This is a genomic window from bacterium (assembly GCA_023230585.1).
Lineage (GTDB): Bacteria > Ratteibacteria > UBA8468 > B48-G9 > JAFGKM01 > JALNXB01.
In genome coordinates, this window is the sequence record JALNXB010000008.1 from 1 (window position 1) to 49253 (window position 49253).

42 protein-coding genes and 1 tRNA gene are annotated in these 49253 nt (G+C 34.2%); 26 read left to right on the forward strand and 17 right to left on the reverse strand.

Going from position 1 to position 49253, the window contains the following annotated elements; genetic code table 11:
• Window positions 1-108 precede the first annotated feature (108 nt).
• From M0P98_03110 to M0P98_03125, 4 genes are all read left to right on the forward strand, one after another.
• Complete coding sequence (locus M0P98_03110) at window positions 109-597, forward strand: zf-HC2 domain-containing protein (GenBank protein MCK9265858.1); 489 nt, start codon at window positions 109-111, stop codon at window positions 595-597.
• 324 nt (window positions 598-921) lie between these two features.
• Window positions 922-1509 carry a SagB/ThcOx family dehydrogenase gene (locus M0P98_03115; protein ID MCK9265859.1) on the forward strand — a complete coding sequence of 196 codons (588 nt, stop codon included), beginning with the start codon at window positions 922-924 and terminating at the stop codon, window positions 1507-1509.
• A complete protein-coding gene (gene polX, locus M0P98_03120) occupies window positions 1506-3209 on the forward strand; it encodes a DNA polymerase/3'-5' exonuclease PolX (protein MCK9265860.1) in 1704 nt (567 codons plus the stop codon). Before M0P98_03115 ends, polX begins: the two co-directional genes overlap by 4 nt.
• On the forward strand, window positions 3209-4075 hold the full coding sequence (locus M0P98_03125; protein MCK9265861.1) for a thymidylate synthase: 867 nt from the start codon (window positions 3209-3211) through the stop codon (window positions 4073-4075). The genes polX and M0P98_03125 overlap by 1 nt, the downstream gene beginning before the upstream one ends.
• 25 nt (window positions 4076-4100) lie before the next feature.
• On the opposite strand, the gene M0P98_03130 is transcribed toward M0P98_03125, so the two are convergent.
• A complete protein-coding gene (locus M0P98_03130; protein ID MCK9265862.1) occupies window positions 4101-5456 on the reverse strand; it encodes a UTP--glucose-1-phosphate uridylyltransferase in 1356 nt (451 codons plus the stop codon).
• Between the two features lie 180 nt (window positions 5457-5636).
• On the opposite strand from M0P98_03130, the gene miaA reads away from it, so the two are divergent.
• The 8 genes from miaA (at window position 5637) to M0P98_03170 (ending at window position 13817) form a co-directional block, all read left to right on the forward strand.
• Entirely contained in the window at window positions 5637-6605 is a 969-nt protein-coding gene (miaA, locus tag M0P98_03135) for a tRNA (adenosine(37)-N6)-dimethylallyltransferase MiaA (GenBank protein ID MCK9265863.1), read from the forward strand.
• Window positions 6606-7895 carry an adenylosuccinate lyase gene (purB, locus tag M0P98_03140; GenBank protein MCK9265864.1) on the forward strand — a complete coding sequence of 430 codons (1290 nt, stop codon included), beginning with the start codon at window positions 6606-6608 and terminating at the stop codon, window positions 7893-7895.
• Window positions 7892-8938 (forward strand): hypothetical protein, encoded by a 1047-nt coding sequence (locus M0P98_03145; protein ID MCK9265865.1) that lies wholly within the window; start codon window positions 7892-7894, stop codon window positions 8936-8938. The genes purB and M0P98_03145 overlap by 4 nt, the downstream gene beginning before the upstream one ends.
• Entirely contained in the window at window positions 8938-9387 is a 450-nt protein-coding gene (gene folK, locus M0P98_03150) for a 2-amino-4-hydroxy-6-hydroxymethyldihydropteridine diphosphokinase (GenBank protein MCK9265866.1), read from the forward strand. Before M0P98_03145 ends, folK begins: the two co-directional genes overlap by 1 nt.
• A gap of 1 nt (window position 9388) precedes the next feature.
• On the forward strand, window positions 9389-10240 hold the full coding sequence (gene panC, locus M0P98_03155) for a pantoate--beta-alanine ligase (protein MCK9265867.1): 852 nt from the start codon (window positions 9389-9391) through the stop codon (window positions 10238-10240).
• 68 nt (window positions 10241-10308) lie between these two features.
• A complete protein-coding gene (locus M0P98_03160; protein ID MCK9265868.1) occupies window positions 10309-11634 on the forward strand; it encodes a neutral/alkaline non-lysosomal ceramidase N-terminal domain-containing protein in 1326 nt (441 codons plus the stop codon).
• Window positions 11635-11700: 66 nt separating this feature from the next.
• The gene (gene lnt, locus M0P98_03165) at window positions 11701-13161 is read left to right on the forward strand and encodes an apolipoprotein N-acyltransferase (protein ID MCK9265869.1); all 1461 of its coding nucleotides are present in this window, start codon (window positions 11701-11703) and stop codon (window positions 13159-13161) included.
• Window positions 13140-13817 (forward strand): putative dsRNA-binding protein, encoded by a 678-nt coding sequence (locus M0P98_03170; protein ID MCK9265870.1) that lies wholly within the window; start codon window positions 13140-13142, stop codon window positions 13815-13817. Before lnt ends, M0P98_03170 begins: the two co-directional genes overlap by 22 nt.
• Window positions 13818-13876: 59 nt before the next feature.
• On the opposite strand, the gene yidC is transcribed toward M0P98_03170, so the two are convergent.
• The 7 genes from yidC to M0P98_03205 all read right to left on the reverse strand — a co-directional run bounded on the left by yidC (window position 13877) and on the right by M0P98_03205 (window position 18554).
• A complete protein-coding gene (gene yidC, locus M0P98_03175; protein MCK9265871.1) occupies window positions 13877-15433 on the reverse strand; it encodes a membrane protein insertase YidC in 1557 nt (518 codons plus the stop codon).
• A complete protein-coding gene (gene yidD / locus M0P98_03180; protein MCK9265872.1) occupies window positions 15421-15639 on the reverse strand; it encodes a membrane protein insertion efficiency factor YidD in 219 nt (72 codons plus the stop codon). Before yidD ends, yidC begins: the two co-directional genes overlap by 13 nt.
• Entirely contained in the window at window positions 15636-15920 is a 285-nt protein-coding gene (gene rnpA, locus M0P98_03185) for a ribonuclease P protein component (GenBank protein ID MCK9265873.1), read from the reverse strand. Before rnpA ends, yidD begins: the two co-directional genes overlap by 4 nt.
• Window positions 15917-16051 carry a 50S ribosomal protein L34 gene (rpmH, locus tag M0P98_03190; protein ID MCK9265874.1) on the reverse strand — a complete coding sequence of 45 codons (135 nt, stop codon included), beginning with the start codon at window positions 16049-16051 and terminating at the stop codon, window positions 15917-15919. Before rpmH ends, rnpA begins: the two co-directional genes overlap by 4 nt.
• Window positions 16052-16202: 151 nt before the next feature.
• Window positions 16203-16976: a 5'/3'-nucleotidase SurE gene (gene surE / locus M0P98_03195; GenBank protein ID MCK9265875.1), complete on the reverse strand. Its 774-nt coding sequence runs from the start codon at window positions 16974-16976 to the stop codon at window positions 16203-16205.
• Between the two features lie 75 nt (window positions 16977-17051).
• Window positions 17052-17123 (reverse strand) — tRNA-Ala (locus M0P98_03200).
• 54 nt (window positions 17124-17177) lie between these two features.
• On the reverse strand, window positions 17178-18554 hold the full coding sequence (locus tag M0P98_03205; GenBank protein ID MCK9265876.1) for an MATE family efflux transporter: 1377 nt from the start codon (window positions 18552-18554) through the stop codon (window positions 17178-17180).
• A gap of 213 nt (window positions 18555-18767) precedes the next feature.
• Between M0P98_03205 and M0P98_03210 the strand changes: the two genes are divergently transcribed.
• The 12 genes from M0P98_03210 to tsaD all read left to right on the forward strand — a co-directional run bounded on the left by M0P98_03210 (window position 18768) and on the right by tsaD (window position 32005).
• Complete coding sequence (locus tag M0P98_03210; protein MCK9265877.1) at window positions 18768-19958, forward strand: hypothetical protein; 1191 nt, start codon at window positions 18768-18770, stop codon at window positions 19956-19958.
• 22 nt (window positions 19959-19980) lie between these two features.
• Window positions 19981-21015: a zinc-dependent dehydrogenase gene (locus tag M0P98_03215; protein ID MCK9265878.1), complete on the forward strand. Its 1035-nt coding sequence runs from the start codon at window positions 19981-19983 to the stop codon at window positions 21013-21015.
• 187 nt (window positions 21016-21202) lie between these two features.
• The gene (locus tag M0P98_03220) at window positions 21203-22162 is read left to right on the forward strand and encodes a thiamine pyrophosphate-dependent enzyme (protein MCK9265879.1); all 960 of its coding nucleotides are present in this window, start codon (window positions 21203-21205) and stop codon (window positions 22160-22162) included.
• A 21-nt stretch (window positions 22163-22183) separates the two neighbouring features.
• Window positions 22184-23161: an alpha-ketoacid dehydrogenase subunit beta gene (locus tag M0P98_03225; GenBank protein ID MCK9265880.1), complete on the forward strand. Its 978-nt coding sequence runs from the start codon at window positions 22184-22186 to the stop codon at window positions 23159-23161.
• Window positions 23162-23190: 29 nt separating this feature from the next.
• Window positions 23191-24423, forward strand: a complete 1233-nt coding sequence (locus M0P98_03230) for a 2-oxo acid dehydrogenase subunit E2 (protein MCK9265881.1) — start codon at window positions 23191-23193, stop codon at window positions 24421-24423.
• A gap of 3 nt (window positions 24424-24426) precedes the next feature.
• On the forward strand, window positions 24427-25155 hold the full coding sequence (cysE, locus tag M0P98_03235; GenBank protein MCK9265882.1) for a serine O-acetyltransferase: 729 nt from the start codon (window positions 24427-24429) through the stop codon (window positions 25153-25155).
• Window positions 25152-26261, forward strand: coding sequence for a LysM peptidoglycan-binding domain-containing protein (locus tag M0P98_03240; protein MCK9265883.1), 1110 nt, complete (start codon window positions 25152-25154; stop codon window positions 26259-26261). The genes cysE and M0P98_03240 overlap by 4 nt, the downstream gene beginning before the upstream one ends.
• Window positions 26245-27255, forward strand: a complete 1011-nt coding sequence (locus M0P98_03245; protein ID MCK9265884.1) for a DUF4432 family protein — start codon at window positions 26245-26247, stop codon at window positions 27253-27255. Before M0P98_03240 ends, M0P98_03245 begins: the two co-directional genes overlap by 17 nt.
• A 113-nt stretch (window positions 27256-27368) precedes the next feature.
• Window positions 27369-28796 (forward strand): Asp-tRNA(Asn)/Glu-tRNA(Gln) amidotransferase subunit GatB, encoded by a 1428-nt coding sequence (gene gatB, locus M0P98_03250; protein MCK9265885.1) that lies wholly within the window; start codon window positions 27369-27371, stop codon window positions 28794-28796.
• Between the two features lie 113 nt (window positions 28797-28909).
• Window positions 28910-30097 carry a S41 family peptidase gene (locus M0P98_03255; protein MCK9265886.1) on the forward strand — a complete coding sequence of 396 codons (1188 nt, stop codon included), beginning with the start codon at window positions 28910-28912 and terminating at the stop codon, window positions 30095-30097.
• Window positions 30081-31022, forward strand: coding sequence for a divergent polysaccharide deacetylase family protein (locus tag M0P98_03260; GenBank protein MCK9265887.1), 942 nt, complete (start codon window positions 30081-30083; stop codon window positions 31020-31022). The genes M0P98_03255 and M0P98_03260 overlap by 17 nt, the downstream gene beginning before the upstream one ends.
• 2 nt (window positions 31023-31024) lie before the next feature.
• The gene (tsaD, locus tag M0P98_03265; protein MCK9265888.1) at window positions 31025-32005 is read left to right on the forward strand and encodes a tRNA (adenosine(37)-N6)-threonylcarbamoyltransferase complex transferase subunit TsaD; all 981 of its coding nucleotides are present in this window, start codon (window positions 31025-31027) and stop codon (window positions 32003-32005) included.
• Between the two features lie 24 nt (window positions 32006-32029).
• Here the strand turns inward: tsaD and mltG are convergent, their stop codons facing one another.
• Genes mltG through yfcE form a run of 3 tightly spaced genes read right to left on the reverse strand, consistent with a single transcriptional unit; the run spans window position 32030 to window position 34808 of the window.
• Window positions 32030-33013, reverse strand: a complete 984-nt coding sequence (gene mltG / locus M0P98_03270) for an endolytic transglycosylase MltG (GenBank protein ID MCK9265889.1) — start codon at window positions 33011-33013, stop codon at window positions 32030-32032.
• Window positions 32997-34241 (reverse strand): CinA family nicotinamide mononucleotide deamidase-related protein, encoded by a 1245-nt coding sequence (locus tag M0P98_03275; protein ID MCK9265890.1) that lies wholly within the window; start codon window positions 34239-34241, stop codon window positions 32997-32999. Before M0P98_03275 ends, mltG begins: the two co-directional genes overlap by 17 nt.
• 21 nt (window positions 34242-34262) lie before the next feature.
• The gene (gene yfcE, locus M0P98_03280; protein ID MCK9265891.1) at window positions 34263-34808 is read right to left on the reverse strand and encodes a phosphodiesterase; all 546 of its coding nucleotides are present in this window, start codon (window positions 34806-34808) and stop codon (window positions 34263-34265) included.
• 476 nt (window positions 34809-35284) lie between these two features.
• Between yfcE and ppdK the strand changes: the two genes are divergently transcribed.
• Entirely contained in the window at window positions 35285-38011 is a 2727-nt protein-coding gene (gene ppdK, locus M0P98_03285) for a pyruvate, phosphate dikinase (protein ID MCK9265892.1), read from the forward strand.
• 229 nt (window positions 38012-38240) lie between these two features.
• The gene (locus tag M0P98_03290) at window positions 38241-39452 is read left to right on the forward strand and encodes an MFS transporter (protein ID MCK9265893.1); all 1212 of its coding nucleotides are present in this window, start codon (window positions 38241-38243) and stop codon (window positions 39450-39452) included.
• A 1184-nt stretch (window positions 39453-40636) separates the two neighbouring features.
• Here the strand turns inward: M0P98_03290 and M0P98_03295 are convergent.
• The 6 genes from M0P98_03295 to M0P98_03320 form a co-directional block, all read right to left on the reverse strand.
• Entirely contained in the window at window positions 40637-41305 is a 669-nt protein-coding gene (locus M0P98_03295; protein MCK9265894.1) for a DUF4013 domain-containing protein, read from the reverse strand.
• The gene (locus M0P98_03300; GenBank protein MCK9265895.1) at window positions 41286-42026 is read right to left on the reverse strand and encodes a pyridoxine 5'-phosphate synthase; all 741 of its coding nucleotides are present in this window, start codon (window positions 42024-42026) and stop codon (window positions 41286-41288) included. Before M0P98_03300 ends, M0P98_03295 begins: the two co-directional genes overlap by 20 nt.
• A 130-nt stretch (window positions 42027-42156) precedes the next feature.
• Window positions 42157-43269: a histidinol-phosphate transaminase gene (gene hisC, locus M0P98_03305; GenBank protein ID MCK9265896.1), complete on the reverse strand. Its 1113-nt coding sequence runs from the start codon at window positions 43267-43269 to the stop codon at window positions 42157-42159.
• Window positions 43262-44254 (reverse strand): tryptophan--tRNA ligase, encoded by a 993-nt coding sequence (trpS, locus tag M0P98_03310; protein ID MCK9265897.1) that lies wholly within the window; start codon window positions 44252-44254, stop codon window positions 43262-43264. Before trpS ends, hisC begins: the two co-directional genes overlap by 8 nt.
• 171 nt (window positions 44255-44425) lie before the next feature.
• Complete coding sequence (locus M0P98_03315) at window positions 44426-48508, reverse strand: right-handed parallel beta-helix repeat-containing protein (protein MCK9265898.1); 4083 nt, start codon at window positions 48506-48508, stop codon at window positions 44426-44428.
• Window positions 48509-48547: 39 nt separating this feature from the next.
• On the reverse strand, window positions 48548-49253 hold a 706-nt coding region (locus M0P98_03320; protein ID MCK9265899.1), incomplete at its 5' end, for a hypothetical protein.

A 49253-nucleotide genomic window follows, 5' to 3' on the forward strand; every position in this document is an offset into this window, starting at 1 on the left:
AAGAGATAGCAAAGATTACTAATAGCCGTATAGGTACTGTAAAAGCAACATATTTTCAGGTTATTCAGAAATTTAAAAAGAAAATATATATAAGAGAGGTGATAAAGAATGAATTGTAAAAGGTATCAACGTTTTATAGTAGAATCTATTGTTGGGGAAATTGGTAAGAGGGATAAAGAAAATCTTGATGCCCATTTGAAAATATGTAGTGATTGTCGAAGAACTTTTATTCATTACGAATCTATTTTAAATAAGAGCAAAGAAATTGAAACCTCTATCCCTGATGATATTTTTTGGGCAAACAGGTTAAAAGATATTTATCAATTACCAGAAAAGAAAAACTTTAGATTGGTCCCTGTTTTTGCCTTAACTGTTTCTATAATATGTTTTATAATTTTAAATATTGTTTTAACACCTTTAGGAGGTAAGATTTTTACAAAAAATAAGAAGAAAGATGCCTTTGTTTTTAACACTCTCCCTATGTCAGAAGAAAGATTGCTTGAGATGGCTGACTACATCGATGAAAAATCAGCAATAGATATTTTGGATATAATATTTGATAATAACATCCCTTATGTTGTTAATTCCAACAATTAAAAAGTTTTTACTCTCCTCCTTACATTTGCCTTAGTTATATTCTGTCTGTTTTGTATGTTATAATAGACCTATATAAAAAGCGATTCTTACAATATAAAATAATGATAGTCCTCTCGGGGGTACTCGAGATAAAAGTTGGGGTTGCTCTTGCTTGTTATTCCGGACTTATCCGGAATCATGTTTTTATCTTCTGTTTTCCCCCAAGACGAAGTAAACCCCTCAAAAATACTGTCGGGACAAGCCGAGGGTTTACAAAAAGGGTGCACTTACCGTAGGTGGAGGGGCTGTTAACAAACGATAAAAAACGTCAAATAAGGAGGTAAAATGGAATATATAGATTTGGTTCAACCAAAATTTGAAGAGAATACTATTATGCAAATTCTTAACAATAGACGTTCTGTAAGGAACTATAAAGATTCGTATCTTTTGTTTAAAGAGGTCTCTGAACTACTTTGGGCTGTCTCTGGGAAAAATTCTGATTGGGGCGGTAGAACTGCACCTTCTGCTGGCGCTACATATCCTTTGGAAATCTATTTGATGGCTCTTAAAGTTGAATCTTTGCAGGCTGGTATTTATCACTACCATTTTGACCATCACAAACTTTCTGCAAAAAAACTCGGAGATATATCTGGGAAGGTTTCTGCTTCTTGCTTAGGACAAAGAATGGTGGCAGATGCTCCCGCAACCATCATTATAACGGCAGATTTTGATAGAACAACATCAAGGTATGGTCAAAGAGGTTTAAGGTACGTATATATGGAAGCTGGACATTGTGGTCAAAACTTACATATAGTAGCAGAATCTATGGGGTTAGGAACAGTGATGTTGGGTGCCTTTAAAGATAAAGAAGTAAAACAGGTTCTTGAAATAGATGAAGATGTATTATATTTTTGTCCAGTAGGGAAAAAATGACTAAAAATAAAGAAATATCAGATATATTAGGAAAAATAGCGGATATACTTGAACTTAAAGATGAAAATGTTTTTAAGATAAGAGCCTATAGAAAAGCCTCCAAAACCATTATGGAACTTTCCGAAGATATATCTGAAATTGAAAAGAGGGGCGAACTTAATAAGATAGAAGGGATAGGTAAGGGTTTGTCTGAGAAGATTCAAGAGTACTTAGCTAACGAAAAAATAGAAGAGTATCAAGAACTTATCTTAGAAATCCCTGAAGGTGTGATTGAGTTGTTAGAGATACAAAATCTTGGACCTCGCACATTGTATGAAATCTATAAAAAATTTAAGATACAGAACCTTAATGACTTAGAAAAACTCATAGAAGACGGTAAACTATTAGAACTTCCGGGTATGGGTGATAAAAAAATTGAGAATATAAAGACGGGAATCTTTTTTTATAAAACTGGTAAAAAGAGAATTTCTATTGGGATAGCGTTACCTTTGGCTGAAGAAATTTCAGAATTGGTTAAAGATAAAGCAGAAAATCTTTCAATATCAGGGTCATTGAGAAGGATGCAGGATACTGTTGGAGATATAGATATTCTGGTTGCTAGCAATGAAAGAGGTAAGGTTATAGATGCCTTTGTTGGTAGCCCTCTTGTAAAAAAAATCTTAGCTAAAGGCGATACAAAAGCGTCTATAATTATAAAGACCAACGATTTACAGGTTGATCTTAGGGTTGTTGGTATAGATTCTTATGGGGCAGCATTGCAATATTTTACTGGTTCGGTTGCTCATAATATAAAGGTAAGAAAGTTGGCTAAGGATAAAGGTTTGAAAATAAACGAGTACGGAGTGTTTAAAGGTGAAGAATATATTGCTGGAGCCAATGAAAAAGAAATTTACTCTTTACTTGGTCTTTCTTGGATACCTCCTGAATTGAGAGAAGATAGAGGAGAGATAGAGGCATCTGCAAAAGGGCTTCTACCTAACTTTATTGAATTGGTTGATATAAAGGGTGAACTACATACCCACTCAAATTATTCAGATGGAATAAATGATATAAAGACAATTGCTCTTGAGGCAAAAAAGATTGGTTATAAATATATAGGGATAGCTGACCATTCTAAAAGTTCACGAATTGCTGGCGGTATGAGTGAAGAATCATTAAAAAAACGGAATGAAGAGATAGATATAGTTCAATCTGAGGTTTCCGATATAAAAATACTAAAAGGTATAGAGGTAGATATTTTGTCGGAAGGACAACTCGACTATCCTGATGAAATACTTGAAAAACTCGATTATGTGATAGCTGCCATACACCAAGGGTTTTCAAAAAATGTAGGAATGAGGATGAAGAAAGCAATGGATAACCACTTGGTTGATGTTATAGCTCACCCAACAGGGCGACTTCTTTCAGGTAGGAAAGGGTATGAAGTTGATATAGATGAAATTATTGAGTATGCTGCTGAAAAAAATGTAGCTCTTGAAATAAATTCTTCTTTTGATAGGTTGGATTTGAATGATTTAAACATATTGAAAGGCAAATCTGTTGGAGCAAAGTTTCTTATTAGCACCGATTTGCATAGAATAAAAATGTTTAAAGAGATTAGGTATGGCGTTGGTTTAGCAAGGAGAGGATGGCTTGAAAGAAGCGATGTTATTAACACTTATGGTTGGGATGTTATTCCATTAAAAAGGAGGATGGGTTAATGTTACCTGTGATAAAAATAGAGGGTAAGAATGTTCCTGAAGTATGGGAGAAAAGTCTTATTGAGTTGTGGGATAAGGGAGTTTCTGTTAAGACAGAGTATGATACTCAAGGGGCGCCTCCAAGTAAGGATGCTACTATGATAATGGTTGTTCAAAACCCTTTAAATGAGCCAAGGATACATCTTGGTTTTCCTGGGGGAATAGAGGACCTTGAAAAATATAGGCAAGAGGTGGTTTTTGGGGTTCATGACCATTGGATAAATCCTGAAGAGAAAAAATGGACATACACCTATCACGATAGGTTGGCTAATTACACCCTACCTAACTCTTCTGAAAAAAAATCTGTTAACCAGCTCAAATATATTGTAGACAAACTCTCAAAAACGTCTTTCTCAAGAAGAGCTCAGGCAATAACTTGGGTTCCATTTTACGACCCCGAAACTTACGACCCACCGTGTTTACAGAGGATATGGTGTAGAATATTGGAAGATAATGGAGACTATTTCCTTGTTATGAATGCACACTGGCGCTCAAGGGATGCATACAGGGCTGCTTTTATGAATATTTTTGGTCTGACATCTCTACAGGAATTTATTGCGTCAAAAGTATCTGAAAGAGTAGGGCATATAGTTAAAGTAGGTCAATATACAGATATAATTGATTCATACCATATATATGGGGAGAGTTTTGAGGATTTTCAAAGCCGTTTTTTAAGTATGATGAATAAGAGGGATTTTTATAATAGTGACCGGTTAAAAAGCAGAACCATAAGAAGCGATGACCCTTCTGCGATTGCAGGTTTTGAATATGGTAAACAACTTCTTGAGATGGAAAGAAAATCTGGTAAGAAAGGTGCAACAACCTAAATTCTTTATCATAGGTTATAAAAACTTAGGTTAGGTAGGTATCTTTTGTGAATACAGGTTTTATTCTATCTATTTTAGCAATAAATTCTTCTTTATCTGTGGCAAATAAAGGGCTTATTTCAACAATAATATTGTTAGGTACATCAATATTTGCTTCCAACAACCATTTCTTATAAAATTTAACCATCTGCTCCTTAACCCGTGAAGGAGAATCTTTTCCTTTATAGTTTTTGAGAGGCGCAAACTCTTCTTGTCTGTTGGTTTCAATACAACAGATTTTTTTAGCTAAAGGTATGGCGTCGAAGAAAAATGTTTCAAATTTCCATACATCTATCTCTTTGTCTTCAAATGAAACCTTTTTTTCTTGTTTATGATAAGGTAATGCAAAACCGTTTTCATTCAAAGATTTTATGAAATCTCTGTTAATAATATGAATTCCAATACTACCACTATTAAAGATTAGGTTACCTTTTTTATCAACCGCTTTTTGGAGTTGGGTAGGTAGTTCGATATATTCTATGATTATAGGTTTATTGTTCACATTTACAAGTGTCCCGACTTTTTCGTTCTTATATTTTTTTATGGTTTTTAGTGAAAAATCTGCTTTATTTGTTAAATGACATCCAACAAATAGAGGGTCCAAAACATTAACAAGAGGGTTATCTATATGGCAATAGAAGAACATTTTTATGCCTCTCTTTTCAAGTTTATGTACAAGTTTTGATTCCCATAGAGATTTAATTGTACCTCCGTGTCCATCAGGGTTTGTAAGGATACTGCCATCTTTTTTAGTAATAAGTTTTCCTTCCGATGTTATTGAAGGTAAGAGTTCTTGCTGAAAAAAGAATATGTTGTTACGGTTAAGGTCAAAAAAGTTGTTTTTTGAGAAGAATGTTTCAATCTGTGAAACGGTTTTAGGGTTTGTCATAATCAGTAAAGGGATATCTACATTATATTTTAAAGATAACGCTTTAATTTTTTCGCTAAATAACTGGAACAATGATTTTTCTTGTAAAGGAGAGATTGGGTACATCCCTTTAGGGTGTGGGTATTTTAACCTTGTGGCTTCTCCTCCTGCAACTATTACTACTGCTAAATCTCCATTGCTTATAGATGTTTCGCCGGCTTGTTTAAGTTTTAACTTTTCTATATTTGAATATGGTTTAAATATTGTTGGAGGCGTAATATTTTTATATTCTTTTGGCTCTTTAACAGAAGAAACTTCTTTATCATACAAATCAAATACCAGCTTTAGGTTAAGTTTATCTAAATTGGTTAAAAAAGACTCCTTTTCTTGAGGAGGTAGTTTGTTAAAATAGTCAATGATGTGGGCTTGGTGGCGTTTAATTAGTATCTGTAAACTCTTTTTTTTCTTGTCCATTTCTTTTCTTCTTTTACATTAAAGTAAGTTTTCAGTAAACACCGTTAAGTTTTTAGAGTCGTGAAGAGTTTTTTCTAAGTACCTTCGAGGGCATTTTTCTCCATAATTTTATGAAAATGTGACGAGGTTTACCAAATATTTACTAAATAAATTTAAAAACATTTATACAAGACGCTTTTTATGTTACCTTATTATAATATGAAAACAGAAAATATTTCAAAAAAAATTCTTATTTTAGGAGGTCCTACAGGTGTAGGGAAATCAGATATATCTTTTGATTTGTCTCTTGCTTTAAATGGAGAAATCATTTCTGCCGATAGTATGCAGTTTTATAAAGAGATAAATATTGGGACCGGAAAAACTCCAAAATGGATGAGAGATAAGGTTCCTCATCATCTTATAGATTTCCTCTCTTTGAGAGAAGATTTTGATGTAAAGGCTTTTGTTGAGTCTGCTCTTTTGTGCGTAGAAGAGATTTTAAGTAGGGGAAAGGTTCCGATAATAGTTGGTGGAAGCGGTTTATATATTAGGAGTTTGTTGACAGGTATTTTTCCTATGCCTGAAGGGTCATCAGAAAGAAAAAATGAGATAAGAGAAAATTTAGCAAGCAAAGAATTAAGTGAACTGTATTCTCAACTACAATTGGTAGACCCTACATCTGCTAGTAGGATAAATAAAAATGATAGAAAAAGAATAAGCCGTGCTCTTGAGATATACTATTTAACTGGAAAGACGATAACGTTTTGGCATAAACAAAAATCTGAAGATAGGCTGGCAAATATAGGTGTTACTTTATATTTTATACTTACACGAAGTCGAGAAGTGATGTATAATAGAATAGAAAGAAGAGTAGACGAGATGTTTGAAGAGGGGTGGATAAAAGAGGTTGTTCGACTTAAAGATGAAGGTCTACAAGGACCGCTTTTATATAAAGCACCAATAGGGTATGCAGAAATTATAGATTATTTGGATTCCAAATATAGTATGGAAGAACTTGTAAATTTAGTTAAAAAGAAGACTAAAACCTATGCCAGAAAACAACTAACATGGTTTAGGCGAGAAGACGGGATATGGCTTGAGATTCAAGATAAAAGAAAGACTGTAGAAGAAATAATCAAAAATTTTCTTGCTTTAAAAACGGAGGATTAAATGATACCAAGGTATACCAGAGTAGAGATGTCGAAGGTTTGGAGTGACGAAAATAAGTTTAAAAAATGGCTTGATGTTGAAATAGCAGCCCTTGAAGGTTGGAGTAAAATTGGAGTAATTCCTGATATTGCTGTTAAGAGTATTAGAGATAACGCTAAGCTTGATATAAAAAAAATTAATGAGATAGAAAAAACAACAGGGCACGATGTAATAGCGTTTGTAGAGCAAGTTAGCGATACAGCAGGCGAGTATGGTCATTATATACACTACGGGTTGACTTCTTCTGATATTGTAGATACTGCTCTTGCTTTACAATTGAGGGAAGCAGGGAATATTCTGCTTAAAGATATTTTTACAGTAATGGAAATATTGAAAGATAAAGCCTTAGCTTTTAAGGATATAATAATGATGGGGAGAACCCACGGTATTCACGCCGAACCATTGACACTCGGTTTTAAGTTTGCAGGGTGGTATTATGAGTTTTTAAGGAACCACAAACGTATGGAATCTGCAATTGAAGAGATAAGCGCAGGAAAACTTTCTGGTGCTGTTGGAACCTTTTCTAATATAGACCCTCGTGTTGAAGAGTACGTATGTAATAAGTTTTCTCTTGAAAAAGAGAACTTTTCAACTCAGATTATTTCCAGAGATAGACATTCATTTTTTCTTTCAGTTATAAGTATAGTTGCTGCCTCTTGCGAAAAGATAGCTTTACAGATACGTCTTATGCAACAGACAGAACTTTCTGAGTTAGCTGAGCCCTTCGGGAAAGGTCAGAAAGGTTCGTCAGCTATGCCTCATAAAAGAAACCCTATATTAAGTGAAAGAGTTTGCGGACTTGCAAGGGTTGTAAAGAAGAATGTAAATGTATCTTTAGAGAACGTAGCTTTATGGCACGAAAGAGATATAAGCCATTCTTCAGCTGAGAGAATAGTTTTTCCTGAATCTACAATTCTGTTGGACTACATACTAAACCTTTTATCTAAAATTTTGAAAGATATAGATGTTTTTGAAGAAAACCTTAAAGAAGATATGAAAATAAATAAGAAAGTTTTCTTCTCCCAGATATTACTTAATACATTGGTTGAGAAAGGGGTTCCTCGTAAAACAGCTTATGAGAAAATACAGAAGAAAGCTTTTGAAGCAATCTCTGGAGAAAAGGATTTTCCTACCTTGATTAAAGATTCTCTTGGTATAAAAAAATATTTAACTAAGGAAGAACTTGATAATATTTTTGATATCAAACATCTTTTAAGGAATATTGATAAAATGTTTGAGAAGTTACAATGAAAAATTTTATTATCACCCTTAATGGTTATGGGTTGCTTCTGAAAGAACTTTTTAGAAGTAAACCTCTTTTTGAATACGCTGATAAAAGCAATTTTCAAAACTTGTCAGAAAAAGGTAGGTGGGGTTATATACATCTTGGTAAAACTTTAGAAAAATCGTATTTTAATCTTTTTGCAAATGAGACAGATTTTCCCGGCGAAGCATTTTTAAGGAGTTTGGTAAGCAAAAAATTGCCTGACGGGCTAAAAACGTTTTTTCTTGCAGAATTTTTAACCCACATAGAAGGCAAGGTGATAGAAACAGACTTAATATTTTCAGATAAAGAACTTAACCAGTTGCTTATGACGGTTTCTGAAGATAAAACAGGTTTTTCTTATGATATATGTGATGGAAAAGTTGTAGTGGGTTATAAGGAGCGTTTTCCTTCCAAAAGTATGGTTTTCCCTCCAAGTTTAAAGAATAGAAAATTTAAGGATTATCTTTATAAAGAAAAAGAGTTTAAGAAAATCAACAACCTTATACTAAAATCTTCTACAACACTCTATGAACATCCTATTAACCAGATAAGGTTGGACCTTGGAGAACCTATAGGAAACCTGTTCTGGTTGTGGGGGATGGGTGAAAAGAAAGATGTATACCAGTTTTCTGAGAGGATGGAGCGAAAAAGTTTTTTCATTTCATTTAATGATGATTTACAAGGGGTTCCAGAATATTTGGGGTTTGAGAAAATTCCTGAGATATCTTTTTATGAAGATGACTCAATTTTATGGATAAACAACTCACTTGATATCAATCAAGAGCGTTCTTTGTGGGTGAAAAGTTTTGAAAAATTTGATTCTGAAGTTTTAGGGTATGTAAGGTCGTTATGTTCAAATGACGATTATAGAATACTCTTTATATTTGATTCTTTTTCGCAACAAAATAGAGTGTTAACTAACCAATGGGGAGTTTACTGCTTTATGACCAACGTTTCCCCAAAACCGTTGAGGTTTCGCAAGCATATTAAAAACGGTAAAATGTTTATTGAAAAATTTTTTATATAATGGTTAAAATATATATATCTATTGGAAGCAATAAAGGAGATAGGCAAAAGCATATTGTTGACGCCTTAAAATATTTACAACAATATGTTTTTATATTAAAAATATCGTCTTTTATTGTCACTGCTCCAGTTGAAAACGTGAAAGGTGGATATTTTCTTAATGGTGTTGTTGAAGGTAAAACAGCCTTTCGTCCTCAACAGTTATTATCTTTTTTACAGCAGGTAGAGGTTAATGTTGGAAGAGAGGTTTTTCATAAAAAAGGTGATGAAAGAGAGATAGATCTGGATATTGTTTTTTATGGAACTAAGGTTATTAAAAGAGAAAACCTTGTTATACCTCACCCGAGATACAGTGGTAGAGAGTTTGTTCTTACGCCCTTGTTAGAAATTGCACCTTATTTAATTGACCCTGTTACAAAGTGTAGTATTAATAAATTAAGGAAAGAGTAAAATGAAGATTATAAAAAGAGTCTCAGAGGTAAGAAGTGAGGTTAAAAATTTAAAAGATAAAAAAAATGTTATAGGGTTGGTGCCAACAATGGGCGCTATTCATCAGGGGCATATATCTCTTGTTAGAGGTTCAAAAAAGGAGTGTAATATAACAGTAGTTAGTATATTTGTTAACCCAACACAATTTGGACCTTCTGAAGATTATGAAAAGTATCCGAGAGATATTCAGAGAGATATTCTTCTGTTGCAAGAAGAAGGTGTAGATATACTGTTTATGCCTTCTGTGGAAGAGATGTATGGTAAAAAATCTCTCGTATCGGTGGAGGTATCAGAGCTTTCTGAAAAGTTTGAAGGTAACTTAAGACCTGGGCATTTTAAAGGTGTTTGCACAGTTGTGTGTAAATTGTTCAATATAATTTCTCCTGACAAATCTTATTTCGGATGGAAAGATGCACAACAACTTGTTATAATAAAAAAGATGGTAAAAGATTTAAATATGCCAATTGAAATAGTCGGGTGCCAAATATTTAGAGAACAGGACGGGCTTGCTATGAGTTCCAGAAATGTTTATTTGTCTCCAGAAGATAGGAAAAACTCTATTGCTCTTTATTCAGGTCTTAAAAAGATAAAAGATATGGTAGAAGTAGAAAATATAAGGGACACAAGTTCCCTTATAGTAGAAGGAAAAAGGGTGGCGGAAAGTTTTTCTGGTGTAGAGTTAGACTATTTATCAGCAGTTGATACAAATACCCTTGAACCTTTAGATAAGATAAAAGGAGAAGTACTTATTCTTGGAGCAATAAAAATTGCAGGAGTAAGACTTCTTGATAATATATTAATTAAATTGAAATAGATTAAAATTAATGTTGCTAAAGTAAGTTTGATAATAACGAATTTAAAAAAATACCGGGAAAGAAAAAAATGGATAATAGATTGCTGGCAGGAACCACAAAGGTTGATATTACACCTCCTCTCGGATACTTGTTGCAAGGGCATACAATTCGCAATAAACCAAGTAAAAGAGTACACGACCAACTTGGTTTAAAAGTTGTTAGTATAAGCAAGGAAAGTGAACGTATGGTTTTAGTTAGTTGCGACCTATTATGTTTTACGAAAGATTTTGTAGAGGACGTAAGAGCAGAGATTACTGAAAAGACAGGTTTGTTGCCTCATCAGGTGCTTTTATGTTGTTCTCATACCCATACAGGACCTTTTACATTGGATTTATTGGGGAGCGACCCAAGAAACTTTGTGCCAGAGTACCTTTCTATTGTTAAGAAAAAGATTGCAGGTGCTGTTATTGAGTCTATGAGTAACCAAGTACCTGTAAAAGTTAAGTATGGGCGTGCCAATGTTGATATGGGTATTATCAATCGGCGTAGAAAGAATCCTGACGGAACAATCGGGGGACCTGACACAACAGGGTTTATTGATTACGAAGTAAGTGTTCTATCTTTTGAAAGAGATGAAGGTGACCCGCTTGCTATACTTTTTAACTACGGATGTCATCCAACAACTCTGTCTGCCGATATATACGAAGTTTCAGCTGACTATCCAGGTGCTGCACAGAAAGAAATAGAGAGTTTTTATTATAAAACAAACGCTATTTTTACCAACGGTTGTTTGGGAGATGTAAGACCTGCTCTTCTTGATGAAGAAGAACACAATTTTAGAGGCGGAAGTTTTGAAGATATGCGTAGGATGGGTAGACTTCTTGCGTCAGGAGCAATACAGGCTAGAGAAACTTCGGTTTTACTTAATGTGGAAAAATTAGAAACTCGTCTTGAAAAATTCTCTTTTAATCTCGATAGAAATTTTCTTTTTCAAGATAAACAGGCTCTTGAGGATAATTTTCTTAAATTGGTATACAAATTTAGAAAAACCTATCAACCACTCGAATCTGAAATAAGATGGAAGAACTTCTGGCTTGATAAAATTAACAGAAAAGAGGTTATTCCTCAAGAAATAATTAGGGAGATACATTTATTTAAAATAGGTGGTGTATCACTTGTTGGTTTACCAGGGGAAACAGTAGCAGAGATAGGTCTAAAGATAAAGCAGAAACTCAAGAATGCTTTTACTATTGGGTTGAGTAATGGGTATCTTAGTTATATTCCTTCTGCGACAACTCTTAAAGAGGGCGGATATGAAGCCTCCCTATTTTTTTATCAAGACTCTCCAGGTCCTTTTTCTGTTGATATGGAAGAGAAACTTCTTGATAAAATATTTTCTATGGTTGAAAAATAATGTAACCTGTTTAATGAAAACAAAAGTAGTAACTATTTTAAATTACAACAATAATAGGATTATAGTTTGAATAAAGGTATATCATTTTTTTTAAGAAGGTTGTTTTTCTGTTCTTTAAGTGGTTTTATTCTTTCTCTGGCTTTTCCGCCTTTTGGTTTTAGTCAAGTTGCTTTTATAGGTTTTATTCCTATGTTAGCATCTGCAAGAGAGAATAGAGGCGACAATTTTTTCTTTGGTATTTTTACAGGTCTAATTTTTTATTCATTCTCTTTCTTCTGGCTTTACAAACTTGCAGGTTTTATTTACCTTCTTCTTGCTTTATATCTTTCAATATATTGGGGAATTTTTTTGTATACCCTTTATAAATTACCACCCAAAGGCAGAATCTTTTTAGGTGCGTTTATATGGTTTTTTCTTGAAATCATAGTTTCTAATCTTATTACTGGGTTCCCTTGGCTTTTACTCGGCCTTTCTCAATGGCAAGAGTTCTTTTTACTTAAAACTGCTAGGCTGTGCGGGATATATGGAATATCGTTTTTAGTGATACTTGCTAACCTAACTTTTGTGAATATATTTAAAAAAAAATATTTTTATTCTTCTGTTGTTGCTATATTAATTTTTGTGGCAATTTTTCTTATAACCCCAGAAAAGTTTTATAAAGCAAAACCAGTAGGTGAAATTAATGTTATGGTTGTGCAACCAAATATTATTTCAGAGAATAATGTGGAGCCTGAACAGGTTTTATATTTGTTGAAAGAAATGACTCTTTCGAACCTTGAAAAAGAAGGTGCAACTCTTGTAGTTTGGCCTGAAGGTAGTTTTTCTGATGTTCTTGAAAAATACCCTGCCCTTGTAAACGATATAAAACTTTTATGTAACAAATATTCTTTATATATACTTATGGGTGCTTTTTCTACTGACGATACAAATATCTATAATTCTGCTTTATTATTTGGAGAAGATGAATTACAGGTATATAATAAGAACCATCTGGCGCCTTATGGGGAGTTTATTCTTGGTGGTAGATATTCCTTTGTGAGAAATGTTTTTGAAAAAGTAGCAGGATACACTCCATACATAACACCTGGGAACGAATTGAAACTCTTCTCTTTAAATGGTCACAAGATAGCGCCTCTTGTATGTTTTGAGAATATTTTTCCAGATATGACAAGAGAACTGAATATTAAAGGCGCTCAAGTTTTTTTGGTTATTACAAACGATTCTTGGTTTGGTAAATCGGCAGGACCATACCAACATTTCGCTCATAATGTTATGAGAGCAACTGAGAGCGGAAAGTATTTTATACAGGCATCTTTAACAGGTGTTAGCGGTGTTATATCGCCAGAAGGAAAGATTGTTGAAACAATCGAAAGTGATGGGAAGAGAATTTTTGTACCTGGAACTTTATCTTTTAAGGCACCATTAAAGGAAGGTAAAACCTTCTATTCTCGATTTGGAGAAGTACCTCTTTTTCTTGTTGGAATTTTTTTTATAGGAATGATACTATGCAGAACTACGAAAAATTAGAATCTTTAACCGGTTATGTTTTTAAAAATAAGAACCTACTTATACAATCTTTGACACATTCTTCTTACGATAGGGAGTTATGTTATGAGAGGTTAGAATTTTTGGGAGATATTATTCTTGATGCTATAGTTGGTGTATATCTTTTCAAAATTTACCCAGAGGTTGGAGAATCTTTTCTTACCGACCTTAAAGCAGCATACGTTAATAGCAAATACCTACATCAGGTAGGTCTCTCTTTAAATTTAGAAAACTTTATTAAATATGTAAATTATGAAGTTCCTAAGTTAGACGATTTTGTTGAAGCATTTATTGGTGCATTATACCTTGATGGTGGTTGGGCGAAAACAGAAATTTTTATAAAAGAACATATTCTTAATAAAAAGATGAAGCCTATAAGCAACCATAAAAACATTCTTCTTATGGTGGCAAAAAAGTGTTTTGAATCAGTACCACAATATACTCTGGTAAAAGAGACCGGACCTTCTCATAATAAGAGATATAAATTTAAGGTTAAAGTTTGTGGTAAAAGGTATGTGGGGTATGGTTCAGATAAAAATAAGAAGGGTGCAGAAATGATGGCAGCTGAGCAATTGATTTGTAAACTGCAAAAATATTTTCCTCAAGTAAAAAAACTTATTGAAAATAAACACCTATAATCTATCTTCTTTAAACATTTGCAAATACTTTTCTTTTCCAAATTGATAACCAATAAATATTATTTCTTATGTATAAAATATTGTTCTACAAGACTGGCTACATTCATTGTTATCCAATATAGTAGAAGACCTGAAGAGAAGTTGTAGAATAGGAATAAAAACATTATTGGCATCATAAAAGTAAGAGTTTTTTGGGACGGGTCCTGCGGTGTAAGTTTCTGTTGCCATAGTGAAGTTGCAGCCATAATTAATGGTAAAACATTTACAGTAAAACCGCTTACTTGAAATAATGAATCAGGTACAGATAGGTCTTTTATCCATAACCCAAAAGAAGCGCCTCTAAAAAATATTGAACTTCTTAAAGCAAGGAAGAACCCTATAAAAATTGGAAATTGAAGTAACATTGGTATACATCCACCGAGAGGGTTAATCTTGTAATCTTTATACAGGTTCATCATCTCTTTTTGCATTTGTTGTGGATTATCTTTATATTTTTTCTGTACCTCTGTCATATAAGGTCTAAGTTTTTGGAGAGCTTTCATTGATTTAAGACTACTTTTTGTTAATGGGAAGAAGACAATTTTTATTAATAAGGTAAGGAAAACAATTGCCCATCCCCAGTTGGGTATCACTTTGTGTATATAAGAAAGGAGGGTAAACAATATTCGCCCCATAACAACAAAAAAACCACCGCCAAAAAGTAGTTTATCTTCTATCTCTTTGCTTGCAACAAAATAATCAGAAGGTCCTGCATAAAAAGTAAAATCTACTCTTTTATTGTTTAGTGAATCTATCTCAAGGTCTTCAAAGAGAAACCCAAACTTTATATAATCACCTTCTTTAATAATAAAACTCTTTGTTTCTTTTTCCATTTTGAGCATTAGAAGTGGGTATCTTTGTTTTAAAGCCAACCATTCGGTGTTTTCATAAAAAACATTTTCTTTCAATCTGGCAGGATTTATTTTTTCAATCTTGTCACCTGTCTTAACAAGTATTTCAGGAGGAGAAAATTCTCTTTCGCCTTTTACTGCTGTTGGTTTTGTTGGTATTATTCCAGCTTGCAACATATACGTGAAAACCTTTTTAGGACCTCTGTTTTCTAATAGTATTCCAGTTTTAAAAATATGGGAATCAGAAGGTACGCTTATTTCTTTAGTAATAAAAATATCGTTTAGACTTTTTGTTAATATTAATGAATCGCTTGTTTTTGTAAAAAGAGAATCATTATTGATACCTTCATATTTTAATATGGAATCATTTAAAAATTGGGAATTTTCAAAAACATAGAATAACTGTTCATTCTTTCTTTGATATTTATTTATACCGATATTGGTTAAATAGTTGCCATCCGAACTTACTGTAAGGGTATAATCGTTAAAATCAAAACTTACTTCTTCACTTTGAGGCAAAGAAGGTTCAGTCTGAGTTTTTGTTAAATCGGGTAGAGTAGGGGACTCGGTTGTTTCAGGCGTAACAGGTGTAGAATGTTCAATATTTTTTGGTTGTTGAGGGATGTTTTGCCTTCCTTTAGATTGCATCCTTCCAAAAACCATAATAATAACCATTGCAAGCACAAAAGCTATAACTAATCGGACTTCTTCTTTTATTTTATCCATTTTTCTAAAGGGTCAAACCCTCCTTTGTTGAAAGGATGACATCTAATCAACCTTCTTATTCCTATAAAAAAACCTCTTAAACCATATTTTTCAACAGATTCAGCCATAAAAACTGAACAACTAGGGTAGAACCTGCACCTGTTTCCCAAAAGGGGAGATATAAACATCTGGTATACCTTTATAGCAAACAGAAAACCTTTTTTCATATTATCCTATCTACTGCTTTTTCAAGTTCTTCTATTAATTGAGTGTTGCTAGTGTTTACAATCGGAGATTTAATGATAAAAATATAATTCCCTTTTTGAATCTTACTTCTCCAAAACTCTCTAATTCTTCTTTTTATATAATTCCTTTTTACAGGATTGGTAGTTGAACGTTTAGCAATAAAACCAACCTTATAACTCTCATCCTGCAAATAATAAATCTTAAACAACCTATTGTTTAAGATTCTACCTTTACGAAGAACCTCTTCTTTCTTTTTAATCAAGCTGCAAGCCTCTTTCTTCCTTTTCTTCTTCTTGCGTTAATGATTTTTCTACCACCAACTGTTTTCATTCTTGCTCTAAAACCAATTCTTCTTTTCCTTCTACGGTTGTGTGGTTTAAATGTAATAGACATTTTTCTCCTTTACCCTTTAATAAAAACTGCTACTTATTTATAACGAAGGGCACGTTTTTTTGTTACTTTTAAAATGAAATTATTGGTTCTATTTCAACCAAAATTAATTACAATAAAAGCCAGTTCATTTTACATTAAAATTAACATTATATTATTTAATTCTGATATTTTCAAATTTATTATCTTTTTTAAGGCGGGATAAACAATTGTGGTTTGTTAAATTGAGGTGGAGAGGAGTAATGGAAACAAATTTATCCTTGAGAGCGTCTACGTCACTTCCTTTTTCACCATCTGTTGTTCTATGATTGCTTCTCATCCAGAAATAGGAGTTACCACTTGGATTTTGTCGTTCTTCATAAACCGTATCTAGTTTTGAAACATCCTGGTGGGTTGTTTTTATGCCTTTAATCATATTTAGTTCGCAACTTGGAATATTTATGTTTAGTATTGTGTTGTCAGGAAATCCTGTTGCTTCCATTTCTTTCAGTATTTTTAAAGTTATTTCAGCTGCTTCATCAAAGTGAAACACTTTAGAAGTTTCTACAGATACTGCCACCGATGGTATCCCAAGAATAATACCTTCAGCAGCCGCAGATACGGTCCCTGAATACCTAATATACATACCTGTATTTGCACCGGGGTTTATTCCAGATATTAAAATATCAGGTTTATCTTTCAATATTGATTTCACACCAATTTTTACACAATCTGCTGGTGTTCCGTTCACAAGGTAGGCATCTATTTCACCATCGATTTTGGTACGCCTTACTTCAATAGGGTTAAAAAAAGTGATAGAGTGCGAAGAACCGCTTTTTTCAGTATCAGGAACAAAGACAGAAACTTCACCCAGTTTTTGAAGGTGTCTCCATAATACCTTTAAACCTTCCGAAGATGCTCCATCATCATTAGTTAAAAATATACGCATTTTGTCCTTAATTATTCAAATATTTACTTATAGTAAGGTATATTATACCTTTTTTGTTGGGTAATGTAAAAAAAGTGGAGCAGACCGGACTTGAACCGGCAACCTTCCGCATGCGAAGCGGACGCTCTCCCATTGAGCCACTGCCCCTTAAAACTTACAGATTACAATAAGGTCATTGTAATCTATTTTAAAAAAGTAAGTTCAAGTTTCTTCCAGAAGTCTTCTATGGTGTGAATAGACCCTTTTCCATCTTCCTGAATTGAAATAAGCTAAAATTGCGAAACATAGGAAAATATCAGCAGCATTTATTCCTAACCAGACTCCGCTTGTCCCTAAACTTGTTTTTAAAGATAATAGATAGGCAAGAGGAATCCTTAAAAACAAAGAAAAGAATCCTACTATAACAGTTGGGAAAGCTGTATCTCCAACTCCAGTAAGTCCTCTTTGCATTATCATAGATACGCCGAGAAAAGGGAAAGTAAGCATAATATATCTTAAATAGGTAGCACCCGTACTCATTACAACACTATTGTTGTTAAATAGAGAAACAATCTGTGGTGCTAAAATAAATATTAGTAAAACAGCAGGAAACAGAAGTATTTCAAACATTTTAATAGCAAACATCATACTATCTTTAGCACGTTTCTTTTTATCTGCTCCCATATTTTGTCCCATAAGTATGGCAGAAGCGTTTGCAAACCCAAAACCTGGTACTACAAGGAGCATTCTAATTTTAGTTCCAACCCCATACGCTGCAAGAGCTTCTGGACCGTGAAGCGCAACAAGGCGAGTTAGAAAAAGTAGAGATATGTTGTTCATAAGAAGTTGCATAGAAGAAAAAAACCCTACGCTTATGATTCTTTTTATGTATATAAATTTTGCACCAAAATGTTTTAGATTTAATCTTAACCCCTCTTTTCGTCTAAATAGAATAATCGTAATAATAGAAAATCCTATAAACCTGCTTGCTGCAGTAGTTATGGCAGAACCCGCGACCTCCATTCTTGGGAAAATCCATAAACCGAATATAAGGAGAGGGTCAAGTATTAAATTTATAATATTGGCTACTATTAAAACATACATAGGGGTTTTTGCATCTCCTGCACCTCTCATTGACTGGTTAAGGGTAACGTGTAAAAATAGGAATCCCGAAGTAAGAAAACTAACCCTTAGATATGGTTTTGCAGTTGTTAGAACTTCTCCTTTTGCACCAAAAATTTTTAAGAGAAACTCTATACCAAATAGACCAACAATAGCTAAAAGAAGCCAGAATATAAGGGAAAGTATTATTGTTTGCCACAAGACCTGGTTAGCGCTATCATAATCTTTTTTCCCAATAAAATGAGATATAAGAGCTACTGTTCCAGTTGTTATGCCAGTTGTAAAAATAGTTATAATGGTAAGAACCATTACAGAGACAGAAAGACCTGCAAGAGCCATATACCCAAGTTTTCCTACAAAAAATAGGTCTACTATTGCAAAAGTGTTTATTAAAAAACCGCCTGCCATCATAGGTAAAGCAAGATGAAAGACAGCTGATTTGAGGTCCATTTTTGTTAAATCGACTTCTTTTTTCATTTATTCTCTCCTGTGTGCCAATCCTGTATGCCAAAACTCATTGGAACTTCACATTATAAACATTTCCTCCTAAAAAATCAAATTCATCTCTTTTAGATTTAATGATTTAATTTACCAATAATTTATAAAAACCTTCTTTTAAGGTATACTAATATGAGTTATAATAAAAGTTAATTAATACTTAGTAATAAAAAATTGTTACGATAGGATAGTATGAAAAAAACTGTAATTTTTGGAGCTGGGCAAATTGGTAGAGGGTTTATTGGAGATATATGTGGAACTTCAGAGTATAAACTTGTGTTTGTTGATGTAGCACAACCTGTTATTACTCTCTTGAATGACAGGCAAGAATACCCTATATGGCTTTTGAGTGATAAAAAAATTGAGAAAAAGATAAGTAATTTGAAAGGAATACATTTTTCATCAGAATCTGAAATTGTTGAAGAAATAGCATCGGTTAATCTTGCTTTTACTGCTGTTGGAGCAAACAACCTTTCTTTTCTTGCACCTCTTATTGCTAAAGGAGTTAAAAGAAGAATTGAGAAGGGTGTTGAATCTTTTCTTAATATAGTTATTTGTGAAAATCTTCTTGGGAGCGCTGATATATTAAGAGAGAGTATAGAAAAACATTTATCTTGTGCAGAAAAAAATTATATAAAAACTTATGTAGGTTTTGTTGAAACAGTTGTTAGCAGGATGGTAGCTCCTTTGCCAGATTCTTTACGGGAGAAAGAACCTTTACTTGTTACGGTGGAGCCGTACAATATTTTACCTGTTGCAAAAAAAAGTTTTAAAGGACAGGTTCCTGCTGTTAAAGGTTTCTATCCAGTAGAGGATATTGTTCCCTACGAAGAACTTAAACTTTTTGGTCACAACCTTGCCCATGCAACACTCGCTTATGTAGGGTATCTTGCAGGTTATGAGTTTATATGGGAATGTATGGGAGATATAAGGTTATATAAATTGTTGGAAAGAGTTGTTGAAGAAACAAAAGTAGCAATAATCAAAAAACATTCTCTAAATAAAAAAGAGGTTGAAGATTATATATCAGACCTTTTTGTAAGGTTTAAAAATAAGGCTTTAAATGATACTGTTGTTAGAGTGGGTAGAGATCCTCTTAGAAAAATAGGGGCTAATGACAGGCTTGCTGGTGCTATAAAGGTATGTCTTAATGAAGGTGTTTTTCCAGAAAATATATCGTTTGTAATGGCTACTTGTTTGTGTTATAATTATGGGAATGATGAAAGTGCTACCAAACTTCAGGGGTTATTAGAAGATAAAGGTATAGATTATGTGTTAAGGAATATTTCTTGTTTAAATGATGAAAGAGTTATTTGTGAAGTGAAAGAAAAATATATAGAGATAAAAAACAGGAAATTAGATTATTTTGATAAATTTTGCTGAAGAAAGGAAAGGAGATGATAGAGTGAAAGCTGCTATTGTTAAGGATATAGAGATATTAGATATTGAAGACAGGGCGATACCAGTTCCAGGGGAAGATGAAATACTTATAAAGGTAGGGGCTTGTGCTGTTTGTGGAACAGATATCAAAGTATTTCGACACGGACATAAACATATTGTTTTCCCTCGTATCACTGGGCATGAATTAAGTGGAGTTATAGAAAAGGTTGGGAAGAATGTTAAAGGTTATAAAGAAGGGGAGAGGGTAGCTGTTGCACCCGCGATACCTTGTGGAATCTGTTATTATTGTAGGAAAGGATACCAACCATCATGTGACAACTTAAAAGCAATAGGTTATCATTACGATGGAGGGTTTGCTGAATATATGGTGGTTCCTGCTGACGCTGTTAGGAACGGATGTGTGAATAGGATTCCTGACAATATGTCTTATGATGAAGCAGCCATAGCGGAACCTCTTGCTTGTATTATTAACGGACAATCTCTTAGCAGAGTGGAGCAAGGTGATACGGTACTTATAGTAGGAGCAGGACCGATTGGATGTTTTCATGCTGATTTTGCTCTTAACACAGGGGCTGGTAAAGTAATACTTGCAGATATTTCTTCTGAAAGGCTTCAAATGGCAGAATTTACAGGTGCAGTACTTGTAGATATGGGTAAAGAAGATATAAAAACAGTTGTTTCAGATATGACCAACGGTAGAATGGCTGACAGAGTTATAGTTGCTGTTGGTCTGCCACAGCCACAAGAATCTGCTCTTGAGTTGGTTGCAAAGAGAGGGTCAATAAATTATTTTGGTGGACTTCCCAAAGATAATCCGTATGTTAAATTTAATAGCAACCTTCTCCATTACGGAGAATTCTTTGTGGTTGGAACCCATGGCTCAAGCCCGTTACATAATAAGATTGCCATAGATTTAATTTCTTCTGGCAGAATAGACGCTAAGAAGTATATAACTCATAAGTTTAATCTTAAAGATATTAAAACAGCCCTCGAGTTGGCTGAGAAAAAAGAAGGGCTTAAGATTATAATTAATCCGTAGTAGTAAGTTAAAGAAAATTTTATAAAATAAGTAACTATATTTTTGAAACAGATAAATAGATTAAAGTACCAATGACTCCTTGAGATGCAAAATATATTAGAGATTGGTTGTTAACGCTTTAAATAATGATTATATAAAAAGTTTGTAACAATAAGAAGCATTAACTTGGAGTGAAGGAGATTTTAAGGTGAACATTGAAAAGGCAGAATCTATTAAGTTGTTAACCCAGATGATGCAGATAAGACAGTTTGAAGATAAGATAATGGAACTTCTTGCAAAAAATATAGCAGAAGGAGGTTCCCATCTTTACGCTGGAATGGAAGCAGTGGGGGCTGGGGCTATATCCACTTTGAATCCTGACGATTATATTACAAGCACCCACAGAGGGCACGGGCATGCTATAGCCAAAGATGGAGACCTAAATGCATTGATGGCTGAAATCTTGGGTAAGAAAACCGGTGTTTGTAAAGGGAAAGGTGGTTCTCTACATCTTGCAGATGTTTCTAAAGGAAACCTTGGGGCTAACGGTATTGTTGCTGGTAGCCTTGGTATAGCAACAGGAGCTGGGCTTTCTATAAAAATGAGAAAATCAGGGCAGGTTGTTATATGTTTCTTTGGAGATGGAGCTACAAACAACGGAATATTTTTTGAGTGTTTAAATATGGCTTCATTATGGAAACTTCCAGTAGTATATCTATGCGAAAACAATCTTTACGGTATGAGTGTTTCAGTAGAGAGAGCTTGTGCAGTACAGGATTTAACAAAAAAAGCACTTGCTTTTGATATGAAATATGATTGTGTTGATGGGCAGGATGTTATTGCTGTTAAAGATTGTGTAAAAAAATGGGTGGATTTTGCAAGAGAAGGTAATGGTCCAAGTTTTATTGTAGCCAATACATACAGATATTACGGGCATAGTAGAAGTGATCCTCGTGCTTATAGAACAAGAGAGGAAGAAAAGTTTTGGAGAGAAAGAGACCCTATAAAAATATTTTCTAATAGAATGATAGAGCAGGGGGTTTTGAGTAAAGAAGAGGTTGTAACGATAGAAGAGGAAGTAACAAAAAGCATAGAGGAAGCGGTAGATTTTGCTATCAATAGTCCGTTTCCAGAACCAGAGGAATTATATACAGACCTTTATGCCTGATATAAGAAAGAGGAGTGAGTAATGAGGGAGATTACATATAGACAAGCATTAAACGAAGCCTTGAAAGAGGAAATGGAAAGAGATGAAACTATTTTTCTCCTTGGAGAAGATATTGCTATCTATGGAGGTGCATACGGAGTTACAGCTGACTTATGGAAAAAATATGGAGATGAGAGGGTGCTTGATACTCCTATATCGGAAAATGCGATAGTAGGGGTTGGGTTAGGTGCTGCCCTTACCGGTATGAGGCCTGTTACAGAGATAATGTATATAGATTTTATTGGACTATGTTTGGAGCAGTTAAACAATCAAGTTGCAAAAATAAGGTATATGTTTGGTGGGAAATGTAAGGTGCCTTTTACTTTACGAACTGAAGGTGGAGCAGGACGTACCCTTGGAGCACATCATTCGCAAAGTCTTGAATCGTGGCTTATCCATATACCTGGTCTTAAGGTTGTTATGCCGTCTACTCCTTATGATGCAAAAGGTCTGCTTAAAAGTTCAATAAGAGAAGATAACCCGGTTGTTTTTATAGAACATAAAATGTTGTATAATGTAAAAGGCGAGGTTCCCGAATCTGAGTATACAATTCCTATTGGCTCAGCTGAAGTCAAGAGAGAAGGTAAAGATGTAACTATTTTAACATATTCAAGAATGTTCTATTTCTGTCAAGAAGCGGCAACTATTTTGGAGAAAGAGGGTATAGATGTTGAAATAGTTGATTTGAGAACTCTTTTACCTCTTGATATAGAAACAATAGTTAAATCTGTAAAGAAGACCAACAGGGTAGTTATTGTTGAGGAAGATTGTAAAACTGGCGGTACTGGTGCTGAAATAGGGATGAAGATAGTGGAAGAGGCTTTTGATTGGCTAGATGCTCCCATTGTAAGGGTAGCAGGCGCTGATGTTCCAATGCCTAAAAGTCCAGTTCTTGAAAAGCTCGCTATTCCAGATAAAGAAAGAATATGTGAAGCAGTTAGAAAAATTTTGAATAAGTGAATATTAAGGAGTCTTAGAAGAGGTATAAAATGATAAAAGAAGTTATAATGCCTAAACTCGGCGAAACTATGGAAGAAGGGTACCTTGCTTCTTGGAAAAAAGAGGAGGGTGAAAAGGTTGAGAAAGGTGATGTTTTATTTGAAGTAATGAGCGATAAGACTAATTTTGAGGTAGAATCTCTCCATGAAGGATATCTTAGAAAACAACTGTTTCAACCTTCTGATGACCCAATAGATGTAACTACTGTTATAGGATATATAACAGATACTCTTGATGAGCCTCTACCAGAGGTTTCTTCTCCTAAGGTAGTTGAACAACAGGTAACAGAAACAGAAGAACCTACAAAAGATGCAACAGAGGTTTCACCATTAAAGGTTGAACAAGAGAAAGAAGAGGTTTTAGGAGAGACTCGACTTAAAGCCTCCCCTCTTGCAAGGAGAGTTGCAGAAGATGCAAATGTGGATATTTCTGTTGTTGTAGGAACAGGACCAGAAGGTAGGATAGAAAAAGATGATGTTCTAAAATATATTGAAGAACAGAAGCAAAAACCTGAAGTGAAACCTAAGGGTTCTGCTGAATATGAGGTAATCCCATGGACTCCTTTAAGGAAGATAATATCGGAAAAACTTACAGAAAGTAAAAAGACTATACCTCATTTTTATTTTCAAGGTAAACTATTTATTGATGAAATAATCCGAGTAAAAGAGATAGCCAAAAAGAACAATATAGACCTTACGTATACAGATTTTCTGGTATTTTTTCTAAGTAGGGCTATACAAAAATATCCTTTAATAAACGGAAGCGTTGAAGCCAATGAGATTAGGGTTTATGAGAGTGTTGATATAGGTTTAGCTGTATCAATAAATGATGGACTTATAGTTCCTGTCTTAAGAGATTGTGTAAATAAGGGTATTGAAGAGTTATCTAAAGAGATAAAATCTGTAGCTTCCAAAGCAAGAGAAAATAAGTTATCAGCAAATGATGTTAAGGGAGCAAGGTTTATTATTTCCAATCTTGGTATGTACGGAGTGGATAACTTTCAACCAATAATAAGCCCGCCTGGAGTTGCTATTATGGGGGTGGGTAGTATAAATAAAGAGCCAGTTGTTATTTCTGGCAGTGTAGAGGTAAGGTCGGTTATGAACGTATCTTTCTCTTTTGACCATAGAGTTATTGATGGTTCGTATGCAGGTCTTTTTTATTCTTACTTTAAAAAAATAACAGAAAATCCTTCCCTGCATTTTTTTTTAGGCAAGGTATAATTAATGTTTAGACAAATAAAAGAAGATATAAAAACTGTATTTGAAAAAGATCCAGCGGCAAGAAACCTGTTTGAGGTTATTAGTTCTTACCCAGGTTTACATGCGCTTTTTTTTTATAGGATATCTCATTTTTTATGGAAACGTGGAGATAAAACTCTTGCAAGGATTGTATCAAATATTTGTAGAAATTTAACAGGTATAGAGATACATCCTGGCGCTTCTATTGGGAAACGGTTTTTTATAGACCACGGTATGGGAGTGGTTATAGGGGAAACAGCAGAGATAGGGGATGATGTTCTGCTTTACCAAGGAGTTGTCCTTGGAGGAACTTCTTTAGAGAAAAAAAAGAGGCATCCTACCCTCGGAGATAATGTTGTTGTGGGGGCGGGTGCTATTGTTTTAGGTGATATTGAAATTGGTGATGGCGCAAAAATAGGAGCTGGTTCAGTTGTTATTAAACCGGTACCTTCTTGCGCAACTGTTGTGGGTGTGCCCGGTAGGGTAGTTGGAGAAAAGAGAGAAGAGAAAGTGGATTTAGACCATAATAAACTTCCTGACCCAGTTTCTGATGCCTTAAAGTTTATAATGGAAGAACAATCAAGGCTGGAAGAAAGGATTAGAGTTGTTGAAAATATGGAAAATTTGAAATGTAAGATGGACAAATATTTTGAAGTAAAGAAAAAAGAAATCTTAAAAGCCTTCTCTTCAAATTCAAATATGGAGAAAAAATGAAAATATTTAAATTTACTATAGTTTTTTGTTGTCTTTTTTATGTTACCCTGTTGTATCCGGATTCTGTAGCACATTACCATAAAGTAAAGAAAGGTGAAACACTCTTTTCTATATCAAAAAAATATAATATTGATATTGCAACTATAAAATCTCTCAATAATATCAATAGTTCTGTTATACATCCAGGGCAAAGGCTTGTTATTAGAAAAGCCTTTGTTAAAAATACAAATAGTAGTGTGAACAATGTAGTTAAAAATGTAAACGATTCATATACAACCAGTTATTATAAAGTTCAAAAAGGAGATACCTTATCTAAAATAAGCAGGAAATTTAAGGTCCCTATAGCCAGAATAAAGAATATGAATAACCTAAGAAGTGACAGGTTGTCAGTTGGGCAAAACCTAAAAATTAGCGTTGTTTATAAACCTGCACCTGTTCGACTACCTTCAATAGAAAATCTCTCTCCTACACCTATAGCTATTGTTTCGGAGAAAACATATTATACAGTAAAACAAGAAGATACCCTTGAAAGTATTGCTGACAGGTTTGGGATTACCTCAGAAGAAATAAAACGGACAAACCTTTTGGATGAGAAAGATTTCAAGGTAGGCCAGGTATTAGTAATTCAAAAGTGTGAACCAATAACAGAAAATGAAACATCTAAACTGGTACCTGATGAAGACGATGAAAATATAAGATTTAGGTTAATAAAAGAGGCGTTTGCTTACCTTGGAACACCGTACAGGTTAGGAGGTAGCGGTAAAAGAGGGATAGATTGTTCAGCTCTTACTCGTAATATTTATAAAAATATAGGTTTATCTATACCCACAACCTCGTATTTGCAATATAAAGAAGGCGAAGAGATAGGTGTTAATGAACTGGCTGAAGGTGACCTTCTTTTCTTTAGAAGAAGAGGAGTTGTTGACCACGTAGCAATATATATAGGGAAAAAACGTTTTATACACGCAAGTTATTCTCAAAGAAAAGTTGCAATAGCTTCTATGGATGATTCTTATTTTAGGAACCACTTTGTTGCAGCAAAAAGATACCTGCCTTTAGAGGAAGATCCTTTTGCAAAAAGGGGAAAATATGCTGTCGAGGAATAATGGTTGTAGATTTATGGAGTTTGTGTGGAATGGTTTTAATGCGATTATTATGGAAAATGACCTGATAAGGTTAGAAATACTTCCAGATAAAGGTACAGATATAGTTGAATTTTTATATAAACCGAAAGATATAGATTTTATGTGGAGAAGTCCTAACCTTTTATATAAACCATCTTTTGTTGTTACTGCTGAGTCAAAAGGAGGTAGTTTTCTTGATTATTATACAGGGGGATGGCAAGAAATTTTCCCTAATGGTGGCAGTAAATGTGAATATAAGAACGCTGTTTTAGGGGTTCATGGTGAGGTAGCACTTATCCCATGGCAATATACAATACTGGAAGATACACAAGATATAGTCTCTATTAAGTTTTATACCCAGACATATAGAACACCTTTTGTTATTGAAAAAATATTAACTATTGAAAAAGGTAGTCCTACTATAAAAATAGATGAATCTATAAAAAATGTTGGAGAAGAAGAGATGGATTTTATTTGGGGGCACCATCCAGCATTCGGAAAACCTTTTATTTCCCCTGATACAATAATAAAAATAAAAGAAGCAAACTTAAAAGTTGCTACCGGTGATAGTAAATCTTTTTCTATATTAAAACAAGCAGTAACTGAATGGCCTTTTGCGGAAGGAAAAGATGGCACAAAAGTTGATATGAGTATCTGCCCTTCAGAAAATGATAAAGTTTCTGATATGCTTTTTCTTTCTGAATTAAAAGAAGGTAGATACGATATTTTTAACACAAAATTGAAAGTAGGATTCTTTATGGAATTTCCTCTCTCTATTTTTAAATATATATGGTTTTGGAGGGTTGCTAAGGGAAGTTTTCATTGGCCATGGTACGGTAGAACGTACAATATCGCCTTAGAACCTTTTTCAAGTCTACCTAATCTTTCAGAATCTATCAAAAGAAACGACCAGTTGAAACTGGAAGCAGGCGAAACCCTGAACGCAACTATCAAAGCTGGAATAATAGAAAGTTAAATAATTTGTGGTTTTGGGTATACTATTAATAGGTAGCAGGAGGTTTGATGAATTTCCTCTTATCTCGGCTCTCCTCCCTTTTTTAACAAACTGGTCTGAATACTTGTAAACAAATGGAAAATTATGATGTAGTTATAGGGTTAGAAGTTCATGTGGAGCTGTCTACAAACTCAAAACTGTTCTGCGGTTGTTCTACAAAATTTGGTTCTGAGCCAAATACTCAGGCGTGCCCTGTGTGTGCAGGGATGCCAGGTGCTTTACCTGTTTTAAACGGTAAGGTTGTAGAGTTAGCAATAAAGACTGGAGTTGCTCTTGCTTGTGAAATTGCTGAAGTATCTAAATTTGCAAGAAAACATTATTTTTACCCTGATTTATCTAAAAATTATCAAATTTCTCAACACGAACCGCCTATAGCTTATAACGGACATCTTCTTCTGGATGGGAAAAAGATAAAAATAAAGAGAATCCATATAGAAGAAGACGCTGGTAAACTTATTCATTCAGATGATGAATTTGGGAATTCTTTTGTTGATCTTAATAGAAGCGGTATGTCTTTACTTGAGATTGTCACGGAACCTGATATAAAGAGTTCATTAGAAGCAGAAAAGTTTCTTAATAACCTAAAACATATTCTTGAATATCTTGAAATTAGTGATTGTAATATGGAAGAAGGTTCTCTTAGATGTGATGCTAATGTATCTGTTAAACTTAAAGGTGACAATGTTTTGGGTGTGAAGACTGAAATTAAAAATTTAAATTCCTTTAAAGCTGTTAGAAAGGCGATAGATTATGAGTTTTTTAGACAGGTATCTATCTTAAAACAAAAAATGGATGTTATGCAGGAATCTCGGCTTTGGAATGAAGAACTACAAATAACAGAAGGAATGAGAAGTAAAGAAGAAGCACACGATTATAGGTATTTTTCTGACCCTGACTTACCTTCTATATATGTTAACAAAGATATGCTGGATAAGGCTATTTCTGAAATTGAAGAACTACCTTCTCAAAGGAAAGAAAGGTTAATAGAAGAATATAATCTTACTGAATATGATGCAGAAGTGTTAACTTCAAAAAAAGAACTCTCAGACTATTTTGAAAAAACTGCATCAAAAATTAGAAACCCAAAGGTAGCTGTAAACTGGATTATGGGTGACCTAATGGCAATCTTAAAAGAAGATAAGATAGAAATTTCTAATTCTCCTGTTACATCGGAATTTATGGTTCAAATACTTACACTTATAGAAGAAAATAAGATAACTGGAACTTCTGCTAAAGAAGTGTTATATGAATGTTTCAAGAGCGGTAAACCTCCTGAAGCAATAGTGAAAGAGAAAGATCTTATACAGATTAATGATGATAACCTTGTTAAAGATTTTATAAAAGAAGTTTTAGATGATAACCCTAAGGCTATACAAGATTATAAAGCAGGCAGAAAACAAGCATTAGGGTATCTTGTTGGTCAGATAGTTAAAAAGACAGAAGGTAAAATAGACCCTAAAATTATTACTGATAGCATAAAAAAAGCTTTAGAAGAATTGTAGTTTTTAAATAATATCTACTTAAATAGATACGTCTGAGGAATTGATATACTAAGATAAATCATATATTTATTATATATAAAATAAGATAGTCTTAATTAAAAGGGGAAAAATAAATGAAAAAGATTATTCTGTTTGTTATGGGACTTATTTCTCTCTCCGTAATAATTGGTAGCGATGTTCAAGTCTCTCAAGCAAGGTTGAAAGAAGAAGAGATTTATAGAAACATCGAACTATTTATAGATGCTATGGAGGTTGTGCGTAGAGATTACGTTAATAATGTTGAAGATAAGGAACTTGTTTACGGAGCCCTAAAGGGAATGCTGATTTCTCTTGACCCATACAGTGCTTTTCTTGAACCAAAAATGAAAGAAGAGTTACAGATTGAAACCAAGGGAGAGTTTCAAGGTGTTGGAATGGAGATAACTCTAAAGGATGGTATAATAACGGTAGTAAGCCCTATCGAGGATACCCCAGCTTGGAATGCTGGAATAAAACCAGACGACAAGATACTTGAGATTGAAGGCGAGTCTACAAAAGGTTTTTCTACTTTAGAAGCAGCGCAGAAATTGAGAGGTAAAAAAGGTACACAGGTAAAAATAAAGATAATGAGGAAAGGGGCTAGTGAATTGAAAGAAATTTCTCTTACAAGAGATGTGATAAAAGTTAAATCTGTGAGAGAAAAGAAACTTGATAATAATCTTGGATATGTTAGGATAAGGGATTTCCAAGAGAAGACTGCTTATGATTTTCTAAATGTTCTAAAAGATTTTAATTCAAACGATATTAAAGGGATTGTTCTTGACCTAAGGAATAATCCTGGGGGTCTTCTTTCTTCATCTGTTGCAATAAGCGAGATGTTTCTTCCTACTGGAAAACTGATAGTCTATACTCAAGGGAGAGAAGAAGGCGATAAACATTCTTATTATAGCAGGAAGAAGGAAGTATGGAACAAACCTGTTGTCATACTTATCAACCAAGGGAGTGCAAGCGCTTCTGAGATTGTAACAGGAGCACTAAAGGACAATCTTTCTACTGTTTCTTTGGTAGGCCATAAGACCTTTGGTAAAGGTTCTGTGCAGAACCTTATTCCTCTTAAAGATGGTTCTGCTTTAAAACTTACCATAGCTCACTACTATACGCCTTCTGGAGTATGTATTGAAGGAAAAGGTATAGAACCTGATATTACCGTTGAACTTCCTGAAGATAACCATATTACCTTGGGAGATAAGGGGGATGTTCAATATTTGAGCGCAATAGAAGAACTAAAAAAAATAGTTGATACTTATGAGTCGAAAAACTAAAAAAGAGAATAACAGTTTTATTTGGTTTCTACCTTTAGTGCTAACCATTGTTTTAGCAATTTTGATAGTGGTTCTTTTTATAGTAAAAGAACTTAAAAAAGAGCCAGGTTTATTACCTGAAACAGAAGTTGAGTCGCCTGTTGTATCTATTCCAGAACCAGTACAAGATGTGAAAGAAGATAAAGATGTAGATACACACAAAGAGAAGAAAACAGTTTCTTTGTTACCGACTCAAACTAAAAAGAAAAAAACTTTTAGTGGTAAACCTCGTATTGCTTTAATTATTGATGATGTAGGATGGAATAAAGAAATTGTTAAGGAATTAGAAAAAATTAATCAACCGTTTACTCTTTCCATATTACCTAAAGCTCAGCATAGCGAAGAAATCTTTGATTCAATCAAAAATAATAGAGTTGTTGAACTTTTTCTTCATCAACCTATGGAGCCAATTCCTCCAGCTCGCTCTTTAGATAAAGGGTTATTAACAACAAAAATGGCTAAAGAAGAATTGGTTGAGCAGTTTAAAGATAATCTTAAATACTATTATCCGCATATAAAAGGTGTAAACAATCATATGGGTTCACTTTTCACAACCAATAAAGAAAAGATGAAAATTGTTCTTGAGGAAATGAAAGATAAAAACCTTGTTTTTGTGGATAGTATGACCTCAACAAAAAGTTGTGGTTACCAACTGGCAAAAGATATGGGATTGAAGGCAGGTAAGAGAGACGTGTTTCTTGATAATATTTCTGACCATAAATATATAGAGAACCAGATAAAAGAACTTGTTGAGACTGCAAAAAGAGAAGGTAGCGCAATAGGTATAGGGCATGCAAGAAAAACCACTGTACAGGTTTTAAAAAAAGTTATACCTTCTTTAACAGATGAGGTAGATATAGTTTCGGCTTCGAGCCTTCTTGAATAAATATGATTACTTTGGGGATAGAAACTTCTTGTGATGAAACTGGTATAGGTGTTGTTAAAGATGGGCGTTTAATTACAAATCTTGTGGCAAGCCAAGAAAAAATACATTCAATCTACGGTGGTGTTATGCCTGAGATGGCAAGCCGAGCACACCTACAATATATAGATAATCTATTTATAGAAGCTTTACGTATAAGCAATATACTTCCTGAAGATATTGACGCTATTGGAGTAACACATCATCCTGGATTAAAAGGTTCTCTCCTTGTTGGGGTTTCATTTGCGTGTGGTCTTGCGCTTTCAATCAATCGTCCTTTATATATGGTAAACCATCTTTATGCTCATATATCATCAAATTTTTTAGATTCGAAAGTACGTTTTCCAGCTATAGGTATAGTTGTTTCAGGTGGGCATACAACTTTCTTTTATATTGAAAACCCAGTGAAATTTTCTGTTATTGGAAAAACTTTAGATGATGCCTGTGGCGAAACCTTTGATAAAGTTGGAAGAATGCTTGGCTTACCGTTTCCAGGAGGCCCTAACGTTGAAAAAGAGGCTCTTAAAGGGGATGAAAACAAGATAAAGTTTCCAGTTCCTTTATTATCAAAAAAATCACTCGATTTTAGTTTTAGTGGTCTTAAAACATCTGTACTTTACCATATCAAAAAATTTGGTACAAAAGATAATGTGCCAGATATATGTGCTGGATTTCAAAAAGCAGTGGGAGATATTCTTGTAGAAAAGGTAAAAAGAGCTATTGATACATATAAACCAGAATCTTTTCTTGTGGGTGGGGGGGTGATACAGAACCGATATATTAGAAAAAGATTGAATGATTTAGCCACTAACAAAAAAATCCAAATATTTATACCAGATACTAAATTGTGTATGGACAATGGAGCTATGGTAGCTGTAATGACTTGGCGACTTCTTAAAGAAGGGGTAACTCCTTCTGATAAAAGTATTAATGTAATACCAACCTAAAAAACCTTCTTATTTCCATATTTTTTACTGAGAGTTAGATGTATCTGTCTGACTGTTTGAAGAAAGGAAAGAATCTATCGCTGCCTGATGTTGCCTATATGTTTTGGAGAAATAGTTACGCCCATCACCCATAGAAACAAAAAATAGATAATCGGTATTTTTAGGCTTAATAGCAGCTGTTAGCGAAATTTTACCGGGATTAGCGATAGGACCAGGCGGCAATCCTTTATATCGGTACGTGTTGTAGGGAGATCTAATTTTAATATCTTTGCTGGAGAGCCTTTTTTTAGGGTTGTCTAACACATACATAACAGTTGAACAACTTTGAATATACATATTTTTCTTTAGTCTGTTATATATAATACCGGCAACTATTTCTCTTTCATTTTTGGTTTTAGCTTCTTTTTCAACAATTGAAGCTACTGTAACTATCTCTTTGATTTTATCAAAGTTTTCTTCAGTTATGGGTTCGCCATATACCTCTTCTAAAACATCTTTAAACCTTTTAAACATAGTGGAAGAGATAGCCTCTACCGAGACTTTGTAAGGGAAAAAATATGTATCAGGAAAAAGAAAACCTTCTATCTCTTTAAGGTTTGCGTATTGTATAAAATCTTCTTTTTTAACAAGGGATTTTTTCTCAAGTATTGTAGCAATTTCTTTTATGGTAGAACCTTCTGGGATAGAAACTTTTACAAGCGAAACTTCTCCTTTTGCTAATTTAGATATAACTTTTTTTATAGGTGTTCTGCCAGAAAATTCATATATACCTGCTTTAAGTTTTTCTTGTACCTTATATTTTTTTGTTAAATAGCGAAACCATTTAGCTTTTTTTATTACTCTTTTTTCTTCAAGCAGTTTAGATATTTCAAAAGTAGTTGCCCCTTCAGGTATTTCTATTAAACTGGCAGAAGTTAGGAGCGGTGGGGTTGTTATAATCTTTATGGATATAAACCCTATCGCAAGTAAAACCAAGCAAGGTATCAAAAATTTATCTGTTTTCTTCATAAAGTCTTTTTATATTTTTTATTGTTAGGTCAAGGCCTTTATATACTGCCTGTTCTCTTATTCTTTCTCTATTACCTGAAAAAACAAATCTGTAAGAGGTGTACTTGTTGTTTGGTAACCCAAGCCCAATAAAGACAAGTCCTACAGGTTTCTCTTCTGTACCACCAGAAGGTCCCGCTATCCCTGTGAAACTAAGAGAAACATCCGTTCTACAGATTTTCTTGATTTTTTTTGCCATTGCCAGAGCTGTTTCAGAACTTACCGCCCGGTATTTTTTTATTAGTGGTTTAGGGATTTTTAGCACCTTCTTTTTAATTGTATTGTTATACGCTATAACAGAACCTATAAAATATTCTGAACTTCCAGGAGTATCTGTCATTAGTTTTGAAGCTAAGCCACCTGTACAAGATTCTGCAATTGAGAGTTTCAACCTTTTTTCAATCAATATACGTCCTAATATTTCAGGTATAGAAAAAGGGTTTTCGCCAAGATAATTCTCACCAAACTCTTTTTTTAAGAAAGACTCAACCTTTTTTAAAACCACTGGTTGACAGTCAGAAGTAATTAAAATCTCTATCATTTGAGGGTGAGCAAGTATTGTGTATAGAATTTTCAACTTCCTCATTAATGGCTCAACTTTTTCTTCAACCAAAGATTCTGATACACCAGATATTCCATATCTATGTATAATAACTGGTTCTTCTTTCTCCTTTTTATGGAACTCATCAGCCAATAGTTCTGCCATTGGTTTTAATTCTTGAGGTGGACCAGGGAAAAGAGCTATCTTTTTATCATCTTTCTCTATTAAAAGTCCGGGCGCTGTTCCTACTACATTATTTATAACTTGAGCGTCTTCAATGATATAAGCCTGCTTCTTATTTATTTCTGGTAGATAAATACCTCTCTTTGCAAATTTTTCAGTTATATTAGTCCATATATCTTCCGAGTATACAAGTTTTCTCTTAAGAAGTTTTGCAATGGCTTCTCTTGTTATATCATCTGAGGTGGGTCCAAGCCCACCTGTGATTATCAAAATATCTGTTCTTTTTAGGCAAGTTGTGGCACTTTCAATAATTTCGTTTTCATCATCTGGTACAATCAAACATTTTTTTATAGTCAAACCTATTTTTGCAAAAACACTGGAAAGAATGTTTATATCAGTATTAATCCTATCGTAAAGGAGTTCGCTTCCTACACAGATAACTTCTACTCTGACTTTGTTTTTCATATTTTTGTAATGTTTTGGAGTTTAAAAAGAAAGAGTTGCTATAATATTTTTGGTTTGTGTATTAAATATTTGTATTATACGTTTAGGTGTATCAACAAGAGCAACAGATGGTTCTCCTCTTGGAATAGAGGGGCTACCTGGGTTTATCCAGACGCAATCACTATGTTTTTCCAGTTTCCACTGGTGGGTGTGACCTGTTATCATTATGTCTATTTTCCATTTTTTTGCAAGCAATAAAATCTCTTCTTCTGAAAAAAGGTGTCCGTGTGTTGCCAGTATCCTTATATTCTCAATAACGCAGAAGAGAAAAGGATAAGATAAAGGGATATTAATCATTTTTGTATCAATTTCAGAATCACAATTTCCTGTGATAAGAAGGACCTGTTTTTCTAAATTATTTATTATATCTGCCAACTCTTCTGGATAATATTGCTCAGGTGATGGGTTTTTTCCGCGGTTAAGGATATCACCACAATGTATAATTAAATCAGAAGACGATGTTATAAAATTGGCTTCTTCCCAACCTGCAACGCTTCCGTGTGTGTCACTTATAACAGATATTTTCATTATAACCTCTCTCTTCCTTTTTCGTTCTGCCAAATTTGGTTATGAAACGCTTTTTGTTATTTGAACATTTCAGTTTACCATCCTGAACTAGTTTCAGGATCTCTAACTTAACCTACTTAGAAGAAGTAGTAAAAGCGAAATTTCGGCTCAAGTTCCTCGGGAGTACTCGGGACAAACCGAAGGGTAGAAGACAAAAATGGAGTGAGCAAATAACACCCCATACGCCTTTCTTTTCTGTCTTTATCCTTGCCTTTGTTTTTTAATTTGTATGAATATTTTAAACACTTAAACCTATTGTGTCAATAAGAATGTAGAAAAAAAGAGAAATAGGCAAAAACGTCACTTAATTATTATGATTTAATACAACTTTGTTTGACTAAAAGAAAAAAAAGAGGTATAATTAATGAGTTTTGCAAAAACTACCTTTTTAAAAAAATTCGAAGAGATAATCATTATTTTATGATAAGGAGGAAAATATGTCGAATGAGAAGTTTGTGTATTTCTTTGGCGGAAAAACCGCCGATGGTGATGGTAGCATGAGAGAAACGCTTGGAGGCAAGGGAGCCGGTTTGGCTGAAATGGTTACAATGGGGCTTCCTGTTCCTGCAGGCTTTACAGTTACTACAGACGTATGTACTTATTTCTATGAAAATGATAGAAAATTACCTGCTGGCGTAGAAGAAGATATTAAGAAAAACGTTGCAAAAGTTGAAGAGGTTATGGGCAATAAATTTGATGATGAGAATGACCCTCTGTTATTATCTGTCCGTTCTGGAGCAAGAAAATCTATGCCAGGTATGATGGAGACTGTTCTTAATGTTGGGCTTTCTTCAAAAACAATCCCAGGCATTATAAAAAAGACCAATAATCCAAGATTTGTCTATGACGCATACAGACGTCTTATTATGATGTATTCAGATGTTGTTATGGAAAAAGCATCTGGAAAAGAACCAGAAGAAGGGAAAGGCATTAGGTTACAACTTGAAAAAATGATGCAGGAAATAAAAGATAAGAATGGATATGAATCTGATGCTGACCTTACCGAAGAAGATTTAAAAGGTTTGTGTGATAATTTTAAAATAAAAGTTAAAGAAGTTTTAGGTGAAGAGTTCCCAGATAATGCGTGGGAACAACTTATGGGCGGAATTAAAGCTGTTTTTCTTTCATGGAATGGAAAAAGGGCTATATCTTATAGAAGAATAGAGAATATTCCTGATGAATGGGGAACTGCAGTAAATGTTCAGGCAATGGTATTTGGGAATATGGGCGATTCATCTGCTACAGGTGTTGCTTTTACAAGAAACCCTGCGACTGGTGAAAACAAGTTTTACGGAGAGTGGTTGGTTAATGCTCAGGGAGAAGACGTTGTTGCAGGTACAAGAACTCCTAATCCTTTGAATGATGAAACAAAAAATGAACAGAACAAACACTTGACCTCACTTGAAGAGATGATGCCTGCTGTGTACAAAGAACTTTATGATATAAGAATTAAACTTGAAGAATATTATAAGGATATGCAAGATGTTGAATTTACCATTCAGGAAGGTCGTTTATGGATGCTCCAGTGTAGAGTAGGTAAAAGAACTGGAACAGCGGCTCTTAATATGGCTATGGATATGCTTGAAGAGAAGATGATAAAAGAAGAAGATGTTGTAATGAGGTTGAGTGCCAACCAAGTAGATGAACTTCTTCATCCTATTGTCGACCCAGAGGTAGAAAAACAACATAAACCTTTAGCAAAAGGTCTTCCTGCAGGTCCTGGTGGAGCTTTTGGTCATATAGTTTTTACAGCAGAAGATGCGGTTGAATGGGCTAAAGAGAATAAAAACACTATCCTTATTAGAGAAGAAACCAACCCAGAGGACGTTGAAGGGATGAGAGCAGCAGTAGGTATTCTAACAGGAAGAGGGGGAATGACAAGCCATGCTGCGTTGGTTGCTCGTGGTTGGGGAAAGTGTTGTATAGTTGGTTGCGGTAAACTAAAAATAGATACCAAAAATAAGGTTGTTACTATTGATGATGTAACATTTAAAGAGGGTGATATCTTTACCTTAAACGGAACAAGGGGCTATGTTTATGAAGGGGAACTTCCAATGATAGATTCTACTGAAAACCCCAGATTTGCAGAATTTATGAAGATAGCTAATTCTTTCCGTAAAATGGGTGTTAGAGCTAATGCTGATACACCTGAAGATGCAATGAATGCTCTTGAGTTTGGAGCCGAAGGTATAGGACTTTTCAGAACTGAACATATGTTTTATGGTAAAGACTCTGAAAAACCTTTATTCTTTTTGAGAAAAATGATACTTTCTCAGGAAGAAAAAGAGAGAAGGGCGGCATTAGAAGAACTGCTTCCTTATGTCAAAAAAGATATGAAAGCAACATTAGAGGTTATGAATGGTTTGCCTGTTACTATTAGATTGCTTGATCCACCATTACACGAATTTGTTCCAACCCAAAAAGAAGAACAATCTAAATTGGCAACAAGTATGGGTATATCAATGGAGGAATTTACAAGAAGGGTGGATGCTCTCCATGAAACCAACCCTATGATGGGACACAGAGGTGTACGATTGGGGGTCACATATCCTGAAATTACCGAGATGCAGATAAGAGCAATTTTTGAGGTTTCAGCTGAACTGCTAAAAGAAGGTAAAAAAGCATTGCCTGAAATAATGGTTCCAGTTGTCGGGATAGTTGAAGAACTTGAAGACCAGAAAGTGATTGTTGATAGAGTCTATAAAGAGGTTTGTGATAAACACCAAATAAAAGAGATACCTTATCTATATGGAACTATGATTGAGATTCCAAGAGCAGCTTTAACTGCTGACAAGATAGCTAAGGAAGCAGAGTTTTTCTCTTTTGGTACAAACGATATGACACAAATGGGCTTTGGGTTTTCAAGGGATGATATAGGTGGTTTTGTTCCTTCATACTTGGATAAGGGTATACTAACAGGAGACCCATTCCAGGTTCTTGACCAAGAAGGTATTGGACAATTGGTTGAGATAGGAATTGAAAGAGGTAGAAAAACTCGCCCCAACATAAAGATAGGGATATGTGGAGAACATGGTGGAGAAGCAGAATCTGTTAAATTCTGTTACAAGATGAAGATGGATTATGTTAGTTGCTCTCCATTTAGAGTACCCATTGCGGTCCTTGCATCTGCACAGGCGTCTATCGAAGAAAACAACAAGAAGTAGTTAGTAAGTTTCTAATTTTAGAAGTTTAGAACTTGCAAAGTTAGTAAGTTAAAGGGGCGGCTTAAGAAAGTCGCCCCTTTGTTATAATGAGGTGTAGTCTTTAGTGAAAACAATGGTTTAGCGTTGAGGGGATAAAAGGGGAGGGGGTGTTGAGTGTTGTTTGGTAAAGGAAACTTTACTCTCTATTCTCCAGAAAATATAACGAGTATCTATAATTAGGTTTTAATCAATGAGAAAAAAGATAAGTTTAATTATAATTATAATAGGAATATTGGTTGAGGTGACTTGGGTAGCAGGGGTGGTTTGTGGCCCTGTATTTATGAAATTATTAGAACTTACAAATACCCAACTTGGTATAATTCTTGGTTCTCTCAATGTAGGTCTTTTTGCTTTTTCACCTATTGCTGGAAATATTTCAGAAAGGTTTGGTGCATCTAAAGTTCTTTTTTATGGTATATTGGGAATGGTTTTAGGAGTTCTTCTGGTTACCTTGGGTTTTAATTACACGTTTCTTGTTGCTGGTATGATTATAACAGGTATTGCAAATGCTTTTATAATAAATGCTAATATGACTTTACTTTCAGAACTTTTTCCTCAAATGATTAGACGTATTATTTCTTTATACTCGGCTATCTATTTTACTGCTTGTGCGCTTTTAAGTCCTGTTATAGGTAAATGGCTAAGTTTTTCTCTGCTAAAAGGGTGGACAACTCTTGTTTTTAGAACACCTTTTGCTATTCTGTTACTCTTCTTTATATATTTTGGAATAACTGCAGAAAAAAATATAATATTGCCACTAATGAGGATTAAAGAAAAATCTATTCAAGACAATCCAGTTATAACAAATGCTTCATCAAAAATAATGTCACTTAAATGGATTTGGGTACCTCTTATGAGTTTTTTTCACGGATTAATGTATATAGTAATGGTTTCTTGGCTGAGTCCTATGGCAAAAGCAAAGTTTGGTTCTAATGAATTTAAAGGGTCTCTTTTTGTAGGAGTTGCCATTCTGGGGATGGCACTGGGAAGATTTATTCTGGCTTTTTTTGAGTTTCCTTGGGAAGATCGTAAAGTTTTAGCTTTTAGTACCATACTTGGAAGCATTCTATTCTTTGCAGGACTTTTTGCTCCTATTTACTTTTTAGCAATAATGTTTATAGGTTTTGGTAGTTTGATTGCAAGCCCTTCTTTTCCTTGTATTTCTTCTTTAGGTGGGAGGATGTTTCAGGATGCCCGGGCAAAAGTTTATGGTTATATGTATGCAACTTACGCAATAGCAGGTATTGTTGGTAATCTTTTTGCAGGGATGCTTGCTGATAAAGGGGTGTCTTTATCGTGGGTTTTGACTATTAGCGCTTTTTCTGCACTTATTATAGGGGTTTTAAGCTTGTTATGGGAATTTCTTGAAAGAAAAGAGAATAAAGTAAAAATTATGGCTTAACTTAAAAGAAAACAGTGTTTACTATTGACCAACCTAAAATAACCTCTAAATTTTGCTCCTACTGAGTACTTTTCAAGATTTATTCAAAAACTAATTCTTACAAATTCATACCTTGTTTCTCCTGGTCAAAAAATTAAAACCTGTTAAGATTAAAAGTGAGAAAATAGTATTGCTGAAAAAACTACTAAAAGAGAAGTAAGTTCGAAAAAAATAGATGTACATTCAAAACTTTTAAACTCCCCAAAAAAAAACAAAATATTTAGAGTAGGGCGCTTGGAAAAGCAATTTTAAAAAATAAAAAAATGAGTACTGTTTTTTTAAAAAATCTACCCTTGAGAAATTAGGTTAAATGAGGTATGCTAACATCGCCAGAAATATAGACTTAGGTGTTAAGGAGTAAAGTGAGCGAGCAGTATAATATTAAAAAAAAGAGGGTCTACTCGATTCTGATGAAAGGTTTATCTCTTCTGGAAGAGGATGAAAAAAGGGAAAAAAGAGAGGTTATTCAGAAAATATACTTTGTAAGAATTGTGATGAATTTGCATTATTTGCTTCTCAAAAAGCCCTTAAGAGGCTTTTTTGTAAGAATTTTAATGATTTTTTCTTATTTAACTCTCACCGCCTGAAGCTAAAGTTCTTAATCTGATTTACAAAATTTATACGGCTTTTTACTCAATAAAACAATCGTGTTACGTTTTTTTGTTTAAAAATCTATAGTATAATTCTAAATTACTTGCTGGTATTTTAAAAACTTAACTTGTTGATTATTAACACTTTAAAACTTGAGTGCTGATAATGCTTATTAAATAAAAAATAAGTGATATTTCTTTCAAATTTAAAACTGCAGGTTCTACTCTAATAGGTTTCCACATCCTAAAAGTTAACATAATAATCCTTATGCGACGTTATGTGTGTAACTGTAAGAGTGTCAATAAGTTAGAACTGAAATAGCCCTTTTTGCACTTCTGTTTTGATGGTGTCTGTTGAAAACTTGTGAAATTGTGTAAAACTTATTCTGGTCAATTTTGGAATGCAATTTTGAAATAACTAAATTGTTTTTATAAGGTTTGTGATTTGAAATTAAAACTTAGCCCTTCGAGGAACAAGATTTTAATTTCTTTTGTTGAGTTGAAAGTCTAAAGTCTCAAAATGAAAAAATATTATTTACTACCACTAATAAACTTTTAATTAATATTGATGCTAATAGATTTTCTTGGGAAGAACTTACTTAATAGGTTGGTAATAACAAGACTGTCATAAAAGATAATAAACCCCCAGAGAAGTATGCTAAAAGTCCAATTCATTAAAAAAAAGAGGATAACTGCAGAGACAACTATCAGGGATATGCTTAACCCAAATATTACTAAGTATTCCTGAGGTATAAGGGATATCCTTGAAATATTCTCCTGTAAATCAAAACTCTTCTTAATATCACCACTCTCTAAGAACATACAGACTGCAAAAGGTATGAAGTATAGTGAGGTAAGAAACAATAAGGTTGCTATAATGTTAAGAATTTGACCTCTAAAGTAAAATAGAGAGAAGATTTTGCCTTCAGCAAGGGTAAGTATAAAGAACCCTCCTAAAAACGCTAATAAAACAGGGAGAAGTAGATAGGAAAGGCATATAATAAATATTTTAAACCCTTTTATAAAAAATTCTTTAATATTTTCATCCCACTTAACCGGTATCTTCTTCTGCTCGATGCTGTTTTCAAGTTTTTTCCCAAGAAAACCAAAAGAGACAAAGTTTATTATTGGAAAAAAGGTAATAACTCCCCCTATCAATAAGTTCAACCTACTTTCTTGGTCCTTAAAAGGTTCTTTAAAGGCATCAATTATCTTTTTTTTCATACATCCTCATTATTTTTAAGATTTCTTTTACGGCATTATCAAGCCCTATAAAGACTGCTCTCGCAATTATGCTTTGACCTATATTTAATTCTTCAATACCGGCAATTTTACATATAGCAGGGCTATTTTTAATGTTAAGTCCATGACCTGCATTCACTCTAACTCCAACTGAAGTTGCATATTTTGTTGCTTTTATTATCTTATCAAGTTCTCTATAAATATCTGCTTCAGTTTTAGATTCCGAGTAAGTACCTGTATGAATCTCAATAAATTCAGCGCCAGCTTTTTTTGTGGCATCTATCTGTTTTTCTTCAGGCTCAATAAAAAGACTTACTTGAATTCCTGCTTCTTTAAATTTTTTAATGTGTTCTTCAACTTTTGTAAAGTTTTTTATAACATCAAGCCCACCTTCAGTAGTTAATTCCTCTTTCTTTTCTGGGACAAGAGTAACCTGGTCTGGCTTAACATCCAGGGCTATATTAACCACTTCTTCCGAAAGAGCCAATTCAAGGTTTAATTTGGTTTTTATTATATCTTTTAACAGATACAAGTCTCTGTTTTGAATATGTCTTCTATCTTCTCTTAAATGGCAAACAATTGAATCACACCCAGCAAGTTCACAAATAATAGCAGCATCAACAGGGTCTGGAAAACTCCCCCCTCTTGCTTCTCTCAATGTAGCTACGTGGTCAACATTTACACCAAGTTTTAGTCTTTCCATTTAAAACCCCCTCTTTAGCGATTACTATGCCAAATTTAGCTTTATCCCTTACACCCTCTACCCTTTTTGGTGTTTGTCCAAAGTTCTCAAAGAGAGAAATAAAAGGTGAAGGTACTTTTTTGTTATGTTTTTAGTGATTCAAAATCTCTTTAAGGTTCTCAATTAGAATAAGGTTTTCTTTTTCTGTTCCTATAGTTATTCTTATATATTCTTTTTCAAGCTTAGGAGTTTTCATATATCTAACAATTATACCCCTCTTTTCAAGTTCTTTTGCAATATTTGAAGCGTTATTCTGAAATTTACATAGTATAAAGTTTGTCTCAGTAGGAATACAATAAATTCCAAGATTTTTAAGTTCTGAATATAGGTATTTCTTTCCATTGATGTTATTTTCATAAGATTTAGTTCTATATTCTGTATCTTCAAGGGCAGCTATCGCCGCTTCTTGCCCAATGCCTGTTGTGTTGAACGGGGGTCTTATTCTTTCCATAAAATCTATAATACCCTTTTTAGCAATCCCGTAACCCATTCTTAACCCTGCTAAACCATAGATTTTTGAAAATGTTCTTGCAATTAAGATGTTCTTTTCTTCAATGTAGGGAAAAGAGTGTCCAAAATTCTTATCCTCAACATACTCTATATATGCCTCATCACATATAACAATTATATTTTCAGGAAGTTTTTTAAAAAACTCTTCAAGTTGCTCTTTATATATAATTGTACCAGATGGATTGTTTGGGTTACACAATATGATTATCTTTGTATTATCTGTTATTTTACTATAAAACCTATTTAAATCATAAGAAAAATCATCGTTGAGAGGAATTTCAACTATTTTTGCATCTGTTTTATGTGCAAGTATTTTATATATAAGAAAAGATGGCGCTGGAAATAGCACCTCTTCGCCTGGATTTAAAAATGTTTCCATAGCCATCGAAATAATTTCACTGGAGCCACTTCCTAATATAATCTTTTCAGGCGCCACATCTAAATACTCTGAAAGTTTGTTTTTTAAGTAATATCCAGAACCTTCAGGATATCTTGATATATTATCAATATACCTTATTATGGCGTCTTTAACTTTTGGAGATATTTCAAGAGGGTTCTCATTTGAAGCAAGTTTTATAATTTTTGATGCCTCTATACCAGAATCCCTCTGCAACTCTTCTATTGGTTTGCCCGGAACATAGGGTGAAATCTTCTTAATACTTTCCCTTACAGCAGATTCAATGATTTTATCCATATTTTAATCCTGTTTTTGTTTTTACCTCTTCAATGGTTTTATTAGCAAGACTTCTGGCTTTTTCAGTGCCTGTACGTAGTATTTGCCACAACAACTCCTTATTCTTTTCAAGCTCATTTCTTTTTTCTCTTATTTCTTTAAGGTATATCGGCAACAGTTCACCCAACTCCTTTTTACAATCAGCGCATCCAATTATGGCGTTTATACATTCTTCTTTTATCTCCCCTACCCTCTTTTCATCATTAAAAAGTTTGTGATAATCAAATACCGGGCAAGTTTCTGGGTGTCCTGGATCTTTCCTATATACTCGTTTAGGGTCTGTGAACATCTTACTTGTTTTTTCTCTTATAACCTCTGGAGAATCCTTTAAAAAGATAGCATTACCATACGATTTACTCATTTTTCTGTTATCTGTTCCAGGGATTTTGGGGGTTTTAGTCAGAAGAGCCTCTGGGATTGGAAAAGTCTCCCCAAAAATATAATTGAATCTTGCGGCTATCTCTCTTGTTAGTTCCAGATGAGGTAACTGGTCTTTACCTATAGGAACATAAGCAGCTTTATATATTAATATATCTGCTGCTTGTAAAACAGGATATCCAAGAAATCCATAAGTATTAATATCTTTCTCAATAAGTTCTTTTTTCTGCTCCTTGTAAACAGGGTTTCTCTCCAGCCATGGTGTTGGGACAATCATAGAAAAAATTAGATGTAATTCTGTATGTGCAGGTATCATAGATTGCACAAATATAGTAGACTTATCAGGGTTAATCCCAGCAGATATGAAATCCATTGCCACCTCTTCAACATAAGATTTTATATTTTTCATAGTTGAATATTCGGTACTTAAGGCATGATAGTCGGCAATCATATAAAAACAATTATAATCTTGTTCCTGAAGCCTCTTCCAGTTTGCAAGAGCTCCAAAAAGGTGTCCTATATGCAAAGGTCCTGTTGGGCGCATACCGCTTAAAATATTGTGTTTCATAACTTATTAACTCCGTGAGTTCATAACTTGAAAACTTAATAACTTTGTTTTTTAAGAGAACTCCTTATGTAAGTATTCCAATTGCTCCTTATACTATTTATTATATATTTTTTTGAGTGAATTGTCCAAATTTAACCCAAACAACTTGTGAATCTAATTAAGAAAAACGAATCACTTCTCAAACTTTATAGAGCCAGCGTTATCCACACGCCATAAGGAACCACCAGTTGCAACCCAGCATATCCAATCTGCTCTCTTAGGTCCTCCGATATTGAATTTTAGCGAACTAATATCTTTAACTGAGATAGAAAGAGCTGAAAATGGTATCTTCCATTCTGCTGTCCAATGATAGGTTTTTGGGTCTATTATTTTGGTCTTATATTCTATGTTTTTTTGAATTAACTCTGCCGATTCTAAAGGCATACCATAAAGGTCGTGTATTTTAAAATTACCGTTTGAGTGTCCACTAAATGTGTAAAGAGGACCTATCGGCATATCTTTTTCCCACCAGGGTGTATTTTTACCAAAAACTCCCTCTATAGTTATTTCGTTTAAAGAAGAAGGTAACTCTTTTTTAAGGCCTTCTTTCCATGGGTCAGGGCAGTTTTCTATTCCTAAATAAAGGTAATTGTCGTCAAACAAGAGCCATGCGTAACTTCTTGCCCCTTCCTTTATTTTGCCTGTTATATGATTTTCTTCTATGAGCATGGCTTTACTTTTGTCAAGTTGTAGCCATTCAGAGTTATCAAGGTTGCCATCTATTGTTATAGGAACTCTTCTTTTTTTAACTTGATATTCGCGAGCTTCGCTAATTCTTTTTAATGGTGGAAATCTGCGTGTCATAGGATCTGTATCCTGTTGTACCAGCGTGTTTAGGCTTGCTTTTGGTCTGTAATATTTACCTGCAGGAGCTTTTTCTACAGGCCAACTGGCACGTAATGAATCTTTGTATAACCCAATACGCTCAAAAGGTATCGGTTCTATACCATTCATTCCAAATACTGGAGAACCAACTCTTAGCGCTAAATCCATATTGTCGGAGTCTATAAACAATGGGTCTCCCTGTTCCCAATTGTTACTTATAACACTTCTTTTGGCATTAATAGAGAGGGGTATATTCAGGAAAAACCCTTTATCGTTTATGTTTCTTGTTATTATGTTATTTTCAGTTTTTCCAAGAGGCAACGTATCTTCAAATATGCTTACTGCTTGCGGATACCTATAGTCCCAGGGAGGTTGCTTATAATTGACTTCTTTAAAAAGTTGTTCAACTGTAGGTAAAAGTCTATGCAGCCCTGTATGGCTAAGGTGTAACCTTCTCCCCATAAGGATGCTAGTTGAGTTGTTTATAAAGAAATTGTTTTCAATGCGAGTATCTGGTCCGTGCGAAAATATCCCAAGGTTATTGCAACAGAATATATTACCTTCCATAGTCATAGCTCCGTTGACTCCGTCTATGGTAATACCTGCAACAAGGCTTGACCTAGTAGGAGAAGTATGAGGCGCTATGTGATGGATAAAGTTGTAACGCATTACATTGCCTCTACCTCGTAAGTATGCCTTCCCATTGTGGTTGTACAAGGCGCCTCCATCTTGAGCCTCGTGCATAGTATCGTAAACTTCGTTATATTCAATAATATTGTCATTTTCGCTGAATGCTATTCCAATGTAAGGGGAATCGTACACCACATTGTGCGAAGCTCTGTTGCCTATTCCATATTGCATTGAAATTCCAAATTTTCCTCCCCCAAAACTAAACCTGTTGAACCTATATATATGGTTATTCTCAACATAATGACCCCCTGGGATAAGTTTTTCTACATCCCCACCGTTTAGTTTAACTCCTCCCTCTCCGGTATCATATATATCACATCCAACTACACCATGAGTCCATCCGTCTTTTATCCGTACTCCCAGAACTCCTGTGTTCCGTATGGTGCAGCCAGCTATAAGGTTGTTTCTACCGCCTACCATTTCTAATGCGTTATCCCATGTACCTTCCAGCGTTAGCCCGTAAAGAAGAAGGTTTGAGGTATCTTTAATATTGACAATGTTAGAGTTGAGCGTAGATACAATCATTTCGCTACCCTTGATTTTGTCCGGCGGGTAAAAGTAGAGATTGCCTGTATCTCTGTCTATATAAAACTCTCCAGGAACTGACAGTTCGGAAAGGATATTATAAAAATAATAGGGGGTGTCTTTTACTACTGGCGCAAATCGGCCAAGTACACTTTTGTGCCATCTGGTATCTTCATCCATATTCACAATACGTTCATCTGTATCTATTGATTTCACATTATAATGTCCTTTGTCCCATTCCCATAAAAAATATCCTGCTACCATAATGTTTTTTTCTTCTTTCCATCTATCTGGTCTATTACCTGAATATTTAAACCTACCTTTCTGGTAAGCATTAAGTCTAATATTTCCATCACCTTCTGGAGTAACGAGGTCAGCAACCTTTTCCCATCCTTCCTTGGGCCATCGGGCAAGATTCATTGGTTTGGTGTTAAAAAAGAGTTCCATAGCCCCTGATTGTGGATAAGAATAGGAAAGTCCTCTGGGTAAGAGTTTACCGTAATCTGTTATTCCAGCAGTTTTAAGGTTAGCAACCCATATTTTATCTTTTGATTCTTCTGGTAGGCGGTTTAAGACCTTTGGGTCATTAAGAGGTTTAAAATTTGTTATCTGTTTGCCTCCTATAATACGGACCTCTTCTTCTGGGTAGTTTCTGTAGACTACTGGTGCATCTTCCGTACCGGAATCTTCTATGCCGAAAGAGATGCTCTCTGTAATAAAATATTTTCCTCCCCTTAAATATACTGCTATTCCACCTTTAGGCATACTTTTCGACTTGATTTTTCTTACTTCTTCCTGAGCCCTTTTTATAGAGGCGAAAGGTTTTTCTTTTGTACCAGAGTTATTATCGTTACCTTCTAATGAAACATATATTGCATATTTCGGGCTGTTTACCCATTCAACACGTTTCTCTCTTAAACTCTTCTCTTCTTTGCCATCTGCCAGTTCTTTTATCAAGTCAAGCCTATCAATAAGGTCTACTCTAAAACCTTCGTTAGGAAAGTCTGATGTTTCCTGCTCTCTAAGAAGAGTAGTGTAAATATCAGTTGCTTTACGATACTGCCGTCTCGCCCTGTATGTATCTCCTATGTAAAGACGGGCTTTGAGTATATGGTGCTCTAAGGCACCTTCTTTACTTATAATCTGTTGATACAATTGTATTGCTTTATTGTAATTTTTCTGCCAAATATATAACTCTGCTTGCCTAAATAGCCCATAAATATGGTAGTAAACGGTTAAATTAGGGATAGAATAGATTTCTTCATAGGTTTTATGAGCGTTTTTATAATCTTTTGTAAGTGTTTGCAGTTCGGCTATATTAAACAATATAATCTCTTTAAGGTAACCACTATTATCTGAGCGTTTTTTAAGTTTTTCGTATTCTGCTTGAGCTTCTTTATATTTTTTCTGTTTTACAAGTAGGTCTATTTTGGGAAAAATATTCTCTCTGTTTTTATCTGTCATTTCAAACTTTTCAGCCTGCTTTGTTTCTTCAATATTTGCCATAATTTGTTCTTTATCTTTTGATGTTAACGCAAACTTTAACGCTTTATTATACTCCTGTAAAGCTTCACTATATTCTCCCAAATTGAATTTTAACTTACCTCTTCCTTGGTGGCGTGCGGTTTCAATATTGTCCCATTTGTTGGTTTCTATATGGACTATCAAAGGGTAATCAAAGTACGCACCTGTGTTACTTGCCATTACAACAATTATCGCATCAACTAAGTTTTTATCTTCAGATGGTTTAGGTATTTTTACAACCCCAGATATATTTGTCCATTCCTTACCTGCTTTTTGAGTAAAACCTTTTATTGTCTTGCTATATCTTAATACACCACTTTCTTGGCGAGAGTAGGTGTATAACAGACAAGAGACATCTTTTTCTTCTGGGTCTTTTGCATAAAAAGAGATTTCAAACTCATCTCCATCCGTCACATAAAACAGATCACTTCTGAAATGCCCCCTTACAAAAACATAAGAACCTTTGATGTAAGAACCTGTATCATCAAGAATTTTAACCTCTTTTTCAATATTCGAAGGTGCGCCAAGGTTAAGTTTCCATTTTGAAGGAAAATCTATAGGTTTGGTTAAAGCAGAAACTGATGAGTTTAACAAACTGCACAAACCCAGTATAACTATTGTTTTAAAGGTTAGATATTTTTTTATTTTCATTAATTCTTCTCCTATTAAAAACATATTTTGCCAAATTTATTATTCTATTTTTACCATAAGCGCTTCCGAAACATCAGAACGGTTATCCCAGTTGTCTACTGCTACTACTTTGTAATAGTATTCTGTCCCTTTTTTGAGTTGCAGGTCAGCAAAAACTATATCAGTCTCACTTCCTATAAGAGTTTCAGGTCCTACTTTAAAATCTTTATCTTCGCCTCGGTATATATTGTAATACCTTATACCTTGCGGAGCAGTAGAAAGTTCCCATTCAATTCTTACATAAGGAGGCGCTATTGTATACCCTCTCCACTCAAGTGGTTCGCCCTCCCCTTTTATTTCAGATATTTTAATTTTTTGAGGTGTTGAAGGTTTAACTGTAGGAGTGTTGTCAAGGTTGGTTGGTGTAAAATCCAAGTCATTGGTAACAAGAATATTATCTATTGCTATGCCTGTATCAGAGGTTAAAAAGACTATTTCAGTTTTGCCTGTTTTAGTAATTAAAAGTCTTCCCTCTACCTCAACCCATCTCCATTCAGACCCTTCTACTGGTAGTTTCCCTACCGTTTTATTCTCGATTTTAATTGTAAAACTTCCCTTTCCAACTTCTCCTTGAGGTTGCCAGCCAGTAGTATAACTTTCTCGCTCTATCCCTGACATACCTCTTACTCTTGCCATAACCTTCCATCTACCTTTAATAGGAATATTAGTTTTTAGTTTTACTTTCCCTTCCAACCCTTCTTCAAGT

Coding starts and splice junctions, on each gene's coding strand:
- M0P98_03110 (MCK9265858.1), top strand. CDS start 109: ATGAATTGTAAAAGGTATCAACGTTTTATAGTAGAATCTATTGTTGGG.
- M0P98_03115 (MCK9265859.1), top strand. CDS start 922: ATGGAATATATAGATTTGGTTCAACCAAAATTTGAAGAGAATACTATT.
- polX (MCK9265860.1), top strand. CDS start 1,506: ATGACTAAAAATAAAGAAATATCAGATATATTAGGAAAAATAGCGGAT.
- M0P98_03125 (MCK9265861.1), top strand. CDS start 3,209: ATGTTACCTGTGATAAAAATAGAGGGTAAGAATGTTCCTGAAGTATGG.
- M0P98_03130 (MCK9265862.1), bottom strand. CDS start 5,456: ATGGACAAGAAAAAAAAGAGTTTACAGATACTAATTAAACGCCACCAA.
- miaA (MCK9265863.1), top strand. CDS start 5,637: ATGTTACCTTATTATAATATGAAAACAGAAAATATTTCAAAAAAAATT.
- purB (MCK9265864.1), top strand. CDS start 6,606: ATGATACCAAGGTATACCAGAGTAGAGATGTCGAAGGTTTGGAGTGAC.
- M0P98_03145 (MCK9265865.1), top strand. CDS start 7,892: ATGAAAAATTTTATTATCACCCTTAATGGTTATGGGTTGCTTCTGAAA.
- folK (MCK9265866.1), top strand. CDS start 8,938: ATGGTTAAAATATATATATCTATTGGAAGCAATAAAGGAGATAGGCAA.
- panC (MCK9265867.1), top strand. CDS start 9,389: ATGAAGATTATAAAAAGAGTCTCAGAGGTAAGAAGTGAGGTTAAAAAT.
- M0P98_03160 (MCK9265868.1), top strand. CDS start 10,309: ATGGATAATAGATTGCTGGCAGGAACCACAAAGGTTGATATTACACCT.
- M0P98_03170 (MCK9265870.1), top strand. CDS start 13,140: ATGCAGAACTACGAAAAATTAGAATCTTTAACCGGTTATGTTTTTAAA.
- yidC (MCK9265871.1), bottom strand. CDS start 15,433: ATGGATAAAATAAAAGAAGAAGTCCGATTAGTTATAGCTTTTGTGCTT.
- yidD (MCK9265872.1), bottom strand. CDS start 15,639: ATGAAAAAAGGTTTTCTGTTTGCTATAAAGGTATACCAGATGTTTATA.
- rpmH (MCK9265874.1), bottom strand. CDS start 16,051: ATGTCTATTACATTTAAACCACACAACCGTAGAAGGAAAAGAAGAATT.
- surE (MCK9265875.1), bottom strand. CDS start 16,976: ATGCGTATATTTTTAACTAATGATGATGGAGCATCTTCGGAAGGTTTA.
- M0P98_03205 (MCK9265876.1), bottom strand. CDS start 18,554: ATGAAAAAAGAAGTCGATTTAACAAAAATGGACCTCAAATCAGCTGTC.
- M0P98_03210 (MCK9265877.1), top strand. CDS start 18,768: ATGAAAAAAACTGTAATTTTTGGAGCTGGGCAAATTGGTAGAGGGTTT.
- M0P98_03225 (MCK9265880.1), top strand. CDS start 22,184: ATGAGGGAGATTACATATAGACAAGCATTAAACGAAGCCTTGAAAGAG.
- M0P98_03230 (MCK9265881.1), top strand. CDS start 23,191: ATGATAAAAGAAGTTATAATGCCTAAACTCGGCGAAACTATGGAAGAA.
- cysE (MCK9265882.1), top strand. CDS start 24,427: ATGTTTAGACAAATAAAAGAAGATATAAAAACTGTATTTGAAAAAGAT.
- M0P98_03240 (MCK9265883.1), top strand. CDS start 25,152: ATGAAAATATTTAAATTTACTATAGTTTTTTGTTGTCTTTTTTATGTT.
- M0P98_03245 (MCK9265884.1), top strand. CDS start 26,245: ATGCTGTCGAGGAATAATGGTTGTAGATTTATGGAGTTTGTGTGGAAT.
- gatB (MCK9265885.1), top strand. CDS start 27,369: ATGGAAAATTATGATGTAGTTATAGGGTTAGAAGTTCATGTGGAGCTG.
- M0P98_03255 (MCK9265886.1), top strand. CDS start 28,910: ATGAAAAAGATTATTCTGTTTGTTATGGGACTTATTTCTCTCTCCGTA.
- M0P98_03260 (MCK9265887.1), top strand. CDS start 30,081: ATGAGTCGAAAAACTAAAAAAGAGAATAACAGTTTTATTTGGTTTCTA.
- tsaD (MCK9265888.1), top strand. CDS start 31,025: ATGATTACTTTGGGGATAGAAACTTCTTGTGATGAAACTGGTATAGGT.
- mltG (MCK9265889.1), bottom strand. CDS start 33,013: ATGAAGAAAACAGATAAATTTTTGATACCTTGCTTGGTTTTACTTGCG.
- M0P98_03275 (MCK9265890.1), bottom strand. CDS start 34,241: ATGAAAAACAAAGTCAGAGTAGAAGTTATCTGTGTAGGAAGCGAACTC.
- yfcE (MCK9265891.1), bottom strand. CDS start 34,808: ATGAAAATATCTGTTATAAGTGACACACACGGAAGCGTTGCAGGTTGG.
- ppdK (MCK9265892.1), top strand. CDS start 35,285: ATGTCGAATGAGAAGTTTGTGTATTTCTTTGGCGGAAAAACCGCCGAT.
- M0P98_03290 (MCK9265893.1), top strand. CDS start 38,241: ATGAGAAAAAAGATAAGTTTAATTATAATTATAATAGGAATATTGGTT.
- M0P98_03295 (MCK9265894.1), bottom strand. CDS start 41,305: ATGAAAAAAAAGATAATTGATGCCTTTAAAGAACCTTTTAAGGACCAA.
- M0P98_03300 (MCK9265895.1), bottom strand. CDS start 42,026: ATGGAAAGACTAAAACTTGGTGTAAATGTTGACCACGTAGCTACATTG.
- hisC (MCK9265896.1), bottom strand. CDS start 43,269: ATGGATAAAATCATTGAATCTGCTGTAAGGGAAAGTATTAAGAAGATT.
- trpS (MCK9265897.1), bottom strand. CDS start 44,254: ATGAAACACAATATTTTAAGCGGTATGCGCCCAACAGGACCTTTGCAT.
- M0P98_03315 (MCK9265898.1), bottom strand. CDS start 48,508: ATGAAAATAAAAAAATATCTAACCTTTAAAACAATAGTTATACTGGGT.